This window comes from Castellaniella sp. (genome assembly GCF_036379515.1).
Taxonomy (GTDB): domain Bacteria; phylum Pseudomonadota; class Gammaproteobacteria; order Burkholderiales; family Burkholderiaceae_B; genus Castellaniella.
Window position 1 is genome coordinate 1 of record NZ_DASVGN010000029.1, and the last position, 55,221, is coordinate 55,221.

Sequence of the window (55,221 nt, forward strand, 5' to 3'; positions counted from 1 at the left end):
CAGAAATTCTTCATCGTGGCTTCACGCATGGCTTTTCTGTTCGCTGCCGCACAGGCAGCTCAGAAATTCGCATACGGCGCCCAGGTGATGCAGGAACAGTTCGCTGCCGCACAGGCAGCTCAGAAAACTCATCCGCGAGAGGCTGGTCGATCTGGGGGGTTCGCTGCCGCACAGGCAGCTCAGAAACGGAAAAAATGACTACGAAGACTAAAAGCACCGTTCGCTGCCGCACAGGCAGCTCAGAAAGCAGGCAGCACCGTGAGCATTTGCGGGCCAACGTTCGCTGCCGCACAGGCAGCTCAGAAAGTGTGCGTCCCGAGGTCCAGCCCCAGGACGTTGTTCGCTGCCGCACAGGCAGCTCAGAAAATTCGGAAAGACCGGATGCGGGTAAAAAAATATGTTCGCTGCCGCACAGGCAGCTCAGAAAATAGACGTCGCTGGCCGATGCGCTGCTGTGCCGTTCGCTGCCGCACAGGCAGCTCAGAAAGTTACTAGGACCTACCTGCAGGGCTCGGAACTGTTCGCTGCCGCACAGGCAGCTCAGAAATTCCTGACTGCCGAGTGCCCACCAATTTCATGGTTCGCTGCCGCACAGGCAGCTCAGAAATCCATCGCCCACAGCCGCCTAGAGCGGCTTTTGTTCGCTGCCGCACAGGCAGCTCAGAAACTATGCAAATAATTATGCAATTCTGCATTGACGTTCGCTGCCGCACAGGCAGCTCAGAAATACGACAAGGAAACCTCTGTGCCTGGTCGCATGTTCGCTGCCGCACAGGCAGCTCAGAAAGTCGAGATCGAGGTGATTGTGACGTCAATCACGTTCGCTGCCGCACAGGCAGCTCAGAAATCCACAGTAGGTGAGCCATTTGCCTACTGGAAGTTCGCTGCCGCACAGGCAGCTCAGAAAGTGCCACAACTTGCGAGACGCGCTGCTGTAATGTTCGCTGCCGCACAGGCAGCTCAGAAATCCGCATGCACCACACGCGCCGCCGCCACTGTGTTCGCTGCCGCACAGGCAGCTCAGAAAAAGATGACAGCGGCTACACGGGTCGCCATCGGGTTCGCTGCCGCACAGGCAGCTCAGAAATGAAAGGAATGCAGGAGGCACAGCTACCGGTCGTTCGCTGCCGCACAGGCAGCTCAGAAGATCAGACATGACGCTGGTAATGCCCCCATGTGGATAAAACGAGCATGACCTGCCCTCCTGAATACCTCGGTAGGCTATCATTGTGCAAATAAGATTTATTCTCGTTTGCATTATTCGTGGCCTTTCCGTGGCCTCTCACCCCTGAGCTGTCTCATCCTGTATGACTTCGTCCAAGAGCAAGTCCCGATGGCCTGACGTGCGCCCTCCCGTGGCGCCAAGACTGAATATCACAATCCGGCAGTTGGGCCGAGAGCGTACTGACCCCTATGCCTGGATGAAATTCATCCCGCAATCCGGAACCCGGACGCTTGGAGGTCTTCCGGTACTGCTGCGGGAACACCTTGAGGCTGAAATGCAGTACGCACAGAAACTGCTGCAGCCTCTTGGACCAGTGGCAGAACGGTTTCGGAGAAACATGTCTGAGAAGGCATTGGTCGCCAGCGAGCCGGACAGGCCGGCGACTCAAGGCTGGCACTACGGTTCAAGTCTCTCGGCAGGTCTCGCGCGCCGTGTCTTTTACCGTAGCAGGTCCGACGGAGATCGGCAGGTGCTCGTCGACGAGGCAGCTCGGGCGGAGGGCTGCCCGTACTATCGGGCTACGGGCCATCAGGCGAGTCCGGACGATCGCTATTTTGCCTGGGCGGAAGACGTGATCGGCAACGACCGCCATCGCATTTGCGTGCTGGACATGGACACGGGGCTCGTGCGCACGGTGGTTGCCGCCGATGCCTTCGGCTATGGTGCTTTTGCGTTTGCACCCTCGTCGACTCAGCTTTTCTGGATATGGCGCGATGAGCATAGCCGCCCGACTCGCGTATATCGGGTCCCGGCTGAAGGGGGCGAATCGATGCTTGTGTACGAAGAGCAGGACCCCGCAATCTTCATGAGCCTCGAGCGGACCGCGGCAGGAGGCTATGTGGTGTTGACCCTGTCGGGTTCCGGTGTCAGTGAGGTCCGCCTGATTGCAGCAGGGGCCGAAACGCAAGCCCCGATCCTGGTCCGGAAGCGAGAGCCTGGGGTCCTGTATCGCGTGGTCGAGTGGAATCGGGCTTTGTGGATGCTCGTGCACTCTGGCGAGTCCATGGACGGCAAAGTGGTTCGCCTGGAATCAGATACGTTTTCCATCTGCGAAGAGCTCGTGGCCCATCGGCCCGGTTGCTTCATCATGGGCCTATGGGCGTTTGCCAGGGCGTTGGTGCGTCTGGAGCGTGTCGGCGGCCAGCCGCGCCTGGTGCTGGTCCATGCCGATCGACGGGAGTCGGTGCTGGTTTTTGATGATCCGGCATACTGCCTGGAACTCCCGCCCTTGCAGCCCTACCAGGCAGAACAGGTGCGCATTGTGCATCAGACGCCGGCCAATCCGCCGTGCTGGGTGGATGTTGACCTTGCCAGCGGGCAGCATCGAAGGGTCTGGCAGTCAAAATTTGCAGGCTTCGATTCGGCCCGTTATCGGGTCGAACGCATCCATGCACAGGCGTCAGACGGGGAAAAAGTGCCCATCACGGTGCTCTCACGCGCGGATGCGCAAGGGCCCCGGCCCGTGCTGCTGACCGGCTATGGAGCATACGGCATTGCAACCGAACCGCGCTTCTCGTTGCCGGTGACGGCATTGGTCGACGCGGGGTTTTGCTATGCCATCGCGCATGTTCGAGGTGGGTCTGAAAAGGGCAGGCGCTGGTATCAGGATGGCTGCCGCCATCAAAAGCGCAACTCGATGACAGACTTCGTTGCCTGTGCCCGCCACCTTCTGCGGATCGGCTACGCGGCGCCCGGGAAAATCGTTGCGCACGGGATTTCGGCAGGGGGATTGCTGGTGTGTGGGGCCATGAATCTCGAGCCCGAGCTTTGGGCGGGCGTCATTGCGCAGGTGCCTTTCGTCGATATGCTCAATACGATGAGCGATGTGAACCACCCTCTGGTGCCGCTATTTCGTCCTGATTGGGGGGACCCGCTTTCAGACCCCCAGGACTACGATGCCATGGCCGCGATTTCGCCGTACGAGAATGTGGCTCGGGCTGCGTACCCGCCGATCCTGTGCACGGCGGGTCTGAAAGATGATCGCGTCCCCTATTGGGAGCCCGCCAAGCTGCTCGCGAATATTCGTCACCGCAGCACGGCTGCACAGCCGTCGGTCCTGTTGCTGGACCTGGATAGTGGCCATCAGAGGACGGATGACCGCGGCGGTGAATTCGCCCAGGCGGCCTTGTTGTGGGCCTTCGCCTGCCGGTGTGTGGGTGTGTCCGTTCCTGGCTGAACGCACCTGCCTTAGGGGGCTCGCCGCCTACTGTCGATCGATGTGTCCTCTGGTCCTGAGTGCCAGCGCGCATGAGCCTGTGGCACAGAGTGCTGAAATCACGAGCCCGGAGGCTGCGACGGTCGTGATGGCCTTCAGCAGGTGGCCATCGAGAAGCCAGTCCGACACCATTCCGGCCACCAACGGGCCGGAGGCACTGAATAACGAGACGACGAAGCTCCAGAGGGCGAAGCAGCGGGCGCGTACCCGGGTCGTCGTCAGGTCCTGGAGCAGGGTAGGGACAAGAGCGTTGGCCGTGCAGGTCGTGAACAAGAAGATCCCTGCCACAACGAAGGCCTGATTGAGTGCCCGAACCGAAAGAAGCGACAGGAGTACCGGGATCGATGCCAGCACGGCGACTGCCATGATCAGGGGCCTTGCAGCCCGTCCCACGCGCGGAGTCAGCCAGTGATCCAGCAGCCCTGCGACTGGCAGACAGCCTACGCTCGAGATGAGGACGATGATGCCCATGGCGGGGCCGATCTCGCTTGCGCCGGCATGAAACTGCCGCTCCAGGGCCAGCGTGATCAATTGACTGGTGGCCTGTACTGACGTCAGCAGGAACCCTGCGGCTCCGGCAAACAGGCTGATGGTGCGCCAATGATGGGCAAGAAACGGGCCCAGGGAGGTGTCTGCATTGGCTGTTGCCGCGCCGACGTGCCGGACGGGGTCCGCCGTGAAAGCGCCTAGCGCAAGGAGTGGAATGCCAGCCAGTGCAAGCAGCAGGAAGCCTGCACGCCATGCTTCCGTACCCCATGCGAACAGCAGGTTTGCGGCGGACAGGATGGCACCACTGAAGTAGAAGCCACTGCTTGCTCCGGCTGCCATCAGGGCCGCAAAGCTCAAGTTCGCCGCAACTCGATACCGTTCCGAGGCCAGATCCGGAATCATGGAGTACACCAGCGGAACCATCGCGAACTCTGTGATTCCGGCCGCAGAACGGCCCAGGAAAAAGAGGGGGAAATTCGGGGCAAAGGCGCTCAGTGCCATCATGAGCGACGAGGCGGCGATCAGGCACAGCAGGACGCGTTTGCGTGAAAACCGGTCGGCATAGCGGGCAAGCGGGATGGCCAGCGCGCTCCCGATCAGGACTCCAGCCAGGCCTTGCAGTGCTCCGAGCGCGGCGTCTCCGACCCCGAAGCTCTTTTGGATGGCGGACAGCACGACCGCCTGCAGCCCCATGTCCCCAAGCTGCAGGCCTGCACCGATGCCGAGAAATGCGATCGTGAAACCCCCCCGCATGGTCCACGCGACGGAGGCGCCGCCGGCGTCGTTCACAGTGCCGGCTTCGTCGACTGCGAGCGTCAGTGCCATTGGTACTGGAGCTGCATGTCGAGAGTCCTGCCGCTGCCGTAGTAGCAGTAAAAGTCGCAGGCACTCACATAGGTCCTGTTCGTCACGTTGCGAGCGTTCACCTGCACGGCCCAGTTGCGGTCGATCTCGTAGCGGGCCATGAGATCCAGCAGGGTGTAGCTTGGGATGATGTCGCCAGGAGCGTACTGTTGATCTTCTGTCGAGCCGTTGTAGCGTACGCCGGCAGAAACGGTCAGCCCTTTGCCGTGAGGCACTTTGAGTCGCTGGGACACGAGCAGGCTGGCCTGGTTTCGGGGGATGAGCGGGGTGCGGATGGTCCGGTTGTCCGAGATGTCCTGGCGCGAATGGTTGTACGTGTAGGTCGCCTTCATCTTGGCTCCAGCCCAAAGCCTGAAGTCTCCTTGCAGTTCTATCCCTTGGTTCGCCCGATGTCCGCTTTGCGTCTGGATATTGGATGCGTTGGAGATCAGGGCGTTTTTCTCTTCGACCTGGAAGTGCGCGATCGTGACGGTGCCGTTGAGCCAGTCCGGATCGAACTTGATGCCGAATTCTGTCTGCTTGCCCTCATAGGGTTTGTAGGTATTTCCGGCGGCGTCGACCCCTGCAATGGGCTGGAAGGACTCGGAGTAGCTGATGTAGGGCGAAGCGCCGTAATCACTGATGTACATGGCCCCGAGATTGAGGCTGTTGTGGCTCACGTCGTAGCCGGCATCCGCCCTGTTGATCGCCCCGTCATTGCTCGCGTGGTCGTTGCGGATGCCTGCGTTGAAGTTCCAGTGCGAGCCGACTTTCACCTGGGTGGACGCATATAACCCAAGTTGTCGGGAGCTCAGGTCGTAGGGCGTTGACGTCACCGGGAAGGGGACGCCGTAGATGGGCGAGAACATGTCGAGGTTTGGCGCAGCGCCGAAGCCGTTGTTCTGGCCGGATGTCCGTGATTTCAAATAGTCCATGCCGACCGTGGGCAGGATCCTGACGTGTTGTCCCAGGCGGATGTTGCCCGTGATGCGGTTGTCGATGTAGTTGTTGTTGGTCGCGCCTTGTGTGTAGGTGTAGCCCCGCAGCAGCTCGCGGTTTCCATCAGAGCCGTAGGCGAATACGTTTTGCTGATCGAGGGCCAGGTGCGAATACTTGTAATTCTGCGTGTAGGTCCAGTCCGGAGTGAGCTTGTAGGTAAAGAGCCACCCGGCAGTCGTCTGCGTGCGTCCGAGGTAGTCGAACCCGGGTTCGCCTGCATTGAGGTGAGGGTCTATCGTGCCGTAGCGCGTGCCGAGCAGGGTACCGTAGGCCGGCAGGAAACCGTTGGTGGGGCGCCCCTCGTCACGCTGAATGCTGGTGAGCAGGGTCAGTGAGGCTCGGTCCGTGAAGTCGAAGGTGACGCTGGGTGCGAAGTAGTAGTTCTTCGTGTAGGTACTGTCCTGCATGCCGTCTTCGCGACGTGCCTGGGCCACGATCCGGTAATACACATTGCCTTCTTCGTTGGCAATGTCGTTGTAGTCAAGACTCAAGCCCGTACGATTGCGGCTGCCGACGTCGGCATTCATTTGCAGGGACCGGTCTTTGTGGGGACGTTTGGTCACCAGATTCACTCCGCCGCCCGCCTGAGAGGCGCCAAACACCAGGGAGTTCGGCCCTTTCAGGACCTCGACGGACTCGAGCCCGAATGCTTCCGGCTTCCAGACAAAGTATCCGTTGGGAGTCGTGGGCGTGCCGTCGATCGAGACTGACGCGTCGAAGCCGCGGATCTTGAACCAGTCCACCTTGTTGTCCGGTCCGAATGGCTCGCTCAGAACCCCCGCTTGGTATTGCAGCGCCTGATCGAGTTTCGTCGCACCCATTGCCTCGATGTCCTGGTCGCTGATCGTGGTGCTGGAATTCGGAGCGAGGAAGTTGAGTCCCGACAGATCGTTGACGGTTCCCACGACGGTGACCGTACCGAGCTGCTGGACTGCGTCCGAATTGTCTTTGGGTGTTGTGCTGGCTGCGGGGGTGGTCGACTCACTCGTCGAAGAGGCCTGCGTGACATTCTGAGCCTGGGCGTGCAGGGGAGTCATTGCAATGCAGCTCGTGGCGACTGCGGCTGCAAGTGAGCCAGGAGAGTGGGCGAGTATCCGCATGATTTCGTGGTTATAGGTTGACGGGAGCCAAAGTTTAAACGCGAATCATTCTTAGTACAAATCAAGTTATTGGATTTTTTCCGAAAAGAGCGTGGCGCACGCGATATGCAGTGCGATCCGCATTCGCCCTCAAGGAGTGGGTGGCGGACTTGGACGTTGATTGCCCACCCTGTCTAACTGTTTGTCGTGCAAGCACAATCGGCGACAGTGCTCAGTTTGTCCATGGGTTTGTCCACAGGCAGGGTGGATAACGTGGCCGACGGATCAGTGCTCCAGCCGATGGGAACCCTTGATCATTTTGTCTTCACCTTGAGTAAGTCTCTGAATGAAAAGTGGAAATCGGCCTAATCAAATACTTGTCCATGGGGTTTTCCACAGTTCGATGGGATAAGGTGAAGCCGGCGGTAGAATCTGTCGCACGTCAATTCTCGTGAGTAATCTCATGGATCAAATACACGCCTTTTGGGCCTCCTTGCCCGACATGAGTGGCATGGCCGTCAATCTGATGGTGACGCTGGCCATCCTGATCATCGGGTGGGTCGTGTCGGATGTGCTGGGCAGTTGGGTGCGCCGTCTGACGCGGCATTCGTCACGGATTGATCCGACCATTGTGCCCATCGTACGCAGCGTCACGATCTGGGCTGTGCGCATCGTGGTGTTGCTGGCTGTCCTGGCTCGGTTGGGCGTGCAGACCGCCAGTCTGGTTGCCATGTTGGGGGCCTCTGCTTTGGCCATTGGCCTGGCCTTGCAAGGGACCTTGCAGAACTTCGCAGCCGGCATCATGCTGCTCGTATTGCGGCCGGTCCGGGCAGGCGAGTACGTGGCGGTGGGTGACAAGGGCGAAGGGACGGTCGATGAAATCGGCCTGTTCATGACGCGGTTCATCCAGAGCAACGGCATCCACCTCTTGCTGCCTAATACGCTGGTGTGGGGCAGCCCTGTGATCAATTACAGCCGCAACAAGACGCGTCGGCTGGATATGCTGCTGGGCGTGCATTACGACGATGATCTGGAATCCGCCCTGTCAGCCTTGCAGAATCTCATCGACCATCATGAGCAGGTGCTGGCCGACCCCGCGCCTCAGGCCATGGTCATGGAATACCGGGACAGCACGGTCATGGTGAACATTCGTCTGTGGACGATGTCAGCTGATTATTGGACGGTGTATTTCGACCTTCGCCGCCGTGCGCCGCAGGTATTGCGCGCAGCCGGACTACGGTCTCCGATCCCGTTGCGCGAGGTGCGCACTGTGGGAGCGGCTGCAGCCCCTGCAGCCAAAGAGTCTGCCTGAAAGGATGGTGCCTGAAGGGCCGCTCACCGAGCTGTCTGTTTTTCAGGTGCCTTATTCCACCATCCGGTTCAGCCGGTCGGCATCGAGTGGCTGCCGGCCGTTTTCAATGCGCTGGCCCAGTTCTTCCATGGCCTGACACAGGCGATGGATCTGGTCGTCTTGCTCGGCGGTGTGGTTGATCAGTTCGTGCAAGGCCTTCACCAGGGGGTCGTCGTCACCGCGGCCCACCCCGTAAGGGGCAAATTCTTCATTCGGTGCCCCGGTTTCGTCCGAAGCGCTGGCGGTATTCCGACCGCTTTGCAGCAGGTCTTTGAGCGGTTGGGCGGACCACGATGACGTTGTGGCGTCAGGACCGCATAGGGGCCCTGGGCCTCCGGGTTGCCAGGCAGGTTGTGGTGTGTTGGCTGTTTCGTCTGTCTTGGCCGCCGGTGCGTGTTCGGTGGCTGGGGCGGCGCGATCTTCGTGGTGCAAAATGACGCGAGCCGGGTTCCCGACGGCTGTCGCCCCGGCGGGCACGGGTTTGATGACCACCGCGTTTGATCCCACGCGAGCGTGGGCTCCCACGGTGAAGCCACCCAGGATCTGTGCCCCGGCCCCCACTACGACGCCTTCTTCCAGCGTGGGGTGGCGCTTGGTTCCCTTGTAGAGCTTGGTCCCGCCCAGAGTGACACCCTGGTAGATGGTGCAATCGTTGCCCACTTCGGCGGTTTCGCCAATCACCACGCCAAAGCCGTGGTCGATGAACACCCGCCGCCCGATGTGCGCGCCCGGGTGGATTTCGATGCCGGTGAGCAGGCGTCCGATGTGCGACGTGAATCGCCCCGCCCAGTGCCAACCTTGGACCCATAGGGCATGCGCCATGCGATGGATGATGATGGCGTGCAGTCCCGGGTAACAGGTGAGGATTTCGATGCGGCTGCGCGCTGCTGGGTCGCGCTCCAGGATGCAGGCGATGTCTTCTCGAAGTTGCTTGAACATGAATGGCGCTTGCTTTACTCGTTGTGGAGGGTACGGCCTTTGGCCGCATGGATCATGGCGGTGCACACCCCCCGCATCATGTCGACTTCGTCGACGCTCAGACGGTTGCGAATCCACATCTGGCGCATGCGGGGGACAAGCTTTTTGGGATGCAGCGGGTCCAGAAAGCCAATGGCGACCAATGCGTCTTCGAGGTGATCCAGCATGGCCTGCACGCGCTCGCCGTTGGCAGGATCGGTGCCAGGATCATGGTGCAGCGCGTGGGTATCAGGCATCCGGGCTTCTCCCGTCAGGGGCAGCAATGCATAGCGCATTTCCCAGGCGGCCAGTTGCAGGGCCTGTGACACGTTCAGCGAACTATAAACGGGATTGGCCGGGATGTGGCAGACCTGCTGGCACAGCGTGATGTCTTCGTTGGAAAGTCCCGAGCGTTCGGTGCCCAGAACCATGGCGATTTCGCCCCGAGGTTGGTCGATCAGGTGGGTCGCCGACTGGACGGCGGCTTCGCGAATGTCGCAGGGAGGTGGGCCGATGGCGCGTGCGCGCGCCGTGAGCGCGAACGCCAGGGTCACCGACCCCAGGGCTTCGGCGAGGCTCGCATGGATATGGGCTTGTTCCAGGACATCGCCCGCGCCGCTGGCCAAGGCATGGGCGTCGGGGTTCTGGAGTACGTCCGGGTCGTGCGGAGCCACCAGGTGCAAGGAGCCAAATCCCATAGTCTTGATGGCCCGCGCCGCAGAACCCACGTTGCCCGGGTGGCTTGGGCTGACCATGATGAAGCGCACCCGCGCGAAGGGATCTGTGCTGTTTGAGGCGGATTCTGAGGAATGGGACAGAGTCATTTAAAATACCGAGTTGATTACCCGTGATCTTTGGAAATTTATGCATCCGATGCTTAACACCGCCATCAAGGCGGCGCGCCGCGCTGGCGCCATCATCAACCGTGCCAGTCTGGACCTCGAGCGCCTGAACGTCGCCCGAAAAGGCCCCAAAGACTATGTGACGGAAGTCGACCGCGCTGCAGAAGAAGCCATCATCGACATTTTACGCACAGCCTATCCGGAACACGGCTTTCTGGGCGAAGAATCCGGCGCGCACGAAGCAGGGGGCGCACATCCTGAACCCGAGTTCCAGTGGGTGATCGATCCCCTGGATGGCACCACGAATTTCATTCATGGGTTTGCACACTACGCAGTCTCGATCGCCCTCATGCACAAGGGACTGGCTGCGCACGCGGTCGTCTACGATCCCACCCGCAACGAGATGTTCACGGCAAGCCGTGGCAGTGGGGCGTTTCTGAACGATCGACGGGTGCGGGTGTCTTCAGCCACGCGCTACACCGATTCACTGCTCGCGTCCCACATTCCTCAATCGACAGCGTTGCCCGTCACCTCGCCGTTCGTCCCCTTGATGGCCGATTGCGCGGCTGCGCGTCGCACGGGTTCTACGGTGCTCGATCTGGCCTGGGTGGCTTGCGGCCGGCTCGATGGCTTTTGCGGCGTGGGCCTCAAGCCCTGGGATATGGCCGCAGGGGGACTTCTGGCGCTCGAGGCGGGTGGCCTGGTGGCCGATTTCCACGGTGAGCAAGGCTGGATGGATTCTGGCAACGTGCTGGCAGCGGGTCCCAAGCTTTTTGCCCAGATGCTGTCCCGCCTGCAGAACTGACGGGGTCGATCTATGGAGTGGTTGCTGGATCCGGCAGCCTGGGTGGGTTTATTCACCCTGATTGTCCTCGAGATCGTTCTCGGCATCGACAATCTGGTTTTCGTCGCCATTCTGGTCGACAAGCTCCCCCCCAAAGAGCGTGACCACGCTCGGGTGGTGGGCCTGAGCCTGGCGCTGCTCATGCGGCTGCTGTTGCTCACCATCATGTCGCATCTGGTCAAGTTCACGGCCCCTTTGCTGGACCTGGGTCCATTCGCATTCTCGGGCCGGGACCTGATCCTGATCGGAGGCGGGTTCTTCCTGCTGTTCAAGGGCACCTTCGAGCTGCATGACAGGCTCGAGGGACGCACGCAGCATGCCACGGGGTCACGCCTGCACGCTGGATTCTGGGTCATCGTCACCCAGATCGTCATTCTGGATGCCGTGTTCTCCATCGACTCCGTCATCACCGCAGTCGGGATGGTGGATCACCTGGCCATCATGATGGCTGCGGTGACGATTGCGATGGCCATCATGCTGGTGGCATCCAAGCCTCTGACCACATTCGTGAACGCGCACCAGACGGTGGTCATCCTCTGCCTGGGGTTCCTGCTCACGATCGGCTTTTCTCTCTTGGCCGAGGGCTTCAGCTTCCCGGTGCCCAAGGGATACCTGTACGCAGCCATTGGCTTCTCGGTGTTGATCGAAGCCTTGAATCAGTGGGCCAAGCGCAATGTGCGCCGGGCAGAAATGCGCAGACCATTGCGTGAGCGCACGGCCGAAGCGGTATTGCTCATGCTGGGGCGCAAGCCGCTGATGGGGCCCGAACCTGAAGGCGAGACCCAAACCCTCCGTCCGGAGGCTTTTGGCGACGAAGAGCGCAACATGGTCAGTGGAGTACTCACTCTCAGCGACCGCAACGTGCATTCGGTCATGACCCCGCGTACGGACGTGTCCTGGATCAATCTTGAATCACCGCCCGATGAATTGCGTGCGCAGATCATTCGTGAGCCCCACAGCTTCTTTCCTGTGTGCCGAGGTCGCTTGGACGAGGTCGTGGGCGTCGGCCGCGCCAAAGAATTGCTGTTGGATCTGATCGAGCATGGCAGCATTCGCGAGACGCGTCTGCGTGAGCCCATCATCGTGCATGAAACGATCCAGATTCTTCCCCTGATGGAAACGCTCAAGCGTTCACACGGGTTGCTGGTGATGGTGGCGGACGAATTCGGTTCAATCGTAGGGGTGGTGACGCCCATCGACATTTTCGAGGCCATCGCAGGCGAGTTCCCGGACGAGGACGAGGCGCCTGACATCATCGACCAGGGCAATGGCCGCTGGCGCGTGGATGGAGCCGCCGACCTCCATCATCTCGAGCAGATCCTGCACACTGAGGGCCTGGTGGACGAACACGAAGAATATTCCACCATTGCCGGTTACCTGCTGAGCCGCTTCGGCCGCCTGCCCGACGTAGGCGATCAGTGTGAACTCGTGCACGAGTACGGCGGCTTCCGCTTTACCGTCGCTGCCCTGGAAGGCCGCCGCATCGCCGCCGTGCAGATCGAGCAACTCGCCGAACCCGAAGCCGAGCAACTTGGATGATTCGGGACACAGGACAGTCCCCTGCGGACTGTCCTGCGCCAGAATCATCGGAGCCACCTGCAGGTGGCGAGGTGGGGTGAGCCTGCGCATACGAGGGCCCCTGCGGGCCCTCGTATGGCTGGCGAACCGGATTGATCTGCGGATCAATCCGTGGCGGCAGTTAGCCATCGGAGCGACCCATAAAAAAAAGCCCATGGGTCTCATGGGCTTCCTCAGATTGCTGGCGGAGACAGAGGGATTCGAACCCTCGATGCGGGTATAAGCCGCATGCTCCCTTAGCAGGGGAGTACCTTCAACCACTCGGCCATGTCTCCAGCAAGACGGGCATTCTAGCATAGAAAAACCGGCGTCCCGCGAGGCAGAAACGCCGGTTCGGGGTGGATCAGTTCTCTGGGTGGACGGAATCCTGATCGAGCTCGAAGGCCTTGTGCAGGGCCCGCACGGCAAGCTCCATGTACTTGTCATTGATCAGGACCGAAGTCTTGATCTCGGACGTGCTGATCATCAGGATGTTGATGCCTTCTTCAGCCAACGTACGGAACATCAGGCTGGCTACGCCCACATGGCTGCGCATCCCGATGCCGACGATCGAAACCTTGGCGACTTTGTCGTCTGACACCACGTCGCCAGCCCCTACGGTGGGGCCAATCTGGTTCTTGAGCAGATCCAGTGTGCGCACGAAATCGTTGCGATTCACCGTAAAGGAGAAGTCGGTCATGCCCTGCTGCGAGATGTTCTGCAGGATCATGTCCACGTCGATGTTGGCAGCGGCGACCGGCCCGAGGATCGAATAGGCAACGCCCGGAGTGTCTGGGACGTTGCGGAGAGTGACTTTGGCCTCGTCGCGGCTGAAGGCGATGCCCGAGACAACAGCGGTTTCCATTTTCTGGTCTTCCTCAAAGGTGATGAGCGTGCCGGAATGCATTTCCACGTCAACCGGGATCGTGGGATCGGTGAGGGACGACAGCACGCGTAGCGGTACCTGGTACTTGCCCGCGAATTCCACCGAACGGATCTGCAGGACCTTGGAGCCCAGAGACGCCATTTCGAGCATCTCTTCGAAAGAGATCACGTTCATTCGCCGTGCTTCGGGCACAACGCGGGGATCAGTGGTGTAGACACCATCGACGTCAGTGAAGATCAGGCATTCGTCCGCCTTCATTGCCGCCGCGACCGCCACTGCCGAGGTATCGGAACCGCCCCGGCCCAAGGTGGTGATATGGCCCTCGGGGTCCACTCCTTGAAAGCCCGTGACGATCACGACGCGGTCCGAGTCCAGATCGGCTCGGATGCGGGTGTCGTCGATCGACTGGATGCGTGCCTTCGTGTAGGCGCTGTCAGTCAGCACAGGCACCTGCCACCCTGTGTAGCTGCGCGCTGCCACGCCCTGGCGCATCAGCGCAATGGCCAACAAGGCGCTGCTTGCCTGTTCACCTGTGGCGGCCAGCATGTCGAGTTCGCGTAGATCGGGCTGTGGCGACAGTTCTTTGGCCAGGCCCAGCAGGCGATTGGTTTCACCAGACATGGCCGACGGGACGACGACGACCTGATGACCCGCTGCGTGCCACTTGGCGACGCGCCGAGCCACATTCTGGATGCGCTCGACGGACCCCATCGAGGTACCACCGTACTTCTGGACGATCAACATGACAAACCGATATGAGTAGAAGATTTCCTGGTGACATCCCGAAGGGAGCACGCCACCAAGGCTAAAAGCTAGTTATTCTACCTGTGTTTTTTTTGATGCGCGCCGTGTGCCTGGCCCGGCATCAACTTCACACGCCCCCTGTGGACCTCGATCTGGAATCCGTCGTGAGGCAGGCGTACGTCCCGGTCATGTCCCAGTGCATGTACGCCCCTGAGCTGGCGCAGCCAATCACTCAACCGCGCCTCCGAAGGCATGCGCAGGCCCTGGCATTGCAGCCAATACCGCAGGACGGGAGCCTGGTGCGACTCAGAGAGACGCCGCCAGGCCGCCAGGGAGAATTCGCAGCCATCGGCAGAAGGCTCCAGATCCGCCCAGTCCTGTTGTGCGGATTCTTTGAGCCACGCGGATAGCTCGGCGGCCTGTCGCGCGTGGCGCGCGAGCGTCTGCCGCCAGGCGGGCCAGTGCGCATCCAGTACCGGGGCCAGCTCGGCGCGAACCACTCCACGCGCATACTGCGTGCTCGTATTGCTGGGATCGTCCACAGGGTGCCAGCCCGTTGCTTCGGAAAACTGCTCGGCGCAAGCCAATATCTTTGCGCGGGGCTGCGTCAGCCACGGTCTGTGATAGTGCAAGCCGTCTCGGAATGCAACAGGCTCCATGGCTGCTAGTGCCAGAGGGCCGGCGCCTCGCAACAGGCGTAACAACACCGTTTCGGCCTGATCGTTCTGGTGGTGTGCCAGCAAGATGTGGCGCACACCCGCTTTGCGAGCCAGGTCCGCCAGTGCAGCATAACGAGCTGCGCGGGCGGCCGCCTCGACACCGCGTCCGGCGATATCCACGTGCACCCGGCGGCTGTGGCACGAAGCCCCAAGCAGGCTGGCGAGTGCGTGCGCCTGCGCTTGCCACGCGTCTGCGTGGACGCAAAGGCCATGATGGATGTGGAAACAGTGCAAGGCGCGCTCTTGCTCGTGCGCGACGCACGCGGCATGCAGAGCCAGCGTGGCCGAGTCAGGCCCCGCGCTCAGGCCCACACCGACTGCACACCCGGAGGGGACATCCGCCAGAGAGGCACGCACCGCTTCCAGAAGGGCCGCGTCGCACTGGCTTGCCCATGGGCTTGCCTCCAGATCAGTGAGCTTCCGTGTATCGCCCATACGCTGCGATGCGTGCCTGGCGACGATTCAGCAGTTCGTCGGCGTCCAGCCCGGAAAGCTCGCGCAGCGCATCGGCCAAGGCCCTGTGGAGCTGGCGGGCCATGGTGCCCGGGTCGCGGTGGGCTCCGCCCACTGGCTCGTTGATCACGCGATCGACCAGGCCCAGCTCTTTCAGTCGTGGCGCCGTGATCGCAAGCGCTTCGGCTGCCGTTGCGGCCTTGTCGGCACTGCGCCACAGGATGGAGGCGCATCCTTCTGGGGAGATGACGGAATAGGTGGAGTACTGCAGCATCATGACCGTATCGCCGACTGCGATGGCGAGCGCCCCGCCCGATCCGCCTTCGCCGATGATGGTGGTGATGATGGGAACCCGTAGACCCGCCATGGCATACAGATTGTGGCCAATGGCCTCGGATTGACCGCGTTCTTCGGCGCCGACCCCAGGGTAGGCTCCGGGGGTATCGACGAAGGTGAAGACCGGCAGCTGGAATTTCTCGGCCAGCTTCATCAGCCGCAGCGCCTTGCGATATCCCTCGGGAAGCGGCATGCCAAAGTTGCGCAGCGCCCGCTCTTTGGTGTCGCGCCCCTTCTGGTGGCCAATCACCATGCAGGGTGACCCGTTAAAGCGCGCCAGGCCTCCGATGATGGACTGATCATCGGCATACATGCGGTCGCCATGCAGTTCGTGAAAATCGCTGAACACCGCCTGCACGTAATCCAGTGTATAGGGACGCTGCGGATGTCGCGCCACCTGGGCTGTCTGCCAGGGGGTGAGCTTGGCGTAGATGCTCTTGGCCAGCGACTGACTCTTTTGCTGCAGCCGTCCGACTTCTTCGGAGATGTCGACGGCCGAGTCGGCTTGCACGAAGCGCAGTTCTTCGATCTTTTGATCGAGTTCCGCCAAGGGTTGTTCGAATTCTAGAAAGGTATTTCGCATGGGTACGGGGTATCCGGTGGAAAATTCAATATTCGACGGCGGCAGCGTCCATGCTGCGCCACAAATACCAGCTGGCTACGGTGCGCCAGGGAGCCCAGGCCTGAGAGACCTCGCGCGCCTCGAATCGCGAGACCGGCTCGCCGCTGAAATAATGGTGAGAGATTGCCTTGAGCAGGGTCGTGTCGTCCAGCGGCAGGACATCGGGCCTGCCCAGGAAGAAAATCAGGAACATTTCAGCGGTCCAGCGCCCTACGCCACGAATCTCACAGAGCTGCGACACGATGGCCGCGTTTTCCTGATTGTGCCACCACGATGGCTCCAGTCGGCCTGGCTCGCCGAAAAACACGACGGCATCGTGCAGGTACTGTGCCTTGCGCAACGAAAGCCCCAAGGCCCTGAGCTCGGCTTCAGAAAATTGCCCAATGCAATCAGGGTGCATGTCATTGCCGCAGGCCTGCACCAGCCGGGCCCAGAGCGCGCGCCCCAGCTTGAGCGAGATCTGTTGCCCGACGATGATGCGGATGAGCGTCTGAAATGGCCCGTGGCGCGCCTGCATGGCCTCGTGTCCGTACACCGGGATGAGCCGGCGCATGATGCGGTCGCGCTGGACGAGATAATCACAGGCCTGTTGCCAGTAGTCAGGGCACAAAAGGACTTGTTCGGAGCGTTGTGCGTCCATGATCAGACCCGCCGCCACTGGGTGGAACCGCCTGGAACATCGGCAAGTTCGATGCCCTGTGCTTTGAGCTGATCGCGGATCTGGTCGGCGCGGGCAAAGTCGCGCGCCGCCTTTGCCTGGGTACGCTCGGCGACCAGGGTGTCAACGGCCTGTGCCGTCAGGGTGCTGGCATCGCAGCCTTTGGCTCCTGCCAGGAACCGCGTCGGTGACTGCAGGTAGACCGTTGGATCGGACTGCAACAGGCCCAAGGTGCCTCCGAGGGCCCGCAGCAGGCCGCTTGCCTGGCTGCTGGACTCGCGGTTGGCCTGGCCTGCGAGATCAAAGAGTACGGCCACGGCCCCTGCCGTGTTGAAGTCGTCGTCCATGGCGGCACGAAATGCCTGCGCAGCCGGATGCGCCCAATCGATCGTGACCGAGTCAGGGGCGATGCTCGCCAGCGTCTGGTAGAGCCGGTCGAGCGCGTGCTGCGCGTCCTGCAGGTTGTCGGGGGTGTAGTTCTGCACGCTGCGGTAGTGGCTGCGAACCAAAAAAAATCGCAACATCTCGGCTTCACGCGGATTGGCCGAGTAGTCAGCCTGCGCGTCGTCGGCGGCTTTGCCTCCCACCGTATCGCGGATGCGGCGAAAATTACCCAGCGACTTGGACATTTTTTCGGCGTCTACCATCATGGGGCCGCAATGCATCCAGGTGGTCGCCAGGGTACCGCCAAAGGCACCCTCGCTTTGCGCGATCTCGTTTTCGTGGTGAGGGAACTTGAGGTCAGGCCCCCCGCCATGGATGTCCAGGGGCAAGCCCAACAGGTTGCGGCTCATGGCCGAGCATTCGATGTGCCAGCCGGGGCGTCCCGGCCCGTAAGGAGAATCCCAACGGGTATCGGCGGGTTCTTCGGGTTTGGCGGACTTCCAGAGCACGAAATCGAGCGGGTCTTGCTTGCCCGCCGATACCGCTACGCGCTCACCCGCACGGAGATCGTCGAGTGATTTGCCCGACAACTTGCCATACCCCGGAAATTTGCGCACGGAGAAATTGACGTCGCCATCATCCCCCTGATAGGCCAGGCCCTTGGATTGCAGAACCGCAATGATGTCCAGCATGCCTGCCACGTGCTCCGTCGCGCGGGGCTCTGCGTCCGGAGGCTGAACCCCCAGGGCACGTTCGTCGGCGTGCATGGCGTCGATGAAGAACGACGTGAGCGCACGGATCGGCACACCCCGTTCGACGGCACGACGGATGATCTTGTCGTCGATGTCGGTGATGTTGCGCACATACTGCACCTGGTAGCCGGACGCCCGCAGCCAGCGCTGCACGACGTCGAAGCTCACCAGCATGCGTGCATGTCCAAGGTGGCAGAAGTCATACACCGTCATGCCGCAGACATACATGCGCACTACACCCGGCCGCACCGTTTCGAGGGGAGATTTTTGGCGGGTGAGAGTGTTGTAGACGTGGAGCATGCGGTTTTTAAGGGTGCAAATGACCCCGGGGCATCGCACACGTGCAGACACCATCGAGGATGTAAAATGGACTGCTCAGTATACTTCGCCACTGGGCTGAATCCAGAACTTCCTTTCATAGGCACGCCGTGAACCGCCTCTCGTTCATTCTGCTGACGCTGTGTTCGTGTCTGGCCGCTTCGCCGGCTCTGGCTGCGTCGCCTCAGGCTGCGTCCAACGCGGCTGATACCGGCCTGGTCTACGACGCCAAAACAGGTACTTTCACAGAACCGCTGGCGCCTCCGGGCGGCTGGCAGGCATTTGCGAATCTCCTCAAAAAGGCCACGCCCTCGGTCAACACCCAGTTGCCGCTCACCCCCGCTCAGGTTACGGCCCACATTGCAGGTCTCATCGACAGCGGGAAGCCCCAAGCAGCTCTGACGCTCATTCAGGAACGCACCGACGCTCGCAAGCAGTCCGGTGAAATCGGTACGGACGTGCAGCTGGAATACCAGCGCGGTCGGGCACTCGACGCATTGGGAGAGCACGATCAGGCGCTGGCCGTCTGGCAGCAGATGACGACCGACTTCCCCGAGCTTCCAGAGCCCTGGAATGCGCTCGCCATCGAATATGCGCGGCGCGGTTCATTACAACAGGCACAAGACGCGCTGCACATGGCGTTGGTGTCGGTCCCCAACTTTGCGCCGGCTCTCGAAAACCTTGGCCGGGTCCAGCTGGCGCTGGCGCAACAATCCTTCGCACGGGCCCGGGCTTCTGGCGGTTCTGCTGCAACTGCAGCACCTGTCGGACACCCCGCACGCGACACGCACGCCCAACCTGCGGCACAATAACGGTTTTCGCAGACGTACCACCATGTCCCACACGCCGATTTTCTCCCGCGTCCTGCTGGCCTGGATGCGTATCCTCACTCTGGGCTGCGTCGTCGCACTGACGGGCCACACTGCGGCGGCCGCCCCACTCAATCCTATTCAAGGCAAATCCATGAGCTCCCATCCCCAAGTCAAACTTCATACCAGCATGGGCGACATGCTCATCGAGCTGGACGCCGACAAAGCTCCCAAGACGGTGGAGAACTTCCTCACCTACGTGAAAGAAGGTTTCTACAACGGGACGATCTTTCACCGCGTGATCAACAACTTCATGATTCAAGGGGGCGGCTTCGAACCCGGCATGAAGCAGAAGCAGACCCATGCGCCGATCGAAAACGAGGCCAACAATGGCCTCAAGAACGACAAGTACACGCTCGCCATGGCGCGCACGGCCGACCCGCACTCCGCGACGGCACAGTTCTTCATCAACGTGGCCAACAACGATTTCTTGAACTTCACGGCTCCTACGTCCAATGGCTGGGGCTATGCGGTGTTCGGTCGTGTCATCGAAGGCACTGACGTCGTGGACGAAATCAAGAAGGTCAAGACCGGCAACAAGGGGTTCCACCAAGACGTGCCGGTCGAAGACGTGGTGATCGAAAGCGCTACGCTGGTTGAATAAGATCCCATTCCGGGGGGTCCTCTGGATCGCCTCGGACATCCACTTGGGCCCCGATGTGCCCAAGACGGCACAGGCCTTCTACGGGTTCCTGGCTCAGGCGTCTCAGAATGCAGACGCCTTGATTTTATGCGGTGACATCTTTGACACCTGGATTGGCGATGATCACGCGCTGCGGACGCCTCCGCCATGGTTGGACCACGCCTTGCAGGAGCTGTCGGCAGTAGCGCGGGCTATCCCCTTGTGGTTGGTGCGCGGCAATCGTGACTTCCTGATGGGCAACGCCCTGGCGCAAAGACTGGGCGCACGATTTCTGGAATCACCTACGCTGGTACAGACCGACGCCGGTGACATCCTTCTCGCCCATGGCGACGAGTATTGCACGCAGGACCTGGCGTATCAGCGATTCCGGCGCCTGGTCCATACACCATGGGTACAGCAGGTCTTCCTGAGTCTGCCCCTTGCGTGGCGCCGGGCAGTCGCCCGTTGGGCGCGCGCTCGCAGCAAGCAATCGCACCGAGGCAAGCCACTGTATGTGATGGACGTAACGCCATCGGCAGTGTCCGACGCTTTGCGTCGCGCGCGGTGCAAGTTGATGATCCATGGTCACACGCATCAACCGGCCGTCCACGAACAGACGGTCGGCGCAGAGATGACGTGGCGCTACGTGTTGCCCGACTGGGAATACGATCACGCGGCGCCTGTACGGGGCGGGTGGATTTCAGTGGAAGAGGGAAGGGTGCTCATGCATGCATGGGTGCCAGCCTACGGCAGCACTTCGGCTTCTTCGTAAAAACGGTAGCCAATGCCGCGCAGCGTCGCGACGGGCAGACGCAGCCCGCAGGCGCCCTCTACCTTGCGCCGCAGGCGGCGCATCTGAGTGTCGAGCCGACGAAGGTCATAGCCCAGGTAGTCTTGCCCCAGTGCTTCGACGATTTCTTTACGGCTCACCGGTTCGCACTTTGACGCCAGCGTGGTGAGCACGACGTAGTCCTGGCGCGAAAGCGGAATGGGGGCTGAGTCGGGAGGCGTCAGGCAGGGAGGTGAACCCGACAGACGCCAGCGGGAGGCTTCCGAGGGAGATTCTCCGCGTTTGATCTTGCGGCCCGTGATATCCCGGGCGACTGCAACCCGTATTTTTTCATCTTTGTACCAGCGGGCGGACCACATCAGGTAGACGACGCGTCCGTCCTTGCGCACATAGCGGTTTTCGAAGTCGTACTGCAGGTTGCCGTCCATGAGTTGCGAGACAGCGCCCAGCGTTTTTTTTCGGTCGGGCGGGTAGACCAGATCCAGCATCTGTCGCCCCACCAGCTCCTCGGGGGTGTAGCCGAATATCTGTTCACAGGCGCCCGTTACGGACAGGAAAACGCCGTTTTCGTCCACGACGCATACGGCGTCCAGGAGAAAGTTCGTCAGGTTCGAGTCGTGCGGCTGTGGCATGGGCGTGCTGCAATCACAAGCAGATTCGGGCGTACCGGACCCAGGCTGAGGGTGTTCAGGCCGTCTGCGTCACCTTCTGCTCAGATTTGCTCAGTTTTGGGTGCTCTCGATTTTCTTATACTTCTGGCGCGAGGACAACACTTATAAAAAAGGACGACTCACACACCATGATGACTGAATCCGAACGGACGCGCTACGCGCTGGCGCAGCAATTGCCTGATATGAATCACGGATTTCTGATTCATACGAGCCACGGCGATATCGACATCCTGGCCGAAGAGTCGGCTTCCGTCATCGAGGCGGTCAAGGACGTCCTGGAGCACCGGCTGTCCGCTCCGGTGGAGCGACGTCGGGCCTTGGCGTGAGCCTTGCAGAGGCGGAGGGCCGAGATGGCTCTCCGCCTCTGCAACATCTTCATTACCTCTCATCATTCTGACCTCCGGTCCCGGGTCCTGGATCGTTGTGCGCCGGTTGGCGGGCTTTGCCTGATCCCGTCGGGCACGGCGCCACGACGCCGCGTTTCAGCGGCAAGTTCATCGTGGGCGATGAGTTCGTGGTTCTATAATCGGCCGCAGAACTCAATATAAAAATCGCCCCAGGCGAGGAGACAGCATGAACAGTACCGTAGGCGAATACGCAAGGCGTTATGCAGCGGCGGCAGAAGACCCAGAAGGATTCTGGGCCCAGGCGGCTGAAGATATCCATTGGATCAAGCGCTGGGATCGGGTGATCGACGATTCGCACAAACCATCCTACCGTTGGTTCGCGGGCGGGGAGCTCAACACCTGCTACAACTGTGTGGATCGCCATGTGGACGAGGGCCGGGGCGATCAATGGGCGCTGATCTACGACAGCCCTCTGGCCGGCAAGGTTCGCAAGATCACGTTCAGGCAGTTGCGCGATGAAGTCGCCCTGTGCGCCGGGGCCTTGCGCGACCTGGGGGTAGGCAAGGGAGATACAGTCATCATTTACATGCCGATGATTGCCGAGGCTGCCATTGCGATGCTGGCCTGCGCACGGATCGGCGCAGTTCATTCCGTCGTGTTTGGGGGGTTTGCAGCCCCTGAACTCGCCAAACGGGTCGTCGATGCCAAACCCAAGATTGTGATGTCGGCCTCTTGTGGGCTCTTGCCCGGCAAGGCTGTGCCTTATAAGCCGCTGCTCGACGAAGCCTTGAAAATCGCGGGTGCCGAGCGTACCCCCTGCCTGATCTTGCAGCGGCCTGAGCTGGGCTGTGAGCTGGTGGCAGGGCGGGATCACGACTGGTCAGAAGCCGTGTCCAAGGCGGCCCCTGCCGATTGCGTTGCGCTGGCGGCCACAGACCCGCTCTACATTATCTATACCTCTGGCACCACAGGCATCCCCAAAGGGTGCGTGCGCGACAACGGGGGGCATGCCGTCGCGCTGAAGTGGTCCATGGGGTCTGTGTACGGCATGAAGCCGGGCGACGTGTATTGGGCTGCTTCCGACGTGGGCTGGGTCGTGGGGCATTCTTACATCGTCTACGGTCCTTTGTTGCAAGGCTGCACCACGATTTTGTATGAAGGCAAGCCCGTCGGTACGCCCGATGCGGGCGCGTTCTGGCGGGTCTGTGCCGAGCATGGCGTCAATGCGCTGTTTACGGCGCCCACGGCCTTTCGTGCGATCAAGAAGGAGGACCCACAGGGTAAGCTGGCCAAGGATTACGACCTTTCCAGGTTCAAGTATCTGTTTCTGGCGGGCGAGCGCAGCGTGCCGGACGACATCGAATACGCGACCCGCGTGCTGGGGGTGCCGGTGATCGACAACTGGTGGCAGACTGAATTGGGATGGCCAGCCATCAGCAACTGCGCCGGAATCGAGTTGCTCCCCGTGAAGCCGGGTTCGGCGACCAAGCCTGTGCCGGGTTATGACATTGATTTCTTCGACGACGCGGGCCATTCGCGGCCGGCGGGTGAGATTGGCAATCTGGTGATTCGGCTGCCCATGCCGCCGGGCACGTTCTATACGTTGTGGAACAACCAGAAGCGCTTCGAAGACAGTTACCTCACGCGCTATCCAGGCTACTACCTGTCGGGCGATGCGGGGTTGCGAGATGCGGACGGGTATTGTTCCGTCATGACGCGGATCGACGACATCATCAACGTGGCGGGCCATCGACTCTCGACCGGGCAGATGGAGCAGGTGCTGGCAGCGCATCCCGACGTGGCCGAAGGGGCCGTGGTGGGTGCTGCTGATCCGATCAAGGGGCAGGTGCCCGTCGGGCTTGTGGTGCTGAAGTCGGGCGTCACGCGTGCCGAATCCACTATTTGCGACGAACTCGTGGCCAGCATCCGCGATCAGATTGGTCCGGTGGCAAGCTTCAAGAGCGTGCGTGTGGTCAAGCGCCTGCCCAAGACCCGTTCGGGCAAAGTGTTGCGCGTGACCATTCGCACGATGGCCGATGGTACTGACATCAAGGTCCCGGCCACTATCGAAGACGATTCCGTTTTGCCCGAGATCGTCGAGGCGCTGACGCAACTGGGATACCCGCGCCGGCCGTAAACGAGCCTTATTCTGGGTCCGCGTTCAGGACACCGCGATTGATTTGGTCCCTTTCCAGGGATTCGAAGAGCGCCTTGAAGTTGCCTTCGCCAAATCCGTCGCGGTAGTTTCCTTTGCGCTCGATGAATTCAAAGAAGACTGGTCCCAGCAGCGGCTCCGAGAATATCTGCAGCAATAAGTGGGGGGCGCCTTCTTGGGTGGTGCCATCGAGCAGGATGCCGCGGGCCTGCAGTTCGCCCACGGGCTGTCCGTGCCCTGGCAGGCGCTTCTCAAGGTTCTGATAGTAAAAATCGTTGGGTGCGGACAGCAGCGGAATTCCTGCGAATTGCAGTTGATCGATGGCGTCGGGCAAATTGTCAGTGAGGAGTGCAATGTGCTGGATGCCTTCGCCGTTGAACTGCATCAGAAACTCTTCGATCTGGCCACCCCCCTGGCGCGCTTCCTCGTTGAGCGGGATGCGGATGAGGCCGTCTGGCGCGGTCATGGCCTTGGAGGTGAGGCCGGTGTACTCCCCCTGGATGTCGAAGTACCGGATCTCGCGAAAATTGAAGAGCTTCTCGTAGAAGCCGGCCCAGAAGCCCATGCGGCCGCGATACACGTTGTGGGTCAGGTGATCCACGACCTTGAAACCATGGCCTTTGGGGTGACGTGCCACCCCGGGCAACCAGTCAAAATCGATGTCGTAGATGGATTTGCCGTCTTCGAAGCGATCGATCAAGTAGAGGGGAGCCCCCCCGATCCCCTTGATGGCCGGCAGCCGCAGTTCCATCGGACCTGTGCGGATCTCGATGGGTTGCGCGCCCAGTTGCAGAGCTCGGTCGTAAGCCTGGTGGGCATCTTTGACTCTGAAGGCCATGCCGCAGGCTGCGGGCCCGTGTTCAGACGCGAAGTAGGCCGCCGGGCTTTTGGGCTCGCGGTTGATGATGAAGTTGATGTCGCCTTGGCGGTAGAGCGACACGTCTTTGGAGCGGTGCCGGGCCACTTCCGTGAAACCCAGCTTTTCGAACAGTGGTTCCAGGATTCCGGGGGTGGGTGAGGCGAATTCGACGAACTCGAAGCCCGCCAGGCCCATGGGGTTTTCAAAGAGATCAGCCATGATGAAAACTCGGGTTTTCGTTTGGATGATCCCATTGTATGGGGTGGTGAGGGCCGCGCGGCAGCCTTGCCCGTCAGAACCCCAGGGTGATGGCGGCGCCCGCTCCAAGCACGCCGATCACCACGACACCGACCATCAGGATCATCAGGTCCGCGTGCCGAAAAGAGCGTGCCACCATCGCAAGCGATGGCAGGCTGATGGGAGGGAGTGTGAACAGGAGTGCGGCAGCTGGGCCAGTAGCCATGCCGAGGGCGAGCAGTGCCTGAACGATGGGAACCTCGCCCGCCGTGGGGATGACGAAGAGCGTGCCCGCGATGGCAGCGCCCACGATCCAGAGCACGCTGTTGTTGGCCCCCATGTCCAGAGCAGGGAACAACCAGGCGCGGGCGGCTCCCAGTAACAGGACAAGTACCAGATATTCAGGCAGCAGGCGTAGGGCCATGGCCGAGAACGATCGTGCCCATCGCCGCAGGACGGACGTCGGATCTTGGGGGATACAGAAGCTCGGTTCCACAACCGTGACTGCTGCGGCCACCGGTTCGTGCGTGGTGGTGTGCGTGCGGTTCAGCAGCCAGCCCAGCCCCACTACCATCAGCAGGCCCAGCACCAGTCGCAACCCGACCCAATGCCATCCCAGTACGAAGCCCATGAAGACCAGCGTCGCGGGGTTGAACATGGTATTGCCCAGCCAGTAAGCGGCTGCGCTGCCAGGTGCTGCCTGGCATTCGCGCAAGCCCTTGACGACGGGTGCTGAGCAACAGGTGCACATCATGCTGGGAACCGACAGCAAGCTGCCGGCCAGCACGCTGCCGATGCCTGACCCGCCCAGCCAGCGTCGTATCCATTGTGCCGGTAGCAGCGCCTGGAGGCCTGAGCCCAGCAGCAGGCCCAGCAGCAGGGCTTTCCAGATGGCCAGGCCGTAGGTGATGGCATAGTCGATTGCGGCCCGAAGTGACGGCGCGGGAACCGAGCCATCCGTGCCGGTGAGAATGGATGAGCCGATCGAGTGGGTTTCGGCCGCAGTAAAGGCTCGGCTGTAATAGGGAGACCACTTGATATAGAAGAGACCCAGCAGTGTGATCAGCACAAAAATGGCAATTCCCCACGCAGGGTGCATCGCGTGGCGGGTGGAGTGAGTGGGTGTCATGAAAGCCAGAAAATGGGACAGCAAACCGCCGCCATCATAAACCACGGTGGTGTACAATCGCACCGCTTTGAATCCGCAAAGCATGCTAGGGGTGCCGCGCAAGCGGCTGAGACAGTCCCTTGGAACCTGATTGAGACAATCCTCGCGCAGGAAAGCATCGTGAAAAAATCACTCAGCCTCATCGTGCTGGGCGCACTGGTTTTCGGCCAGTCTATTGCCGCCCATGCAGACACCAGCTTCAACATTTCTACCGTTTCGCTCTACAAGAGTCGGGGCGTGGATCAGGACGGCCGCAATCAGGCCGTGCGTCCTGCGCTTCAGGGGGGCGTCGATTACTCGTCGTCCTCCGGCTTTTATCTGGGCAACTGGAATTCCACCGGTCGCTTTGGGCATGCCGACGTCGAGATCGATCTGTACGGCGGCTATCGCCTGCAGCTGAACAAAGATCTCGGGCTGGATCTTGGATATATCGAGTACGTCTATCCCCATGACAACACGTGGACTGACGGCGAGGTCTATGCGGGCCTGAACTACCAGCGGTTCAGCTTCAAGGCGTATCGAGGCGTACGTCCGAACGTCAATGATGGCGACATGTACTATCTGCTAGGGTACACACAGCCGCTGATGGAAGGCCTGGACCTGAAGCTTGGGCTGGGTTATCAGACCTATCAGGTCGAGGCATTCAGCAACAAGATCGACTACAGCGTGGGGCTGGAGTACGCCTTTGCCAAGCATCTGGTGGTGTCTGGTACGGTTGCGGGGGCCAATCATCGAAGCGAAGTCGACGATGGCTCGCGCGATGCGCGCTTTATCCTGGGGATAGGCGCGACTTTCTAGCGTCAGAAGGCGTAGCTGCCCCCGATGGTGGAGCGCATTTGTGTCTTTTGCTCCACCAGGGGACTGTCGGCTGCCTGACCCAGCACGCGGTCGGCGCCGATGGAACCCGTCAGGCTGAATCGATCAGTCACCGCGTATTTGGCAGATACCCCGACCGAGACGTCTTTGATCCCCGACGAAGGGGCATAGGCGCCCAGCCCCGAGCTGGCCCCGGCCTGTGGCGAGATGCCAAAGTAGCTGCTCATGTATTTCTGGTTGCCCCAACTGGTCGAAATGCTGGGGGTCAGCGTCAGTGCCGAGGTCGCAGCGTACGGGTAGGAAACCTTGGCGTTCAGCAGCAGGCCGCGATCCTGGTGTGTCACCGCCTGGGTGGCTGATAGCCGCAGCACGTAGTCCGACAGGTTGGTGGACATGAAGGCATTGGCGCCCAACGCATCCGGTACGCCGCCGATGCCAGGGGGTACGTCGTCCTGATCGTAGCCCCACATGATGCTGGCTCCCACGCCAAACGTGAAACTGGGCGTATTGATGAGCTTCAGGCCCAAGCCGTTGTCTGTACTGTTGTAGAAGCCTTCGCCCGTCTGGGCAAAGAACGGCCCGGATTCTGCATTGATGATCGGAAAGGGCTTGGCTCTATAATCGCGTGCCCCTTCGTAATTGGGCTGGACAGCCATCCCGACCCCGAGGGCGACGGTGTTGTCCGCCTGGGCCGTTTGGGCAAACAGTGCCGCCAAGGTCAGCAAAACACAACCGAATCCCGACTGTGCAGATATTACGGATGGGTGAAGGCGTGGGCGGCAGTTCATGAAAACGGCTCCAGTAGCTGCAAATGGTAGCAATGTGAGCGAATCCTAGTGCAGCGGTTCGGGAGCGTCAAGCAGGTCGCGCCTCGGAGGCCAGGATTGCTGGCTGACCTGTGCCGCCTGTGGCCGATTCGAAACGCGTAACATACCGATCTATGAGTAGCAGCCCCTCTGATATCCGCTCTGCGGACGCTTCTTCCAGGCCGGTAAAGGCCGAACCGCCTGTGCGGCGTGTGCTGGTGTTTTGCATCATCGCGCTGGCCCTCATGATGATGGCTATCGACGGCACGATCGTAGCCACCGTATTGCACACCTTGCAGCGCGGCCTGGACACGACCATCAACTGGGCGGGCTGGACCATCACGGCCTATTCTTTCGGCTTCGTCGTCATGCTTCCGATCAGTGGCAAGCTGGCCGAACGCTATGGTCGTCGCAAGGTTTTCATAGGTTCGGTCTGTGCCTTCACGATCACCTCGCTGCTCTGTGGTCTCGCCGACAACATCTTTGTGCTGATTGCCTTGAGGGCATTGCAGGCGGCGGGAGGCGCGGGTTTCACGCCCTCGGCCACGGGAATCATCGTGGACCACTTTGGGGATGCCCGCGACCGTGCGGTGAGCCTTTTTGGCAGCATTTTCCCGATCGGGGCCATGATAGGACCGATCTTCGGTGGACTGTTCGTCACGTACTGGTCCTGGCGCTGGGCGTTTTACGTCAATGTTCCTATCGGCATTGTCGTAGTGCTTCTGGCACTCAAGCACATGCCCCATGACAAACCGCGTGCGAAAAAAGCTCGTTCGCACCCGGACATTCCTGGCGTAGTGCTGATGGGGGTGGGCATTCTGGTCGGGATGCTGTCGGTCAGCGTGCTTGGCGAGCAAGGGCTGCCGGCAGGCTTGCCGGCGTTTGCGGGCCTCTTTGTCATGGCGGCGGTGTTGGCGTGGGCGTTCTTTCGACACATTGGCCGTGCCTCCAACCCGTTCATTGCACCGCGCCTGATTAACGGGCCCGGGTTCGGGGTCGTGAACCTGGTGAACTCCATTTTTGGCGGGCTTTCTCAAGGAGCCATCGTGCTGGTACCGCTCTACGCCGCCAACCGCTATGGGATCGACGCCCTGGGGGCTGGGACCTTGCTGATTGCGCAAGGGGCGGCGGCCGTGGTGTTTTCGGTGGCGTCGGCGCTGGCGCTGCGCCGAACCGGCCATCGCCTGCCGCTGCGGGTCGGCAGTGCCGTGATCGTGTTGGGGCTGGTTCTCATCGCCATCAAGCCGCCCTTTGGGATCGCGCCGTATCTCTGGCTCGTCGTTGCGACATTTTTAGTCGGGGCAGGAGGAGGGACCATCAATCCACCCAGCCGCAATGCGGGCCTGCAATTGGCGCCTGAAAACTCTTCTACACTGGCGGCGCTGCGCACCTTGTCCTTGCAGATCGGGTCGATCAGCGCGGTGTCCATCGTGACGGCCGCACTCGCAGGGTCCGGCAATCCAGGCCTGTTGCAGGCCTGGACCTACGCGGTGGGTGCCGCCATTCTGGTGCTGGCGATGCCGCTGATTTCGCGGGTGCCGGAACACCACGGAGCGTGGTGACCTACCTGTGTCGTTGCGTGTGACGCATTGCCAGCCTTATGCGCAGCTGCAGTACGCTATGGGTTTTCTGCGTCCCTCACAAAAGGTCCTTCCATGACAGCTCAACTGGTTTTGTACACAGATGCCAACTTCTTCAGCCCCTACGCCATGGCGGCATATGTAGCGCTGGCTGAGAAAGACCTGGCTTTCAAGGTTTCTCCGGTCGACCTCGCCAAGGGCGAGCAGCACCGTCCGGAGTATCGGGCGCTGTCAGCCACGGGCAAGGTGCCTCTGCTGGTACAAGGGGATTTTCGCCTGGCGGAGTCATCGGCCATCACCGAATACGTAAGCGAGGCGTTTCCGGGCCGGTCGCTATACCCTGCGGATATGCGCGAGCGTGCCCAGGCCCGGCAGATTCAGGCCTGGGTGCGCACCGACCTTGGAGTCGTGCGCCAGGAGCGATCGTCAGAGAACATGTTTCGCAAGCCGGCCAAGCCCCTGCCTGCCTTGAGTGATGCCGCACAACAGGCGGCCAACAAACTCATTGCGTTCTCCGAGCAGGCGCTGCCTCATGGCAAGAATCAATTGTTCTCCAGCTGGAGCATTGCCGATTTTGAATTGGCCTTCATGCTGAACCGGCTGGTGTCCGTGAGCGATCCGGTCCCCGCACGCCTGGTCGAATACGTTCACAGCCAGTGGAACCGAGCGTCGGTCCAGCGCTGGGTGGCGCTGCAGTCCTCGCGGGCCCAGTGAAAGCCGCTCGGATCAAAGATTCCTGAGCGCTACGTAAAGCGCCGTTCCCGCCACGATGCTCAACAGCGTCTGGCGGCTGCGCCATTGCATCATCACGACGAGCAGGACGGCCAGCGCTTCCTGCCAGGGCAGCCCGGTGTGGCTTTGGGCCTGCCCAGAGGCGGTGTCCACGAGCAGCAGCACCATGATCGACAGCGGAAGACTGTCGCCCAGCTTCTGCACGAAGGCATGGCGGCGCAGCCAGTGGCCCGCCATGAACGGCAGGGCCCGCAGCAGTACGGTGACAGCCGCCATGAGCACGATGACGATGAGTACGTAGCGGGCATCAGCCATGAGTCGTCCGAGTGGATGGGGCCGGGCGCAGCAACGTGGCAATCAGGCTCAGTGCAATCGCGATGGCAAGTGCCTGGGATGGGTACACGGTTTGCGCAATGGCGTACGCTGCGACTGCAATCCAGATAGGGATCGCGTCGCGGCGCGCCCGCCATTGCTCGACGGCCAGCACGGCAAACAGCGCTGCCAGCACGAAGTCCAGTCCGGTGATTCCAAGTTGTGCCTGCGAGCCCAGCATCACGCCCAATGCGGTGCCCAGGACCCACCAGGTCTGATTCAGGCCGCAGACCAGTGCCATGCGGTGCGGTCGCTCGGCCGCGGGCAGTGCCGTCAGCACGGAGTAACTTTCGTCCGTGAGCGCAAAGATGCTGTAGAACCGTTGCCAGCCCGAGGCGGGCATGCTGGTCAGCAGCGACAGGCCGTAGAACACGTGGCGCAGGTTGATGACCAGGGTGGCCAGCACGATACCGCTGACCGGCACACTCGCCGCAAGCATGGGAATCATCATGAATTGCGCGGCCCCGGCATAGACCAGCAGACTGGCAGCGAGCGCCAGCCAGCTGGTGCCACCCGCCTGTACAAACAGGAATCCAAAGACGGCTCCCAACGGGATGTACCCCATGGCCACTGGGGCGGTCAGGCTGGGGATCGACAGCGTGGTGCGGCGCTGTGGTTGTGTCGGGTTCATCCGCCGTATCCCGGTGCCGCAGTGGGGGTATGCGAGAGCATCCAGTCGATGCCGGCTTCACCGTGCGCCTGCAGCCAGTCGTTGGCCGCACGAAAGTGTCCACAGCCGATGAAGGGGCGAGGTGGGCGCAGTGCTGAAAGCGGCGAGGGGTGGTTGGCGATGAAGACCTGGATGGGACCGGCAGGTGGTTGTAATTCCAGCAGGCCTTGCCGAGCCTGGGCGTGACTGCCCCAAAGCAACAGGACCTTGGGGCGGGGTTCGCGCAGAACCCGCATGATGAGCGCGTCGGTGATGTGTTCCCAGCCTTTTTTCGAGTGTGAGGCAGGCTGATGCGCTTCAACCGTGAGCGCTGTATTCAGAAGCAGAACGCCTTGGCGTGCCCAGCGCACCAGGCTGTTGCGTGGTGCTTGCGCTGGAGTGCCGTATTCCAGTGCAAGTTCTTTGAACATATTGCGCAGGCTGGGCGGAGTGGGGCAAAAGTCGGGAACCGAAAATGCCAGCCCCTGCGCCTGATTGGGGCCGTGATAGGGGTCCTGTCCCACGACGATCACTTGCACGTCCTGCGGAGGAATTTCGATCAGCGCACGAAAGGGACGCAGCGGGAAGATCGTCACTCCCGCTGTGGTTCGTTTCGTCAGCAGGGAGTCCAGTGTGCCCAGAACCCCTTGCAGATGGGGTGCCTGCAGGGCTTCTTTCCAGGGGGCGGGGAGTGAGTCCACCTGGGCCAGCAAAGATCCCTGAAAGGCGTTATGGACGGGAGTGTCGTTGAAGTGTTCAGACATGATGCGCAAGCATAAACCAGTTTGGACGGACGCTCGGGTTCCGCCGTTGCGCGCTTGAGGAGAGGCTCGGCTTGGAGCAGGTTCAGGTGGCTGTGCCGGTCAGGGTCGCGACGAACCGGCGTGTCCGGGCATCGTGGGGCGCGTTGAACAGAGTCTGCGACGAGCCGGTTTCAACCACCGCGCCATCGAGCAGGAACACGGTCTGGCGTGCCACCTGGGCGGCCAGCCTCAAGTCATGTGTGGCCATGAGCATGGTCATGCCTTCAGAGGCCAATGCCCGGAGTACGGCCACGACTTCTGCGGCCAGTCCCGGGTCCAGAGCCGAAGTGGGTTCGTCACACAACAGGACGGCGGGTTCGGGGGCCAGGGCGCGCGCAATGGCCACCCGTTGTTGTTGTCCACCCGACAGACTGGCGGGCCAGGCGTCGATTTTTTCTTTGAGGCCGACCTTGTCCAGCAATTCGCACGCGCGAGCATGTGCCCGGGCCTTGTCCCAGTGCTTGACAGTGACCAGGCCTTCCATGACGTTTTGAACTGCGGACTGGTGGGGGAAGAGCTGAAAGTTCTGGAACACCATGCCCGTTTGCTGACGGATACGCTGCACGGCGGCGCGCTCCGGGTGACGACCCGGTACGAATGTCAGGGTTTCGGAGCCTAGTGTCAGGGTGCCCGAGTCCGGTGTTTCCAGCAGATTCACGCACCGCAACAAGGTGCTTTTGCCGCTGCCCGAAGGCCCGATCAGCGCCGTGACCTGGCCTTCGGGGATGTCCACGCTCACGGATCGGAGCACCTCGTGGTCACCGAAGCGCTTGCGGATTTCCTGCAACTGGATCATCGCTGCCCCTCGGTGAAGACTGCGTGCTGGCTGAAGTAGCGTTCGAGCCTGGCTTGGGCCGAAGTAAGGAACGAGCACAACACAAGGTAGATCAGGGCTGCTTCGAGGTACAGCGTGAGGGGTTCATAGGTCACTGACGCAATGCGCTGCGCAGCCTGGAAGATTTCGGGAACCGTGATGACGGCTGCCAGGGATGTGTCTTTCACCAGCGCGATGAATGAGTTCGCCAGGGGCGGGACGGCCACACGGGCTGCCTGAGGCAGAATGGTGCGTCGCAGCGCCTGCGCTCGGGTCATGCTGAGCGAGTAGGCGGCATCCCACTGGCCTTTGGGGATGGACTCGATGGCGCCCCGGATGACTTCTGCGTTGTAGGCGCCCACGTTCAGCGAAAAGCCGATGAGTGCGGCTGTCATGGGGTCCAGCACGATGCCGACGCTGGGCAGGCCATAGAAGATCACGAAGAGCTGGACCAGCAGAGGGGTGCCGCGCACCAGCCAGATATAGAAGCGGACCAGCTCGACCAGCGGGCGAGGCCCGAAAAGGCGCCCGACCGCGGCCAGGAAGGCCAGTACCAGCCCGATTGCAAAGGACAGGATTGCGAGGGGAATGGTGAACTTGATCCCTCCGACCAGAAGCGGCCAGAGGGATTCCATCATCAGATGCAGCCAATCGGGCACGAGCACTCGCCTGTAGGTTTTGAAGCCCTACAGATTAGTGGATCTTGGACGAAAGGTCTTCACCAAAGTAGTGGTCAGAGATTTTTTTGTAGGTGCCGTCAGCAATGATGGCGGTGATGGCCTTGTCGATGGCTGCTTTTAGCGCAGGTTGATCTTTGCGCATCAGAACGCCCGAACTGCTGAATGCCCCACTGGCGTCGTGGGCCACGACTTTGACCTTGGCCTTGGGCTGATGCTTCTTGAAGTCCAGATAGGACAAGTAGTCGTTGACGGTGGCATCCACACGGCCAGAAGTCAGCAGTGCGATGGCGTCGTTGAAGCCCTGGACGGCGACGACATGCGCCCCGTGCTGCGCTGCGAGCTGGCCGAAGTTGCTGCTGATCGTATTGGCCGACGTTTTGCCTTTCAGATCGTCGAATGAATGGATCGTGGTGTTGTCGTCACGCACGATCAGGACCGCTTCCGATGAGATATAGGGCCTGGAGAAGTCGTACTTGGCCTCGCGCTCTGGAGTGATGCCGACTTGGTTGATCACCACGTCGTAGCGGCCGACGTTCAACCCTGCAATCAGCCCATCCCACTTGCCTTCCACAAACTGTGCTTTCACCCCCAGCTGCTTGGCGATGGCACGGCCAATGTCCACGTCAAATCCGACCAGCTTGTTGTCGGAAGTTTCGTGGTAGGAAAAGGGGGCATAGGTGCCTTCGGTGCCGATGCGGATGGTGCCTGCCTTCTGGATTGCGGCCAGATCATTGGTCGCAGCGGTGGCAGGCAGTACGGGAGCAAGAGACAGAATCGGCAGGAGTCCTGCCAGGACGAGGGCGTGCAGTTTCTTCATGGGAACAGGCCTTTTGGTTAGCGCACCTGGTTATATGGTCCGGATGCTTTATAGGCTCTGATTCTAATGAACCCTTGCTGTGGCGACAAAGCTTTTTCGATTCTTTGCTTATCGCCAAGTGTTATGGCAACGGCAAGAAGCTCAGGAAGCAGGACTCACATGGGTTTCTGCGCGCTTGGCTTTGCTCGTGCCAGCCATGCTTTTCACCCCCTACACTCAGGGAAATTCCCTAATTTTCGGAGAGTTATCTAGATTTATGATAAGTCACATGTTTAGTGACATGTTTCATTAAATGTCAGTTGCGGTGGTGGCCTTCCGGTAGCGTAGAACGGCCATCTGCGCATTCTTCAGCCATTCTCTGGAAGGCCAGCATGGAAAACGCAACACGTGGCTTGTACAACGACGACCTGGCGCCAGCAGTCGTACGCCGGTGGGGGGTCTTCAGCATCTTCAACGTCTGGACATCAGACGTGCACAGCCTTTGGGGGTACTACCTGGCTGCCAGCCTGTTTTTGCTGTGCGGCAGCTTCGTCAACTTCATCCTGGCGATTGGCATCAGCTCCCTGGTGATCTTCGCCATCATGAATCTGGTGGGGTTCGCAGGTGTGAAGACCGGAGTGCCATACCCCGTGCTGGCCCGAGCGTCGTTCGGGGTCTGGGGAGCCAATTTGCCCGCCTTGGTACGTGCTGTGGTAGCGTGTTTCTGGTATGGCGCCCAAACGGCGGCTGCTTCGTGGGCCATCGTGGCCCTGCTCACTCGATACCCCTCCATCGCAGCGTTTCACCAGAATTCGCACTTTCTTGGGCATCCCACGCTGGATGCCATCTGCTTTGTAGTGGTGTGGGCATTACAGCTGCTGATCATCCAGAACGGGATGGAAACCGTGCGCAAGTTCCAGGATTGGGCTGGACCTGCCGTGTGGGTTGCCATGCTGGTATTGGCGGTAGGCCTGACGATCAAGGCGGGCGGGCTTTCGCTGGGCCACAGCATTCCCCACGACCTCCTGCTGAAAGAGACACACGATGCCGGGGTTCCGGGCGAGCCCGGGTCTCTGTCCGCGCTGTTTGCCGTGGGGGCTACCTGGATCACCTATTTTGCAGCGCTCTATCTCAATTTTTGCGATTTCGCACGCTACGCTCCCAATAAGGCCGTTGTGCGCAAAGGCAACTTGTGGGGCCTGCCCGTCAATCTCATCCTGTTTTCGCTGGTCGCCGGGGTCACGACGATCGCGGCCTATCAAGTCTATGGCGAAGTGCTGCTTCATCCTGAGCAGATTTCCGCCAAGTTCGACAACTGGTTCCTGGCATTGCTGGCTGCGCTGACCTTTGCCGTAGCTACGCTGGGCATCAACGTGGTGGCCAATTTCGTCTCACCTGCGTTCGATATATCCAATGCGTTTCCCCACAAGATCAGCTTCAAGGGTGGCGGCTACATCACAGCCGTCATTGCGCTGTGCCTGTATCCGTTTTCTCCTTGGGATGGCAATGCCGCCGTCTTCGTGGGCGCGATCGGGGCCGTCATGGGGCCGCTGCTGGGCATCATTCTGGTGGATTACTACCTGATCGCAAAAGGCCAAGTCGACGTCGCCGACCTGTATCGGGAATCGGGTATCTATCAATACCACCGGGGTTGGAACATGTCAGCCCTGATTGCCACCATCATTGGCGCCTTGTTTTCCAGCATCCTGCCGCACATGACGAACTGGCTGCCCGAATGGTGGGGCATCTATGGCTGGTTCTTCGGCGTATTCATCGGCAGTGCGGTGTATCTTGTTCTGTGCCGCCTGCCGGCCATGAAGCATCCGTATGTGAAGCTTGCCAGGGTGCAGGGCCTGTAAAACCACTGAGTATTTCAAGAGATGGCTGCTGCAAAGTCTCGGACCCATGATTTATTGCTGGCTGATCAGGCATTCCTTGCTTTCAGGGAGCTGTTGTTCACGGGCGACGTGCGCGCGGGCCAGCTGGTGTCGGTATCCGAGCTCGTCGAGCGCTCGGGCCTGCCGCTGGCCCCTGTGCGCGAAGCTGTGAAGCACGCCGAATCCGTCGGGTTGGTGAAAATTCTTCCCAAGCGCGGTGTTCTGGTGATAGAGCCCACGCCTGAGACGATCCAGTCCTGCTTCTACTTGCGCTGCATGCTGGATCAGGAGGGTGCCCGCGTGCTGGCTGCACGAGTGCGTGAGACTGATCTGGACGCTCTTCGCGAAGAGCATGCGGCCGTGCGCAGGCAGGCATTGGAAGGCATTACTCCTGAATTGCAGCGCTGGGCCATGGCTGTGGATTGGAAAATGCATCTGACGTTGGCCGGCGCACTGGGAAACCCGCTGGCTGCTCGAGTCTATGCGAGCAATCACGACCGTATCACCGTGCTGCAGCTCTCGCGGCGCTTTCTGCCGGAACGTATCGTGCCGGCGATGGACGAGCACCTGCACATCATCGAGGCCATCGAGTCGGGTCAGGAAGGCGTCGCCATGCAGGCCGTGCGCGCCCACTTTGGCGGCACCATGCGCTGGTGGGGTGTCGATCTGTCTGCCTAGTATCCAGGTCGGAGAACCCTGCCCGTGGTTCAGCCATCGGCAGGGTATTGAGACAGGGTATTGATAAAATAAGGCCCGATACCAATACCCAGTACAAGGGGCCAATCGATCCACAGGCCTCTTTCGAGTGGTTCAAGGAGAAGAGGCATGGTCGAGGCAGCGAATGGAGTGGTCGCTTCCGACGATATATCGTTGTTTCAGGAGGCGATCGCTGGTGACATCAATGCCTTTGACCAGATCATGCGTCGCTACAATCAAAGAATGTACCGCGCGGCACGCGGGATCTTGCACGATGAAATGGAAGCCGAGGATGCCGTCCAGGAGGCCTGGTGGAAGGCGTACAACCATCTGGGGGACTTTCGGTCCGAGGCGCTGCCTTCTACCTGGCTCACGCGTATTGCGGTCAATGAAGCCTTGATGCGGTTGCGCCGAAACAAAACTCGTGAAGCCGTCATCCAATTGATCGATCCCGACTTTCAGGTACCAGAATCCATGTCAGCCAGCGATACTTCCAGCATCCTGCCGCCGCCCGAGCAGCCTGATCAGCTGACGTGGCGCGCCGAGCTGCGGGCCTTGGTTGAAGAGCAGATTGATGCGCTGCCTGACTTGTACCGTGAGGTCTTCCTGTTGCGGGGCGTCGAAGGGATGTCTTCTCCCGAGGTGGCCGTTGCGCTCGACATGCCTGAAGCCACGGTGCGAGTGCGCTACATGCGGGCCCGTCGCCTCTTGCAAAGCGGTCTGCGCGGACCACTCGATGAATGTGTGCGTGATGCCTTTTCTTTTGCCGGGGACCGCTGTGATCGCATCATTGCGGGTGTGCATGCGCGGATGCAGGCAGCACGGGCTCGCGAGGCATGATGCCTTTTCGCCATTGAGCAAACGCCCCGTCATATTGGCGGGGCGTTTTTTCGCGAACTGCTGAAGGCAGCTTATACGGCGTGTTTCAACGGCCGATGCCGTGACCGTAAACGAGCCGCCCGCCAAGCCAGCCGCCCGTGGCAAGTGTGATGAACCCAAGCGCGTCAAGCACGAACGACAGCACACTGGGTGCAAGAGGCTGCAAATGGTTCAAGCCCAACATGAGGCGCGCCGTGAAGAACGTGAACGCCGCCAGCATGAGCCCCATGTGCAGATAGGTATCTCGCAAGGCGGGGCCGTCCGGCACCCGTGCGAGTTCCACAAGCCCCGCGGTCATGGCTGCCAATGCCACGATGCATCCGATGGCGAGCAGCCCGGCCGACCATTGCCAGCTGGCCTCGCCCAGCCAGAGGCTTGCGAAATCAGTCCCTGTGGCAAGCGTCCAGCATGCGATGGGAAAATGCACGAGGGCCGGGTGCAGAGGGTGGCGCATGGCGTTAGAGCGCGGCACTCAGAAGCGTCAGAAAGCCAATCACGGCAATCCCCGCGTGGATGACCACGATGGCCTTGGGCGGCAGTTGCTTGCGCATGTGGAACGAAGCCAGAAAGAATCCGCCCAGTGCTGCAATGAGCAGAAGGATGAAGGCAACGAGGATCTGCTGTGTGGTGCTGCCCTGCACGAGCAGGACGATAAGCAGGATCAGGCCAATGGCACCCAGCAGGGCATGTAGCGCCGAGAGAGCCCATGGTGCAAATTTTGCACGCAGGACGTGGGCGGCAAGAATGAGGCCGCCGACGGCAGCGATGGCGAAAATCAGAAGTGCAGCGTAAAGCATTGAAAGCTCTCCTCAGGGTTGTGGTCAGCGTCATCTGGTGCGCTGCCTTTGCCGCTTAGATGCGGCCGGTGAGGAAAGCGTTTCAAGTTTCAATTATGCGGGCGGGGTGTCGTCGTACCCGGGTGATGAGCCTCAGCTTTTTGTGTCGATGGCTTCAACCAGCTGCACTTTATTTCAGCCTTTCCCAGATCGTCAGCTCCGACAAGGTATGTTGAAACTTCCGCTTCGTTTCGCGGATCACGAACGGAACGTCCGTGGGGCCTGATAGCAGGCGGAAGTGAGCCGACAGATGAGCCTTGAGGCCATCCAGAGTGGTGTAGTTTTCGGCGTCTTTTTTGAAACCACCCACCCAGGCGTCGTGGGGGGTATGTTCTTCCAGCCAGGTGTACGGAGAAGCGATCATGAGCAGGCCGCCCACCACGATGCGTTCGTGGATGTGGTCCAGGAACCGCGCCGGGTCATACAGGCGGTCGATCAGGTTTGCGGCAAGGACCAGATCGTAATCGGTGTATTGAGGTTTCAGGTTGCACGCATCGCCCTGAAAGAAGTCGACTTTCTTGGCGGCGGCGCGCAGGTCCAGGTCGGCCAGGCTGCGAGCCTTGTAGGACACCAGGTCGCCTTCATCGGTCAGCGTGTAGCGAAGCTGCCCGGTCTGAACCAGGTGGACGCCCTGGTTGATGAAACGTGCGGAAAAATCCACGCCGGTGACGTGCTCGAAACTGCGCGCCAGCTCGAAGGTGGCACGGCCTGAGGCACAACCCAGGTCCAGTGCGCGCCGACGAGGGCGGTTGCCGATGGCCGCAATCCCCGCTTGCGCGAGGGCTTGCGGAAAATTCTGGACCCCGAAGTACGTGTCACCGTAGTGGAACTCGGCGTACTCGGACATGAGCTTGTCGGTTTCGTAATAAGCGGCGGGCGCTTCGGCGGGCGCGTGCGAGATCACGTACCGGAAGCCGGAGTGCTGGAAAAAGTGGCGCCGGAATGCGTAGCGTGAGGCGCGCACCGCCTCGTTGCCGCAGGCAATCCAGGAGCCGCCCTTCATGAGGTTGTGGCGGCCGTCGAAGGTAGGAGTCGTGAAGTCGTCGTAGATGGGGTGAACGTCAAAACCGTCGAACGGGTAGGTAGGCGTTTCCGTCCATTGCCAGACGTTGCCCACCACGTCGAACCAGTCGCCGTGGGCATAGGCATCGACTGGGCACGACGAGGCACCGTGATCCAGATGCAGGTTGGCGGCGCATGGCCGATCGTCGGGGTCTTTCAGGCCGGCCGCGTCGTAGAGCCGGTACCATTCGTCTTCAGTCGGCAGTCGCACGGGCTCGCCCGTTTCGGATGCTTTCCAGTTGCAGAAAGCCTTGGCTTCAAGATAGTTGACTTCCACCGGCCAGGCCCAAGGCATGGGGATCTCTTGCGTCATGAGACGCAAGAACCAGCCTTGAGTCTTCTTGACCCAGAAGGTCGGGTGCGTGGCGTGGCTGAATTCCAGCCACTGGCGACCTTCTTCGGTCCAGTTGTGGTGGTTTCGGTAGCCGCCGGCTTCGACGAAGGAGAGGAATTCCTGGTTGCTGACCAGATATTTGCTGGCGAGGAAGGATTCGACCTTGCCTGTGTGACGTCCGTATTCGTTGTCCCACCCATATTGGGGATCGTCGAAGGCCTTGCCGACGGTGACTGTCCCCGCCGCGACGCGCACAGGGACGTTTTCGGGCGCAGCCGTCTGTGTATCGGTACGAGGGGCCCAACCTTCTGCCTGTCGCACGTATTTCAGGGCGTGCTGGCGGATCAGCACCGAAGAGGTTTCAAGGTGGATGCGTTCGTGTTCGACGCCCATGATGATGGCCCACCACGGGTTTTGCCAGTCGATCGGGGACTGGAGCGGGGCGTGATCGATCAGGTCGCAGACAAGCGCCCGCACGCGCTTGCGGTAGGCGCGGACTTCGTCCACGCTGGGCCATTCGTAGTGGGTGTCGTCCAGGTCGTCCCAGCTCATTTCGTCGACGCCTACGGCAAAGACTGATTCCAGCTTGTGGTCCAGGCGCTCGGTAATCAAGCGGGTGAGCAGCAGCTTGTTGACGAAGAAGGTGGCGGTGTGGCCGAAGTAGAAGATGAGCGGATGCCGCAGTGCAATGGACTTGACGGTGTAGGCTTCGTCGTTGGCCAGGCATTGAAACAACGACTCGTAGCGATCGAAGGTCGATACAAAGTACTGGCGCAGCGTGGCGCGCAAGTGGCCAATGTCAGGGTCCGCCAGATTAGGGGTACGGGGGAAGCAATTTTCGGCGGCTGCGCAGAGCGCGGCAGATGCCGGCGTGGCGGAAGATGGCATGGTGTAATTCGATGAGCTTTCGATAACCCGTCAAGCCTACCACGATGACGCCGCAGTTGCGTACGGGTCCCGTTCAGCCAGTAGGGGCAGGACGAGGATCGGCACAAGTGCGACAATGCCCATCTTCTTAGTGTGGTTAATATGAGTGTGGTCTTTGCTGTACCGCACAATGAATCTTTTTTTCTACAGCTGGAAAGGGTTGAGATGACACGCATCGTTTTGTTCGAGAACATCCACGCCAGTGCCAAGGAAGTCTTCGTGGCGGCTGGGTTCGACGAGATCGTGACGTATCCGGGCGCGTTGACGGGCGACGCGCTGCACGAAGCCATGCAAGGTGCGCAGGTCGTGGGTATTCGTTCCCGTACCCACCTTGATCAAAATGTGCTCTCCGACTTGCCCGATCTGCGCGCAGTGGGTTGCTTCTGCATTGGCACCAATCAGGTGGACCTTGAAACCGCTGCCTTGCGAGGCATTCCGGTGTTCAACGCGCCGTTTTCGAACACGCGCTCGGTGGCCGAATTGGTGCTGGGTGAAACCATTCTGTTGTTGCGCCGCATTCCCGAGAAGAACGCGCGGGTGCACGAAGGCTTTTGGGACAAGACTGCCGAGGGCGCCTACGAGGCGCGTGGCAAGACGCTGGGCATCATTGGCTACGGCAATATCGGCTCACAAGTGGGCATCCTGGCAGAATCCGCCGGCATGCGGGTGCTTTACCACGACATCGAGGCCAAGCTGCCGATTGGCAATGCGCATGCCACCAGCTCGCTGAAGAAGTTCCTGGGCCAGGTCGATGTCGTCACGCTGCACGTGCCGGGTGGCAAAGAGACGGCCAACCTCATGGATGCGGACGCCATTGCCGCCATGAAACCGGGCAGCATCCTCATCAATGCCTCGCGCGGCACCGTAGTCGACATTCCTGCCTTGCACCGGGCGCTCAAGTCGGGTCATCTGTCGGGTGCGGCCATCGACGTGTTCCCGACCGAACCCAAGAGCCGCGAAGAAGGCCTCGATAGCCCGCTGCGTGGCTTGCAAAATGTGATCCTCACTCCGCACATCGGTGGCAGCACGCAAGAGTCGCAAGAGAACATCGGCCGTGAAGTGGCCGAGAAGCTCAAGCGCTTTGTGGGCAGTGGAACCACCAAGGGTGCGGTGAATTTCCCCGAGATTCCCTACCACGAACTGGCTGGTACGGCGCGCATCATCCATATTCACCAGAACGTGCCAGGCGCCATGGGTGCACTGAGCAATCTGATGGGCGAATACGGCTTGAACATCGTGAGCCAGCAGCTGCAGACGCGTGGCAAGATCGGTTATGCCGTGACGGACGTCGATGGCGACGTCACGGATCAGGTCATCGAAGGGTTGCGCAACCACCCGATCACGATCCGCTGCGATCGCGTGTAAGCACTGACATGGCCCGCTCTCGGGCGGGGCCATGCAAAACAGCGCCTGAGCCGCTTGTACGAGGGCTCAGGCGCTGTTTTTGGTACGGGCCCGGAGGGCGTGCTTTATTTGGCGACGCGGTGCAACGTGTTGGTGTCCGTGTGGACCATTTCTTTACCGGTTGCTGCGAGCTTCAGCGTGAGCGCGGACGTGTAGGTGAACGTGCCGTCGGCGTTGAAGGTAAAAACGCTTTTGAACGCAGTGGCTTGCGCGCGCTCAAGCAGATATTTGTTCTGCGAGAGCCCGTACGAGGGCGACCCTGGTTCGGCGACGAATGTGAGCGTCTTGTCGCGTGCACCCGCACTGCCGCCTGCAAGGATGGCCAAGCCGCGTGGTACGGCAAAACAGCGCATGATCTGGCCATGGGCTTTGTCCCAGAGCAGGTAGCCCACTTCGTCGTGAAAAGGGTCCATGGCTTCTTCACCATGGCGCCATGCCGTCATTTCGTAGTTCAGGCCTTCCATGGTCTGTTGGCCGTTCTCGACGATGGGAATCGGGTGGAACCACGCTTTTTCAAAGTACCCGGTCTTGGCGGTTTCGTCGTCTTTGTTGTGATACGACAGGTCAACCCCCACATTGCCTTCCCACTCTCCGACCAACGGGGTGAGTGGTCCTAGTTTTTGTGGGCCCAGTATTTCAGCCATAGTTGCCTCCATGAGCAGGGTGAATGAATGTTCACCGTACTCCTTGCCATCGTGAATAGCCAATTGATTATTTGCATTCACGCGATTGATTGCGTAAATCAGTAGTGGGCCGCTCTATCTCGCTGAACGGGCCTTGTGCCCGGTCGATCTGGGGGTTCGGGCGATTCAGGCGGTTCGCCGAACATGCGGCGTGATGCGAGCAGGCTGCGAGGGCGGCAGGACGTCGGCGAGCGTGTGCGCGTTCAGATGGTCCATGAAGGCTTGTAGCGCACCCGTCACGATGGTGGTGAGTCCACAGCGTCCGCTGAGCAGACAATGGTTGTCCGTGCCCAGACATTCGACCAGGGCGAGATCGTTTTCCATGTCCCGGATAAGATCGCCCAGGTGGATGTCCTCGGGTTCATGGGCGAGCGCCATCCCGCCGTTCTTGCCGCGCACGGTTCGAATCCAGCCATGTTGCGCCAGGCGGTGCGTGATCTTCATGAGATGCGGTTCCGACAGCTTGTACGCCTGTGCGATCTCGGCGATGGTGCACAGGCGGTCGCGGTGCCCACACAGGTAGATCAGCAGCCGCACGGCGTAGTCGCTCATGTTGGTGAGGCGCATGGCCTTGCTTCCTTAGTGCTGTGGAGCGGGGACGATCACTTTGCGTGCGGCCGCAGGGCTGGGCTTGCCGGAGCGGGGGCGTACCAGCATCGGAACGAAGCGCCACAGATACAGGCCCATGCACAGTATCCAGGCCGCTGCCGCCAGGTGAAGCAGATGCAGTTGCACGGTCGTGGGCCAGAGAGCGGCCAGCCGGAGCACAACGGCGGCCACCATCAGCCAGTAGCTCGCGAGCATGCTGCGGTCCAGCGCCAGAGGCCGGCCCAGGTGCCCCAGTGCCGTACGGGTCACCATACCAATGATGAGGACGCAGAAACCGGCAAGGCCGATCAGGTGCACATGGGTCGCGTTGCGCGCCAGCACGCCGTCCAGCAGGGTGGGAGAGAAGAGGCCGCTGATCTGGACGGCGGCTGCCAGCAGGCCGATGGCGATGAAGGTGTAGCCAAGATACAGGATCCACAGCATCGGCTTGTGCAGGACGGCCTGCGGTTTCCAATAGGCGACTTGTATCAGACTGATGACCCCTGTCAGGGCCAGGAAGGCGGCCATGGCCACGGGCTGATGCAGTACGCCACTGGCCAATGCGGCGACAGCCAGAACCATTTGTGCATGGCCGGAGCGTGTGAGCATGGGGATGTCCAGCCCCTTGACCATGCGCATTGAAAAGAAGGGGATCACGCGCCGCGCAATCAACAAGGCAATGACCGCCATGCCGACGAGCCCCAGATCGAAGCGTTGCATGAGCAGCACGTAATTCCCTTTGAGGACCGCCAGCAGATACAGCAGGTCGGCGATACCCAGCATCAGGACCAGCAGCGGCAGCCCGTAGTTGCGGGTGCTCTTGCCCTTCAGGACGACCCGCCCGAGACAGATGGCTGCCATCAGGAAGAAAAGGCATTCAGCCACGGTGGCGACCCAGAAGCCGGTGAGTCCGCCAAACAGAAAGCCGATGCGCGCGACCAGCCAGAGCAGGACCAGAACGCCCAGGGGCCACCCGTGCAGGGGGTTGAAACCTGTCCAGGTTGCACTCGCCGTGAGCAGAAAGCCCACTGCGATGGTGATGATGAACCCCCAGAGCATTTCGTGCGCGTGCCAGTACACCATGGACAATGGCCCTGTGAGCACTTGCGGAGCGAAGATCCACAGGGCGATGGAAATGAGCGCCCAGGCCGTGCCCGCAAAATAGAGTGGCCTGAAGCCCAGAGTGAGGAATGCCGCCATGGAGGGTTGCACGGGGCCGGGCGCGGGATGCTCTTCGATGGAGATGAGACGGGACATGGTGGGGTTGTGTCAGAAACCGTTTGAAAGATGCATATTATAGTAATCTTATCGTTCGGGCCAACCCCTCGGGGCGTGATTCGTGTCGTACGTGGGGTGCATCAGTTATGATCAAAAGCTTCCAAAGCCTCCTTGAGATCACGTGTCGTGCCCGCCACCTTGTCTTGCGTCATTCCGTGCTTGAACGAACAGGCCAACCTGGGGGTGCTGCTTCCTGAACTGCTGACTACGCTGGCACAGGAAGACTGCACGCTCGAGGTCATTGTGGTCGACGATGGCAGTACCGACGGTACCCCAGAGGTCATGCGGCACTGGGCCGAGTTGCACCCCGAAATCATTTACCTGCGGCTATCGCGCAATTTTGGCAAAGAAGCAGCCCTGACGGCGGGCCTTGAGGCCGCGCGCGGCGATGCAGTGGTGTGCCTGGATGCCGACATGCAGCATCCGCCGACGCTCATCCGTACCATGCTGGCGCGCTGGCGCGCCGGGGTGCAGATGGTCTATGCCGTGCGTACTACGCGCCATGACGAAAGCTGGTTCAAGCGTGTGGGCACGCGCATCTTTTACGCCTTGATGCGTACCTCGAACGGGCTGGGCGTGCCGCCGAACGCGGGTGATTTTCGGTTGATGGACCGCAAAGTGGTGGATGCGCTGCTGCGCCTGCCCGAGCGTGATCGCTTCATGAAAGGGCTGTTTGCATGGGTGGGGTTTGATTCCGAGCCGCTACCCTATGTGCCGCCGCAACGTCTGCATGGGGTCACCAAATTTCGACCCCTGCGGCTGCTGCGTTTTGCGGTGGACGGCCTGACCGCCTTCACGACCTGGCCCTTGCGTTTGTTGAGCTTGCTTGGGGCCATGCTGTCCTTGCTGGCTTTTCTCTATGGGTTGTTCATCATCGTAAGCCATTGGCTGCATGGCGATCCGGTGCAGGGCTGGGCCACGCTCATCACCGTCATCCTGTTCTTCTCCGGTGTCAATCTCATGTCCCTGGGCGTGGTGGGCGAATACGTCGCTCGTATCTTCACCGAGGTCAAGGGGCGTCCGGTGTATCTGCTCCGTGAGCGCATGGGGCGCGGTCTGGAAGCCCCCAAGGAGGATCAGTCATGAAGTTGCGCCAGACGAGCATCCGTTTGGTCGATGCGGCCCAACGCCTGGGTCAGCGCCTGCAGACCCGGCGCTCCTGGGGGTGGGTCGCCTTGCTCACCTTCATCTGGTTGGCCAGTACCACCTGGACGTACCCCCTGTTGCTGCCTGATGAGGGTCGCTACGTGGGGGTGGCATGGCATATGCTCACCTCGGGTGACTACCTGACGCCGCGTCTGGACGGCATGCCGTTCTTCCATAAGCCGCCCCTGTTTTATTGGCTCACGGCGTGGTCCCTGCATCTTTTTGGCGACAACGCATGGGCTGGACGCCTGTGTTCGGTGCTGGCGGCCACCGTGCTGGTGACCGTGTTCTATCTGTTCCTTCGGCGCTATACGCGTCGCCGGGCGGCGGGGCTGGCCGTCCTGATCCTCGCAGTGCAGCCTTTTCTGTTTGGTGCGGCCCACTACGCCAATCTGGACATGCTGGTGGCTGCGCTCATGAGCCTGACCATCATGGCAGGGGCCGATGCAGTGTTTCGCCGCGACCAGATTCTGGAGGACAGGCCGGCGCTGGTGGGGATGTACGTTGCCGCGGCAGCAGGGTTCCTGGCCAAAGGGCTGATCGGGGTCGTGCTCCCGGGCGGCGTGCTGTTTTTCTGGCTGTTGGGGCGGCGCCGCTTCGATGCCATGGGCCGGCTGCTCTGGTGGCCCGGGATCGTGCTTTTCCTGGTGTTGACGCTGCCCTGGATGGTCATCATGCAGGTTCGCCACCCGGATTTTTTCCACTATTACATCGTGGTGCAGCACTTTGAGCGCTTCCTCGATCCTGGCTTCAATAATCCGCATCCGTTCTGGTTTTACGTGCCCGTAGTGCTGGTGTTGACCTTGCCTTGGTGTATTCAGCTCTGGCGCTGGTGCCAGCCGCAAGGGCCGCTCAATCCATCTTTCGTACCGCCCGTGCATCGCATGGAGCAGGTGGATCGCAGGGTGTTACGCGGGTTGATGCTGTCCTGGATGGCGGTCGTGCTGGTGTTTTTCTCGATTCCCACATCCAAGCTCGTGGGCTATGTGATCGCGGCCTTGCCGCCGCTTGCCTGGTTCATTCAAGAGGCCTTCGAGCAGCGCCGAGAACAAAAGGCACCAGGTGTAGGGCGCAGCATTGCCCGCCACGCGGTCATCGCAGCCGTGATCTGCGGGCTGGCCGTCGTGGCGATGGTGGTGTTTCCACAACGCAGCACCAAGAGCCTGGCCGAGACGCTGGCCGCGCAGGCACAACCGGGTGATCAGGTCGTGATGCTGGACCAGTATGCGTACGATTTGCCCATGTACGCCAATTGGCGTGAGCCCATTGCGGTCGTGTCCAACTGGGACGATCCAGGCCTGCATCAGGCCGATGACTGGCGGCTCGAATTGTTCGATGCGGCCCAGTTCGAGCCAGCGCTCGGCAAGCGTCTGCTGTGGCTGCCCGCCGGTCTGCAGAGCTTCTTGTGTGCGCCGGATCATCCGACCACCTGGCTGGTGGCGTATCTGGACGAGGTCGGTCAATACCCGGAACTTGCCGGGCTCAAGCCTGATGCTCGCTCGCGCAAGATGGGGTTGTGGCGGATTGCTGCCAAGGCGCCCGTCAATGGCTGCGCTGAAACGCCCAGAAGCGCCCCAAAATGAAGGTCATGCCCGCAATGGCAACGAGCACCAGGGCAAGCAGCACGTCATAGCGGATCGTCGTTGCTTCAAGCAACACGGCGTAGGCAGTTTCGTTGACGACAAAGCCCAGCGCCGACACGGCAAAGAAGCGGATGGCGGCGCGCGCAAGCGGTGCATGCTGGTGGCGGAACGTCAGGCGATAATGGCCGGTAAACGATACGCCGAAGGCCACCAGCCAGCCCACTACGTTGGCGATCAGGGGCACCAGGTTGCCAAAGGCCACGCAGGCGACTGCGACCGCCCAATGGGTGGCCGCGGCGGCACAGCCTACAATGACGAACCACCCGATCTGGGTCGCAAACTTCTTCAACATGGATTCGGATTCTCATCCCACAGCGCATGAATACCGGCGCATTGTATTGTGCGCCGACGACTTTGGCATGAACGCTGCCGTGGATGCCGGCATCCTGCGCCTGGCGCAGCTGGGCCGCCTGTCGGCCACCAGCGTGCTGGTCGATGGGCCTCTGGCCGCAGCAGATGCACCGGCGCTCACTGCAACGTCGCTGCAATTGGGCCTGCATCTGAACTTTACCGAATCGTTTGGTCAGCCTGACCTGTGTCGGCCATTGAGGACCCTGATTCAGGACGCGTATCTGCGTCGTTTGCCTGTGGACGAGGTGCGATCAGGCATTCAACGCCAACTGGCTCAGTTTCAGGCCCTGTGTGGCCGTCTGCCCGATTACATCGACGGACATCAGCACGTGCACCAATTGCCGGTCATTCGGCAGGCTTTGCTCGCGGCTTTGCAGAGTCGTCCCGGGTATCGACCCTGGGTTCGCGATACGAGCAGGCCTCGGATGCAAGGGCTGCCGCTGCGATTGAAGTTCAAGGCCCGGGTGATTGCCAGCCTTGGGGCGGCCCCCTTGCGCCGGCTGCTCCAGCGGCAGGGGTATTCCCAGAATCGGGGGTTCTTGGGCGTGTATGATTTCCAAGGTGACATACCGGCCTATGAAGGCTGGATGCGTCATTGGCTGGCGCAGTGTCGCGATGGCGACGCGCTCATGTGTCATCCTGCCGCCGGAGTGGGGCAGGGGGATGCGCTGGCCAGCCAGCGCCAGTCCGAATTTGCCGTTCTTTCAGGAGAAGCCTTCGGGCATTTGCTGGAAGAGCATCGCTTGATCGTTGCGGGGTCAGACGTCCCCCAGGAGATATCCAAATGAGCCTGCCTTATCGTTCTCTGACTCCCGACTTTGCCGTGTCGCCTCAGTTGCGGCCCGACGACATGCAAGCCCTGGCTGCAGCCGGGTTCAAATCCGTGATCATCAACCGGCCGGACGGTGAGGGTGGCGCTGATCAGCCTCTGTCGAATGACGTGCTCGAAGCGGCTCGTGCTGCCGGCCTGCAGGCGCGTTACCAGCCAGTCGTCAGTGGCGCCATCACCGAGGCTGATGTCGTCGAATTCGCCCATATCGTGCAGGAGCTGCCTGCCCCCGTGCTGGCGTTCTGCCGCTCGGGGGGGCGTTGCACCAAGTTGTTCGAGACGGCACACGAGATGGGCAAGCTTTCATAGGGCTGATACGACTATTTTTTCGGCGCCTCAGCGGTTATGCTGAACCTGTAGATTGTTTGATGGAGGTCTGCATATGTTCAAGAAAATCCTGATCCCTACAGACGGCTCCAAGCTCTCGGCCCAGGCTGCCAACAAAGGCGTCTGCTTTGCGCGCACCATCGGAGCCGAGGTCCTGGCGCTGCATGTCACGCAACCTTTTGCGGCAACCGTGGGCTTCGACGGCATGGCGGCTGCCTACGCCATCACCGACGAAGATTACGACCGGTCGGCTGCCGAGCAGGCCAAGAAATACCTGCAGGCCGTGCTGGATCGCGCCGAAACCGCAGGCGTCAAGGCGCAGTCCAAGGTCGTGTCCAACTTCAACGTGGCCGATGGCATCGTTCATGCGGCCAAAGAAGAAAGCTGCGACCTGATCTTCATTGGCAGTCACGGGCGCAGCGGTTTGTCGCGCCTGCTGCTGGGCAGTGTCACGGTAAAGGTACTGGGGCTGGCCAAGGTGGCCACTCTGGTCTATCGCGTCAAGGAGAACGACTGATTCCTTGGCCTGACTCGGGCTGGTGTCTTGGCGGGCTGCACAAGTGGCCACCTGCCAGGGTGTTGACTCGCCGATGTCAGTTTTCGAGTCGGAGAGTCACATCATGAGTCGCGTCATTTTTCATGAACAGAGCGGGGCCATGCGCCCCGTTCCCAAGCTTGCGCCGGGCGAAGCCGTGCAAGACACTTACGGTCGTCCCATGCGTGATCTGCGCATTTCCGTCACGGATCGCTGCAATTTCCGGTGCCGGTACTGTATGCCGCGCGAGGTCTATGGGCCGGATCACGTGTTTTTGCCACGTAGCGCCCTGCTGACTTTCGAAGAAATCACTCGCATCGTGCGCATTGCGCTCACGCTGGGCATCCGCAAGATTCGCCTCACAGGTGGCGAACCGCTGATGCGCAAAGAACTCGAAGTCCTGGTGGGCATGTTGTCCGGGCTGCGCACGCCAGACGGCATGGCGCCCGATCTCACCATGACCACCAACGGCGCGTTGCTGGCCCGCAAGGCGAAGGCACTGGCGGCAGCCGGTCTGCAACGCGTTACCGTCAGCCTCGATGCCATGGACGATGCGGTGTTTCAGCGCATGAGCGATAGTGGTGTCCCAGTCGCTGACATCCTTGGTGCCATGGACGCCGCCACCGAGGCGGGGCTTACGCCGCTCAAGGTCAATATGGTGGTACGCCGGAGGATGAACGACGACCAGATTCTCCCCATGGCCCGCCATTTTCGCCACAGCGGGCGCGTGCTGCGGTTCATTGAATACATGGATGTCGGCCATAGCAATGGCTGGCGCATGGACGAGGTCGTCACTGGCGCCGAAATCGTGCAACGCATCAATGCCGAGTTCCCCCTGGTTCCAGTCCAGGCCCACTATCGAGGCGAAGTCGCCAGTCGGTGGGCCTATGCGGATGGCGGCGGTGAGATTGGCCTCATCACCAGTGTGTCACAGCCGTTTTGTGGTGATTGCACTCGGCTCAGGCTCTCCCCGGAAGGCAAATTGTTTACCTGCCTGTTTGCCGACCACGGGCATGATCTGCGCGAACTGATGCGGACCGGGATTGGCGACGATATTCTTGCTGCACATCTTTCTGGTGTCTGGCTTGGCCGCACCGACCGCTATTCAGAGCAAAGAGGCCAGGCCGGCGCTTCGGGGCGCGACAACAAGATCGAAATGAGCTACATCGGCGGCTGAACTGCGGTTTCCAGTCTGCAGCTTGGGTGCATGCCGGCGCCGCAGCCAGGCGTTATTTCAGCCAGTCCTGAAAGGCGTACCAGGCCACGTCGGCACCAGGCTTCACGTGCTGTCCGGCAGGGATGCGTGCCAAGCCATGCGCCCACGATAGGCTGCTGATGGCACCCGAGCTCTGTTGGGGGTACGGGACGAGCTCGTGTTGCCCATCATGGGTTGTGTCCTGCACTCGCAGGAATTCTTCGCGTTCTCCCCCGCGCGGAGTCGCACCGCCGAGGATCCCGTGCCGTACGGCCGGGAATACCGTGTGTCGTCCTTGCAGGCCTCGGATGAGCGGGCTCACGAGCAGGACAAAGACCACAAATGAAGAAACCGGGTTGCCTGGCAGACAGACCAGCGGTCGTCCATTGAGTTCGGCCAACGCAACGGGCTTGCCCGGTTTCATCCGGACACGCCATAGGTCCAGGGTGCCTCCCAGCGCTTGAAGCGCTGGCTTCACCAGATCCTTTTCGCCAACGGAAGCTCCGCCGACGCTCAACACCAGATCGCAACGCGCGTTCAGGTCCTGCAGCGCCTGTTCGATCGCAGCCACGTCGTCCGGCGCACGACGCACAATGGGCTGCTCCGTGCCCAGTTGGGTACACAGGCTTGCCAGCATGGGCGCGTTGGAGTCGTAAATGCTGGCCGCCCGCAGGGGTTCTCCCGGAATCACGAGTTCGTCACCGGTCGTGAGAATACCGATGCTCAGGCGTGGAAATACGGGGGCATGCGCGAGCCCTTGTGCGGCCAGTACGGCGATCTGGGCAGCCTCCAGCAAGGTGCCTTGACGCAGCACCGCCTGTCCGCGTGCCATGTCTTCCCCCTGGACTCGGATGAAATTTCCTGCGGGGACACTTCGGTGAAAGGTCACCTGATCGCCGTCTTCTTGAGTGTCTTCCTGCATGACGATGGCGTCGGCTCCGCTGGGAACGAGGCTGCCGGTGAAGAGGCGAATCGCGTGCCCTGGCTTGAGCGGTTCGGGGTTTTGGCCCGCAAAGCAGCGCTGCTGGATGGGGAGCGTCGTGCCGGCGGAGACTTCTGCCATGCGGATGGCGTAGCCGTCCATGGCACTGTTGTCGGCCGGCGGGAGGTCCAGCGTAGCCCGCACGTCAGTCGCGAGGATACGGCCGTTGAGCGCATGCAGTGGCGCAGTTTCGGTGCGCACGGGGAAAATGGCGCGTTGCGCGAGCTGCGCCTGGGCGGTGTCAAAGTCGAGCATGGATAGGGTCGGGGAAGACAGTGGAATGGGTGGGAGGTAACCTACGTGGACGAGTGGCCCCATTGTGCGGTTTTTTGCGCGTCCGCTTCGTGCTGTTGCACCCAGAAAGATCGACCATCAGCGAGTGCTTCGCGCTTCCAGAACGGTGCGCGGGTCTTCAAAGCGTCGATGAGGAATTCGCAAGCTCTGAACGCCTGGCTGCGGTGCGCGCTGGCAACCCCGACGAAGACGATGGGGTCTCCTAGGGGAAGTTCGCCCACGCGGTGGACGACCAAGGTATCGAGGATGTCCCAGCGGTGTACCGCCTGATCGCACAGGGATTGGATCTCGCGTTCGCACATGCCTGGATAATGTTCGAGAAAAAGGCTGCTCGAGCGGGTGTCGGGGCTGTAGTCGCGTACGGTGCCCACGAAGTGCACGTACGCACCTGCCTTGCCGGCTGTGCCGGCTTGCAGGCGCGCGGACAGGTCGGCGATGTCGAACCGCTGGGTCTGAACGATGACCATGGCGTCAGCCGCCTGTGACGGGTTCGAAAAGCGCAACCTCGTCCCCTGGCCGGATCAGGTCGGTGGGGCCGGCGTATTCCTGGTTGACGGCAATCTTCAGCCCTGCGATGGACTCCAGCTGAGGATATTGCTGCTTGAGCTCGATCAACCAGTCGTGGATCTGGATGGGGGCGGGAAGCGCCTGTGTTTTGTGACGAATGCCGAGATCTTCAGCAATGCGCGCGAAAAACAGGACTTCAATGGTTGCGGTGCCAGTCGCCACTTTTTCCTCCTGATTTGGAGATGAGCCGGATCTGGCCGAGCATGATGCCCTTGTCGGCCGCCTTGCACATGTCGTAGACCGTGAGTGCCGCGACGGTACAGGCCGTCATGGCCTCCATCTCGACGCCCGTCTGGTGGCGTGTGTGGCAGGTACTGCGAATCGTGAGGACGTGCCGAGATTCGTCGGCTGTGAAGTCAACGCCCACGAAGCTCAGCGGCAGCGTGTGGCACAGCGGGATGAGCTCTGCACAGCGCTTGGCAGCCAGAATGCCGGCGATGCGGGCGGTATTGAGGACTTCGCCTTTTGCGTTGGCCTGCGCAGAAAGAAGCGTCCAGGCGTGGGCGCTCAGGTGTACCTCGCCCTCGGCCACTGCCGTGCGCTCGGTGGCGACCTTGTGGCCCACGTCTACCATTTGCACGCGGCCTTCGGAATCGAGATGGGTCAGGACGGGAGAAATATCGGTTTCGCTCATCGTTCTATGATATACAAAACAGCGGCCATTGGTCGCGAGATCGACGTGAGTGTCACCCCTCTGGTGGACCCCAGGACCTTTCATGGCCAAGACAATAGGCGCATTTTTCTCTCTGTACTTGGCAACGCTGATTCTGTTGTTGAGCTCGGGGCTTTTCAACACCTATCTGGGCTTGCATCTGACCGAGCTGTCCGTCTCGGAAGTCTGGGTCGGCGCCATGATTGCGTCCTACTATCTTGGCCTTGTGCTGGGTGCCCGCTATGCGCACCGCCTGATCATCCAGGTGGGACACATCCGCACGTACGCGGCCTGCGCCGCTGCGGTGACCATCACGGTTCTGGTCATGGTCCTGAACCAGGACCTCTGGGTCTGGCTGGGCTTGCGGTTCATTGCCGGCATGGCGACTGTCAGTCTGTTCGTGGCCATTGAAAGCTGGCTCAACGAGCAGACTGAAAACGCGTCGCGCGGCATTGTTTTTGCGTTCTACATGATCGCGACGGGTCTGGGTACGGTGTTGGGCCAGTTGGTGCTGGGCCTGTTTCCAGAACTGAACTACGGACCGCTGGTCTTCGTTGCGATTTGCAGCGTCCTGAGCCTCATGCCCATCGCGTTGACCCGGCGCAGGCACCCGGCACTGCAGGTTCCGGCGCCGCTAGCGTGGCGATACTACCTGGCTCGGGTGCCCATGTCCCTGACGGTCCTTTTCGTGGCCGGGATGCTCAACGGCGCCTTTTATGGCCTTGCTCCGGTGTATGGTCTGCAGCAGGGGATGGACAACCGGCAGGTGGGCGTGTTCATCGCCGTGTCGATCGCAGCCGGCCTGGTGTGTCAATGGCCATTGGGATGGTTGGCCGATCGCGTGAGTCGCGTCAAGCTCATCCGGGTTGGGGCGCTGGTGCTCGTGTTGCTGGGGGTGCCGTTGTGGGGGTGGCTGCATTTTCCGTATCCCGCGCTGATTGCGTTTGCGGCGGTGCAGGGGATTGTGCAGTTCTCCCTCTATCCCATGGGGGCTGCGTTTGCCAACGACAATGTGTCGCCCGAGCGTCGGGTGGGGCTCAGTGCGCTGCTCTACATGGTGTACGGTGTGGGTGCCTGCATCGGGCCGCTGTTGGTCGGTGCTCTCATGCGCGAATGGGGAAGCGGCCTCTACTTTGCGTTTATTTCGGGTTGTGCTGCGGTCCTCGTCGTGTTCATTCGCGAGCAACGCGTGACGGGCGATCATCTGAGCGCGGATGCTCCCACACAGTTCGTTCCCATGGCGGACACCTTGCAGAATTCGCATGTCATGGCGGTGCTGGACCCCCGCGTGGATATCGAGCGCGATGTTTCGCATGATCCGGTGGCGTTGCAAGATCCGCCCGCAGAGCCTGCTCCTTGATGGGGTGAGGCTCTGGCGTGGGCTGGTGTGGCCCGGATCAGTGGGGGAAGAGTGTCACCACAGCCACCAAGGCCAGAGCGATCCCCGCGATGTGCACCCGGGTCAGCCGTTCGCGGAAGAAGCCGGCTCCCGCCAGCGTGCCAATCGAAATGACGCCGATGTTCATCGCGGCAAATACCAGCGTGGGGTTGTGCGGAAACGTCTGGTGGGCACGAATGTAAAAGTAGATGTTGCCGAAATTCAAGGCCCCCAGCAGTACCCCTGAGGCCAGGCTGCGCGCATCCCAGCGGGTCTTGTTCGCAGTCAGCAGCCAGAGGAACATCAGGATGGCGGCCAGCACGAAGCTCAGCATCAGGCCCTGAGTGAATCCCGTTCCCAGGCGTGCCATCTGCTTGAACAGAATGTCGATGATTCCGTAGCCCATCCAGACGCCGAGCAGGACGGCCCAGGTGGCACGCGTGCCAGCGTGCCGAGTGCCTGAATTTGCTGCGTCCTGAACAGTGGGGGCCGGCGTCGCCTTGTGGGGACGTGTGATCAGACACAGCAGCGCACACAGCGCAAGGGCAATCCCCGTTGCCTTGCGTCCGGACATGACTTCGTGGAACACCAGGAAGGCGGCTACGATGGGAAGGACCAGCGACATGCGTTGGGCGGCGTCACTCAGGACGATGCCCGCCTGGCGCACGGCGGCTGCCATGATGAGGAAGACCGCAGGCAGCAGAACGCCCAGCAAGCCC

54 protein-coding genes, 1 tRNA gene, 1 CRISPR repeat array and 1 riboswitch (1 of these 57 only partly in view) are annotated in these 55,221 nt (G+C 61.0%); of the genes, 23 read left to right on the plus strand and 32 right to left on the minus strand.

The window, feature by feature from the left end:
• The first annotated feature begins 38 nt into the window (after positions 1 to 38).
• A CRISPR array of direct repeats spans positions 39 to 1,147; the repeat unit is 28 nt; unit sequence GTTCGCTGCCGCACAGGCAGCTCAGAAA.
• A gap of 160 nt (positions 1,148 to 1,307) precedes the next feature.
• Positions 1,308 to 3,401 carry a prolyl oligopeptidase family serine peptidase gene (locus tag VF285_RS09740; RefSeq protein ID WP_346952428.1) on the plus strand — a complete coding sequence of 698 codons (2,094 nt, stop codon included), beginning with the start codon at positions 1,308 to 1,310 and terminating at the stop codon, positions 3,399 to 3,401.
• A 27-nt stretch (positions 3,402 to 3,428) separates the two neighbouring features.
• On the opposite strand, the gene VF285_RS09745 is transcribed toward VF285_RS09740, so the two are convergent.
• Both VF285_RS09745 and VF285_RS09750 read right to left on the minus strand, forming a co-directional pair.
• Positions 3,429 to 4,754, minus strand: a complete 1,326-nt coding sequence (locus tag VF285_RS09745) for an MFS transporter (RefSeq protein WP_346952429.1) — start codon at positions 4,752 to 4,754, stop codon at positions 3,429 to 3,431.
• The gene (locus tag VF285_RS09750) at positions 4,745 to 6,808 is read right to left on the minus strand and encodes a TonB-dependent siderophore receptor (RefSeq protein ID WP_346952430.1); all 2,064 of its coding nucleotides are present in this window, start codon (positions 6,806 to 6,808) and stop codon (positions 4,745 to 4,747) included. Before VF285_RS09750 ends, VF285_RS09745 begins: the two co-directional genes overlap by 10 nt.
• A 505-nt stretch (positions 6,809 to 7,313) precedes the next feature.
• Between VF285_RS09750 and VF285_RS09755 the strand changes: the two genes are divergently transcribed.
• Positions 7,314 to 8,162, plus strand: a complete 849-nt coding sequence (locus tag VF285_RS09755; protein ID WP_346952431.1) for a mechanosensitive ion channel family protein — start codon at positions 7,314 to 7,316, stop codon at positions 8,160 to 8,162.
• Positions 8,163 to 8,213: 51 nt separating this feature from the next.
• Here VF285_RS09755 and cysE read toward each other — a convergent pair whose 3' ends face one another.
• Positions 8,214 to 9,140, minus strand: coding sequence for a serine O-acetyltransferase (cysE, locus tag VF285_RS09760; protein WP_346952432.1), 927 nt, complete (start codon positions 9,138 to 9,140; stop codon positions 8,214 to 8,216).
• Positions 9,141 to 9,154: 14 nt separating this feature from the next.
• Positions 9,155 to 9,982, minus strand: coding sequence for an RNA methyltransferase (locus VF285_RS09765; RefSeq protein WP_346952433.1), 828 nt, complete (start codon positions 9,980 to 9,982; stop codon positions 9,155 to 9,157).
• A gap of 40 nt (positions 9,983 to 10,022) precedes the next feature.
• On the opposite strand from VF285_RS09765, the gene VF285_RS09770 reads away from it, so the two are divergent.
• Together VF285_RS09770 and VF285_RS09775 are read left to right on the plus strand one after the other, a co-directional pair.
• Complete coding sequence (locus VF285_RS09770) at positions 10,023 to 10,805, plus strand: inositol monophosphatase family protein (protein WP_346952434.1); 783 nt, start codon at positions 10,023 to 10,025, stop codon at positions 10,803 to 10,805.
• A 12-nt stretch (positions 10,806 to 10,817) separates the two neighbouring features.
• Positions 10,818 to 12,383 carry a TerC family protein gene (locus tag VF285_RS09775; RefSeq protein ID WP_346952435.1) on the plus strand — a complete coding sequence of 522 codons (1,566 nt, stop codon included), beginning with the start codon at positions 10,818 to 10,820 and terminating at the stop codon, positions 12,381 to 12,383.
• Between the two features lie 221 nt (positions 12,384 to 12,604).
• On the opposite strand, the gene VF285_RS09780 is transcribed toward VF285_RS09775, so the two are convergent.
• The 6 genes from VF285_RS09780 to cysS form a co-directional block, all read right to left on the minus strand.
• Positions 12,605 to 12,697, minus strand: a tRNA-Ser gene (locus tag VF285_RS09780).
• Between the two features lie 68 nt (positions 12,698 to 12,765).
• A complete protein-coding gene (locus VF285_RS09785; protein ID WP_346952436.1) occupies positions 12,766 to 14,031 on the minus strand; it encodes an aspartate kinase in 1,266 nt (421 codons plus the stop codon).
• 77 nt (positions 14,032 to 14,108) lie between these two features.
• Positions 14,109 to 15,185, minus strand: a complete 1,077-nt coding sequence (gene tilS, locus VF285_RS09790) for a tRNA lysidine(34) synthetase TilS (protein WP_346952437.1) — start codon at positions 15,183 to 15,185, stop codon at positions 14,109 to 14,111.
• Positions 15,160 to 16,122: an acetyl-CoA carboxylase carboxyltransferase subunit alpha gene (locus VF285_RS09795; RefSeq protein ID WP_346952438.1), complete on the minus strand. Its 963-nt coding sequence runs from the start codon at positions 16,120 to 16,122 to the stop codon at positions 15,160 to 15,162. Before VF285_RS09795 ends, tilS begins: the two co-directional genes overlap by 26 nt.
• A 25-nt stretch (positions 16,123 to 16,147) precedes the next feature.
• The gene (locus tag VF285_RS09800) at positions 16,148 to 16,801 is read right to left on the minus strand and encodes a DNA-3-methyladenine glycosylase 2 family protein (RefSeq protein ID WP_346952439.1); all 654 of its coding nucleotides are present in this window, start codon (positions 16,799 to 16,801) and stop codon (positions 16,148 to 16,150) included.
• A 2-nt stretch (positions 16,802 to 16,803) separates the two neighbouring features.
• Positions 16,804 to 18,255, minus strand: a complete 1,452-nt coding sequence (cysS, locus tag VF285_RS09805; protein ID WP_346952440.1) for a cysteine--tRNA ligase — start codon at positions 18,253 to 18,255, stop codon at positions 16,804 to 16,806.
• A 128-nt stretch (positions 18,256 to 18,383) separates the two neighbouring features.
• On the opposite strand from cysS, the gene VF285_RS09810 reads away from it, so the two are divergent.
• From VF285_RS09810 to VF285_RS09820, 3 genes are all read left to right on the plus strand, one after another.
• Positions 18,384 to 19,085 carry a hypothetical protein gene (locus VF285_RS09810; RefSeq protein WP_346952441.1) on the plus strand — a complete coding sequence of 234 codons (702 nt, stop codon included), beginning with the start codon at positions 18,384 to 18,386 and terminating at the stop codon, positions 19,083 to 19,085.
• A 151-nt stretch (positions 19,086 to 19,236) separates the two neighbouring features.
• Complete coding sequence (locus tag VF285_RS09815; protein ID WP_346952488.1) at positions 19,237 to 19,746, plus strand: peptidylprolyl isomerase; 510 nt, start codon at positions 19,237 to 19,239, stop codon at positions 19,744 to 19,746.
• On the plus strand, positions 19,739 to 20,536 hold the full coding sequence (locus VF285_RS09820) for a UDP-2,3-diacylglucosamine diphosphatase (RefSeq protein ID WP_346952442.1): 798 nt from the start codon (positions 19,739 to 19,741) through the stop codon (positions 20,534 to 20,536). Before VF285_RS09815 ends, VF285_RS09820 begins: the two co-directional genes overlap by 8 nt.
• Here VF285_RS09820 and VF285_RS09825 read toward each other — a convergent pair.
• Positions 20,509 to 21,186: a PAS domain S-box protein gene (locus VF285_RS09825; protein WP_346952443.1), complete on the minus strand. Its 678-nt coding sequence runs from the start codon at positions 21,184 to 21,186 to the stop codon at positions 20,509 to 20,511. The two genes, VF285_RS09820 and VF285_RS09825, sit on opposite strands and share 28 nt — an antisense overlap.
• A gap of 167 nt (positions 21,187 to 21,353) precedes the next feature.
• On the opposite strand from VF285_RS09825, the gene VF285_RS09830 reads away from it, so the two are divergent.
• Both VF285_RS09830 and VF285_RS09835 read left to right on the plus strand, forming a co-directional pair.
• Positions 21,354 to 21,551: a hypothetical protein gene (locus tag VF285_RS09830; protein WP_346952444.1), complete on the plus strand. Its 198-nt coding sequence runs from the start codon at positions 21,354 to 21,356 to the stop codon at positions 21,549 to 21,551.
• 247 nt (positions 21,552 to 21,798) lie between these two features.
• Positions 21,799 to 23,709, plus strand: coding sequence for an AMP-binding protein (locus VF285_RS09835; RefSeq protein WP_346952445.1), 1,911 nt, complete (start codon positions 21,799 to 21,801; stop codon positions 23,707 to 23,709).
• Between the two features lie 7 nt (positions 23,710 to 23,716).
• Here the strand turns inward: VF285_RS09835 and hppD are convergent, their stop codons facing one another.
• Complete coding sequence (gene hppD, locus VF285_RS09840) at positions 23,717 to 24,805, minus strand: 4-hydroxyphenylpyruvate dioxygenase (protein WP_346952446.1); 1,089 nt, start codon at positions 24,803 to 24,805, stop codon at positions 23,717 to 23,719.
• Positions 24,806 to 24,878: 73 nt separating this feature from the next.
• Entirely contained in the window at positions 24,879 to 25,952 is a 1,074-nt protein-coding gene (locus VF285_RS09845) for a permease (RefSeq protein ID WP_346952447.1), read from the minus strand.
• A gap of 77 nt (positions 25,953 to 26,029) precedes the next feature.
• Positions 26,030 to 26,122: riboswitch (TPP riboswitch) on the plus strand.
• On the opposite strand from VF285_RS09845, the gene VF285_RS09850 reads away from it, so the two are divergent.
• Positions 26,112 to 26,789 (plus strand): TorF family putative porin, encoded by a 678-nt coding sequence (locus tag VF285_RS09850; protein ID WP_346952448.1) that lies wholly within the window; start codon positions 26,112 to 26,114, stop codon positions 26,787 to 26,789. It overlaps the preceding riboswitch by 11 nt.
• A 2-nt stretch (positions 26,790 to 26,791) precedes the next feature.
• Here VF285_RS09850 and VF285_RS09855 read toward each other — a convergent pair whose 3' ends face one another.
• Positions 26,792 to 27,595 (minus strand): MipA/OmpV family protein, encoded by an 804-nt coding sequence (locus VF285_RS09855; RefSeq protein ID WP_346952449.1) that lies wholly within the window; start codon positions 27,593 to 27,595, stop codon positions 26,792 to 26,794.
• A gap of 152 nt (positions 27,596 to 27,747) precedes the next feature.
• Between VF285_RS09855 and VF285_RS09860 the strand changes: the two genes are divergently transcribed.
• Both VF285_RS09860 and yfcF read left to right on the plus strand, forming a co-directional pair.
• Positions 27,748 to 29,175, plus strand: coding sequence for an MFS transporter (locus tag VF285_RS09860; protein ID WP_346952450.1), 1,428 nt, complete (start codon positions 27,748 to 27,750; stop codon positions 29,173 to 29,175).
• 93 nt (positions 29,176 to 29,268) lie between these two features.
• Positions 29,269 to 29,907, plus strand: coding sequence for a glutathione transferase (gene yfcF, locus VF285_RS09865; RefSeq protein ID WP_346952451.1), 639 nt, complete (start codon positions 29,269 to 29,271; stop codon positions 29,905 to 29,907).
• A gap of 12 nt (positions 29,908 to 29,919) precedes the next feature.
• Here the strand turns inward: yfcF and VF285_RS09870 are convergent, their stop codons facing one another.
• The 6 genes from VF285_RS09870 to VF285_RS09895 form a co-directional block, all read right to left on the minus strand.
• Positions 29,920 to 30,240, minus strand: a complete 321-nt coding sequence (locus VF285_RS09870; protein WP_346952452.1) for a branched-chain amino acid transporter permease — start codon at positions 30,238 to 30,240, stop codon at positions 29,920 to 29,922.
• Positions 30,233 to 30,928 (minus strand): AzlC family ABC transporter permease, encoded by a 696-nt coding sequence (locus VF285_RS09875; RefSeq protein ID WP_346952453.1) that lies wholly within the window; start codon positions 30,926 to 30,928, stop codon positions 30,233 to 30,235. Before VF285_RS09875 ends, VF285_RS09870 begins: the two co-directional genes overlap by 8 nt.
• The gene (locus VF285_RS09880) at positions 30,925 to 31,710 is read right to left on the minus strand and encodes a uracil-DNA glycosylase (protein WP_346952454.1); all 786 of its coding nucleotides are present in this window, start codon (positions 31,708 to 31,710) and stop codon (positions 30,925 to 30,927) included. Before VF285_RS09880 ends, VF285_RS09875 begins: the two co-directional genes overlap by 4 nt.
• Before the next feature lie 82 nt (positions 31,711 to 31,792).
• Positions 31,793 to 32,545 carry an amino acid ABC transporter ATP-binding protein gene (locus tag VF285_RS09885; protein ID WP_346952455.1) on the minus strand — a complete coding sequence of 251 codons (753 nt, stop codon included), beginning with the start codon at positions 32,543 to 32,545 and terminating at the stop codon, positions 31,793 to 31,795.
• Positions 32,542 to 33,222 (minus strand): amino acid ABC transporter permease, encoded by a 681-nt coding sequence (locus VF285_RS09890; RefSeq protein WP_346952456.1) that lies wholly within the window; start codon positions 33,220 to 33,222, stop codon positions 32,542 to 32,544. Before VF285_RS09890 ends, VF285_RS09885 begins: the two co-directional genes overlap by 4 nt.
• Positions 33,223 to 33,256: 34 nt before the next feature.
• The gene (locus VF285_RS09895) at positions 33,257 to 34,060 is read right to left on the minus strand and encodes an amino acid ABC transporter substrate-binding protein (RefSeq protein WP_346952457.1); all 804 of its coding nucleotides are present in this window, start codon (positions 34,058 to 34,060) and stop codon (positions 33,257 to 33,259) included.
• Positions 34,061 to 34,431: 371 nt separating this feature from the next.
• Here VF285_RS09895 and VF285_RS09900 point away from each other — a divergent pair, with 371 nt between their 5' ends.
• The 3 genes from VF285_RS09900 to VF285_RS09910 all read left to right on the plus strand — a co-directional run bounded on the left by VF285_RS09900 (position 34,432) and on the right by VF285_RS09910 (position 37,452).
• Positions 34,432 to 35,898 (plus strand): NCS1 family nucleobase:cation symporter-1, encoded by a 1,467-nt coding sequence (locus tag VF285_RS09900; RefSeq protein WP_346952458.1) that lies wholly within the window; start codon positions 34,432 to 34,434, stop codon positions 35,896 to 35,898.
• A 21-nt stretch (positions 35,899 to 35,919) separates the two neighbouring features.
• Positions 35,920 to 36,594 carry a GntR family transcriptional regulator gene (locus VF285_RS09905; RefSeq protein WP_346952459.1) on the plus strand — a complete coding sequence of 225 codons (675 nt, stop codon included), beginning with the start codon at positions 35,920 to 35,922 and terminating at the stop codon, positions 36,592 to 36,594.
• Between the two features lie 147 nt (positions 36,595 to 36,741).
• A complete protein-coding gene (locus tag VF285_RS09910; RefSeq protein WP_346952460.1) occupies positions 36,742 to 37,452 on the plus strand; it encodes an RNA polymerase sigma factor in 711 nt (236 codons plus the stop codon).
• 85 nt (positions 37,453 to 37,537) lie between these two features.
• On the opposite strand, the gene VF285_RS09915 is transcribed toward VF285_RS09910, so the two are convergent.
• The 3 genes from VF285_RS09915 to ovoA all read right to left on the minus strand — a co-directional run bounded on the left by VF285_RS09915 (position 37,538) and on the right by ovoA (position 40,611).
• Positions 37,538 to 37,945: a DUF2231 domain-containing protein gene (locus VF285_RS09915; RefSeq protein WP_346952461.1), complete on the minus strand. Its 408-nt coding sequence runs from the start codon at positions 37,943 to 37,945 to the stop codon at positions 37,538 to 37,540.
• A 4-nt stretch (positions 37,946 to 37,949) separates the two neighbouring features.
• Positions 37,950 to 38,288: a hypothetical protein gene (locus VF285_RS09920; protein WP_346952462.1), complete on the minus strand. Its 339-nt coding sequence runs from the start codon at positions 38,286 to 38,288 to the stop codon at positions 37,950 to 37,952.
• Positions 38,289 to 38,457: 169 nt separating this feature from the next.
• Positions 38,458 to 40,611, minus strand: a complete 2,154-nt coding sequence (gene ovoA, locus VF285_RS09925; protein WP_346952463.1) for a 5-histidylcysteine sulfoxide synthase — start codon at positions 40,609 to 40,611, stop codon at positions 38,458 to 38,460.
• A gap of 204 nt (positions 40,612 to 40,815) precedes the next feature.
• Between ovoA and serA the strand changes: the two genes are divergently transcribed.
• Positions 40,816 to 42,015, plus strand: coding sequence for a phosphoglycerate dehydrogenase (gene serA / locus VF285_RS09930; RefSeq protein WP_346952464.1), 1,200 nt, complete (start codon positions 40,816 to 40,818; stop codon positions 42,013 to 42,015).
• Between the two features lie 104 nt (positions 42,016 to 42,119).
• On the opposite strand, the gene VF285_RS09935 is transcribed toward serA, so the two are convergent.
• From VF285_RS09935 to VF285_RS09945, 3 genes are all read right to left on the minus strand, one after another.
• The gene (locus VF285_RS09935; protein WP_346952465.1) at positions 42,120 to 42,698 is read right to left on the minus strand and encodes an FABP family protein; all 579 of its coding nucleotides are present in this window, start codon (positions 42,696 to 42,698) and stop codon (positions 42,120 to 42,122) included.
• Positions 42,699 to 42,863: 165 nt separating this feature from the next.
• Entirely contained in the window at positions 42,864 to 43,304 is a 441-nt protein-coding gene (locus VF285_RS09940) for an Rrf2 family transcriptional regulator (protein WP_346952466.1), read from the minus strand.
• Positions 43,305 to 43,316: 12 nt separating this feature from the next.
• Entirely contained in the window at positions 43,317 to 44,582 is a 1,266-nt protein-coding gene (locus VF285_RS09945; RefSeq protein ID WP_346952467.1) for an NnrS family protein, read from the minus strand.
• 132 nt (positions 44,583 to 44,714) lie between these two features.
• Between VF285_RS09945 and VF285_RS09950 the strand changes: the two genes are divergently transcribed.
• Positions 44,715 to 45,689, plus strand: coding sequence for a glycosyltransferase family 2 protein (locus VF285_RS09950; protein WP_346952468.1), 975 nt, complete (start codon positions 44,715 to 44,717; stop codon positions 45,687 to 45,689).
• Positions 45,686 to 47,332 carry a glycosyltransferase family 39 protein gene (locus tag VF285_RS09955; protein ID WP_346952469.1) on the plus strand — a complete coding sequence of 549 codons (1,647 nt, stop codon included), beginning with the start codon at positions 45,686 to 45,688 and terminating at the stop codon, positions 47,330 to 47,332. The genes VF285_RS09950 and VF285_RS09955 overlap by 4 nt, the downstream gene beginning before the upstream one ends.
• On the opposite strand, the gene VF285_RS09960 is transcribed toward VF285_RS09955, so the two are convergent.
• Positions 47,292 to 47,684: a GtrA family protein gene (locus tag VF285_RS09960; RefSeq protein WP_346952470.1), complete on the minus strand. Its 393-nt coding sequence runs from the start codon at positions 47,682 to 47,684 to the stop codon at positions 47,292 to 47,294. The two genes, VF285_RS09955 and VF285_RS09960, sit on opposite strands and share 41 nt — an antisense overlap.
• On the opposite strand from VF285_RS09960, the gene VF285_RS09965 reads away from it, so the two are divergent.
• From VF285_RS09965 to moaA, 4 genes are all read left to right on the plus strand, one after another.
• The gene (locus VF285_RS09965; protein ID WP_346952471.1) at positions 47,683 to 48,531 is read left to right on the plus strand and encodes a ChbG/HpnK family deacetylase; all 849 of its coding nucleotides are present in this window, start codon (positions 47,683 to 47,685) and stop codon (positions 48,529 to 48,531) included. The two genes, VF285_RS09960 and VF285_RS09965, sit on opposite strands and share 2 nt — an antisense overlap.
• Positions 48,528 to 48,881, plus strand: a complete 354-nt coding sequence (locus VF285_RS09970) for a TIGR01244 family sulfur transferase (protein ID WP_346952472.1) — start codon at positions 48,528 to 48,530, stop codon at positions 48,879 to 48,881. The genes VF285_RS09965 and VF285_RS09970 overlap by 4 nt, the downstream gene beginning before the upstream one ends.
• Positions 48,882 to 48,954: 73 nt before the next feature.
• Positions 48,955 to 49,416 (plus strand): universal stress protein, encoded by a 462-nt coding sequence (locus VF285_RS09975; protein ID WP_346952473.1) that lies wholly within the window; start codon positions 48,955 to 48,957, stop codon positions 49,414 to 49,416.
• 103 nt (positions 49,417 to 49,519) lie between these two features.
• Positions 49,520 to 50,611 carry a GTP 3',8-cyclase MoaA gene (gene moaA, locus VF285_RS09980; RefSeq protein ID WP_414648118.1) on the plus strand — a complete coding sequence of 364 codons (1,092 nt, stop codon included), beginning with the start codon at positions 49,520 to 49,522 and terminating at the stop codon, positions 50,609 to 50,611.
• Between the two features lie 52 nt (positions 50,612 to 50,663).
• Here moaA and glp read toward each other — a convergent pair whose 3' ends face one another.
• Genes glp through moaC form a run of 4 tightly spaced genes read right to left on the minus strand, consistent with a single transcriptional unit; the run spans position 50,664 to position 53,106 of the window.
• Entirely contained in the window at positions 50,664 to 51,866 is a 1,203-nt protein-coding gene (gene glp / locus VF285_RS09985) for a gephyrin-like molybdotransferase Glp (RefSeq protein ID WP_346952474.1), read from the minus strand.
• 41 nt (positions 51,867 to 51,907) lie between these two features.
• Positions 51,908 to 52,372, minus strand: a complete 465-nt coding sequence (locus VF285_RS09990) for a molybdenum cofactor biosynthesis protein MoaE (protein WP_346952475.1) — start codon at positions 52,370 to 52,372, stop codon at positions 51,908 to 51,910.
• 4 nt (positions 52,373 to 52,376) lie between these two features.
• Positions 52,377 to 52,634: a MoaD/ThiS family protein gene (locus VF285_RS09995; RefSeq protein WP_346952476.1), complete on the minus strand. Its 258-nt coding sequence runs from the start codon at positions 52,632 to 52,634 to the stop codon at positions 52,377 to 52,379.
• Positions 52,609 to 53,106 carry a cyclic pyranopterin monophosphate synthase MoaC gene (gene moaC, locus VF285_RS10000; protein WP_346952477.1) on the minus strand — a complete coding sequence of 166 codons (498 nt, stop codon included), beginning with the start codon at positions 53,104 to 53,106 and terminating at the stop codon, positions 52,609 to 52,611. The genes VF285_RS09995 and moaC overlap by 26 nt, the downstream gene beginning before the upstream one ends.
• Before the next feature lie 82 nt (positions 53,107 to 53,188).
• Here moaC and VF285_RS10005 point away from each other — a divergent pair, with 82 nt between their 5' ends.
• On the plus strand, positions 53,189 to 54,484 hold the full coding sequence (locus VF285_RS10005; RefSeq protein ID WP_346952478.1) for an MFS transporter: 1,296 nt from the start codon (positions 53,189 to 53,191) through the stop codon (positions 54,482 to 54,484).
• Positions 54,485 to 54,521: 37 nt separating this feature from the next.
• Here the strand turns inward: VF285_RS10005 and VF285_RS10010 are convergent, their stop codons facing one another.
• Positions 54,522 to 55,221, minus strand: the 3' portion of a protein-coding gene (locus tag VF285_RS10010) for an EamA/RhaT family transporter (protein ID WP_346952479.1). 194 nt of this gene lie beyond the right edge of the window; 700 of the gene's 894 nt are visible here — the last part of the coding sequence; its start codon lies beyond the right edge, outside the window — the gene reads right to left on this strand; its stop codon occupies positions 54,522 to 54,524.

Coding starts and splice junctions, on each gene's coding strand:
- VF285_RS09740 (WP_346952428.1), top strand. CDS start 1,308: ATGACTTCGTCCAAGAGCAAGTCCCGATGGCCTGACGTGCGCCCTCCC.
- VF285_RS09745 (WP_346952429.1), bottom strand. CDS start 4,754: ATGGCACTGACGCTCGCAGTCGACGAAGCCGGCACTGTGAACGACGCC.
- VF285_RS09750 (WP_346952430.1), bottom strand. CDS start 6,808: ATGACTCCCCTGCACGCCCAGGCTCAGAATGTCACGCAGGCCTCTTCG.
- VF285_RS09755 (WP_346952431.1), top strand. CDS start 7,314: ATGGATCAAATACACGCCTTTTGGGCCTCCTTGCCCGACATGAGTGGC.
- cysE (WP_346952432.1), bottom strand. CDS start 9,140: ATGTTCAAGCAACTTCGAGAAGACATCGCCTGCATCCTGGAGCGCGAC.
- VF285_RS09765 (WP_346952433.1), bottom strand. CDS start 9,982: ATGACTCTGTCCCATTCCTCAGAATCCGCCTCAAACAGCACAGATCCC.
- VF285_RS09770 (WP_346952434.1), top strand. CDS start 10,023: ATGCATCCGATGCTTAACACCGCCATCAAGGCGGCGCGCCGCGCTGGC.
- VF285_RS09775 (WP_346952435.1), top strand. CDS start 10,818: ATGGAGTGGTTGCTGGATCCGGCAGCCTGGGTGGGTTTATTCACCCTG.
- VF285_RS09785 (WP_346952436.1), bottom strand. CDS start 14,031: ATGTTGATCGTCCAGAAGTACGGTGGTACCTCGATGGGGTCCGTCGAG.
- tilS (WP_346952437.1), bottom strand. CDS start 15,185: ATGGGCGATACACGGAAGCTCACTGATCTGGAGGCAAGCCCATGGGCA.
- VF285_RS09795 (WP_346952438.1), bottom strand. CDS start 16,122: ATGCGAAATACCTTTCTAGAATTCGAACAACCCTTGGCGGAACTCGAT.
- VF285_RS09800 (WP_346952439.1), bottom strand. CDS start 16,801: ATGGACGCACAACGCTCCGAACAAGTCCTTTTGTGCCCTGACTACTGG.
- cysS (WP_346952440.1), bottom strand. CDS start 18,255: ATGCTCCACGTCTACAACACTCTCACCCGCCAAAAATCTCCCCTCGAA.
- VF285_RS09815 (WP_346952488.1), top strand. CDS start 19,237: ATGAGCTCCCATCCCCAAGTCAAACTTCATACCAGCATGGGCGACATG.
- VF285_RS09825 (WP_346952443.1), bottom strand. CDS start 21,186: ATGCCACAGCCGCACGACTCGAACCTGACGAACTTTCTCCTGGACGCC.
- VF285_RS09830 (WP_346952444.1), top strand. CDS start 21,354: ATGATGACTGAATCCGAACGGACGCGCTACGCGCTGGCGCAGCAATTG.
- VF285_RS09835 (WP_346952445.1), top strand. CDS start 21,799: ATGAACAGTACCGTAGGCGAATACGCAAGGCGTTATGCAGCGGCGGCA.
- hppD (WP_346952446.1), bottom strand. CDS start 24,805: ATGGCTGATCTCTTTGAAAACCCCATGGGCCTGGCGGGCTTCGAGTTC.
- VF285_RS09845 (WP_346952447.1), bottom strand. CDS start 25,952: ATGACACCCACTCACTCCACCCGCCACGCGATGCACCCTGCGTGGGGA.
- VF285_RS09855 (WP_346952449.1), bottom strand. CDS start 27,595: ATGAACTGCCGCCCACGCCTTCACCCATCCGTAATATCTGCACAGTCG.
- VF285_RS09860 (WP_346952450.1), top strand. CDS start 27,748: ATGAGTAGCAGCCCCTCTGATATCCGCTCTGCGGACGCTTCTTCCAGG.
- yfcF (WP_346952451.1), top strand. CDS start 29,269: ATGACAGCTCAACTGGTTTTGTACACAGATGCCAACTTCTTCAGCCCC.
- VF285_RS09870 (WP_346952452.1), bottom strand. CDS start 30,240: ATGGCTGATGCCCGCTACGTACTCATCGTCATCGTGCTCATGGCGGCT.
- VF285_RS09875 (WP_346952453.1), bottom strand. CDS start 30,928: ATGAACCCGACACAACCACAGCGCCGCACCACGCTGTCGATCCCCAGC.
- VF285_RS09880 (WP_346952454.1), bottom strand. CDS start 31,710: ATGTCTGAACACTTCAACGACACTCCCGTCCATAACGCCTTTCAGGGA.
- VF285_RS09885 (WP_346952455.1), bottom strand. CDS start 32,545: ATGATCCAGTTGCAGGAAATCCGCAAGCGCTTCGGTGACCACGAGGTG.
- VF285_RS09895 (WP_346952457.1), bottom strand. CDS start 34,060: ATGAAGAAACTGCACGCCCTCGTCCTGGCAGGACTCCTGCCGATTCTG.
- VF285_RS09900 (WP_346952458.1), top strand. CDS start 34,432: ATGGAAAACGCAACACGTGGCTTGTACAACGACGACCTGGCGCCAGCA.
- VF285_RS09905 (WP_346952459.1), top strand. CDS start 35,920: ATGGCTGCTGCAAAGTCTCGGACCCATGATTTATTGCTGGCTGATCAG.
- VF285_RS09910 (WP_346952460.1), top strand. CDS start 36,742: ATGGTCGAGGCAGCGAATGGAGTGGTCGCTTCCGACGATATATCGTTG.
- VF285_RS09915 (WP_346952461.1), bottom strand. CDS start 37,945: ATGCGCCACCCTCTGCACCCGGCCCTCGTGCATTTTCCCATCGCATGC.
- VF285_RS09920 (WP_346952462.1), bottom strand. CDS start 38,288: ATGCTTTACGCTGCACTTCTGATTTTCGCCATCGCTGCCGTCGGCGGC.
- ovoA (WP_346952463.1), bottom strand. CDS start 40,611: ATGCCATCTTCCGCCACGCCGGCATCTGCCGCGCTCTGCGCAGCCGCC.
- serA (WP_346952464.1), top strand. CDS start 40,816: ATGACACGCATCGTTTTGTTCGAGAACATCCACGCCAGTGCCAAGGAA.
- VF285_RS09935 (WP_346952465.1), bottom strand. CDS start 42,698: ATGGCTGAAATACTGGGCCCACAAAAACTAGGACCACTCACCCCGTTG.
- VF285_RS09940 (WP_346952466.1), bottom strand. CDS start 43,304: ATGCGCCTCACCAACATGAGCGACTACGCCGTGCGGCTGCTGATCTAC.
- VF285_RS09945 (WP_346952467.1), bottom strand. CDS start 44,582: ATGTCCCGTCTCATCTCCATCGAAGAGCATCCCGCGCCCGGCCCCGTG.
- VF285_RS09955 (WP_346952469.1), top strand. CDS start 45,686: ATGAAGTTGCGCCAGACGAGCATCCGTTTGGTCGATGCGGCCCAACGC.
- VF285_RS09965 (WP_346952471.1), top strand. CDS start 47,683: ATGGATTCGGATTCTCATCCCACAGCGCATGAATACCGGCGCATTGTA.
- VF285_RS09960 (WP_346952470.1), bottom strand. CDS start 47,684: ATGTTGAAGAAGTTTGCGACCCAGATCGGGTGGTTCGTCATTGTAGGC.
- VF285_RS09970 (WP_346952472.1), top strand. CDS start 48,528: ATGAGCCTGCCTTATCGTTCTCTGACTCCCGACTTTGCCGTGTCGCCT.
- VF285_RS09975 (WP_346952473.1), top strand. CDS start 48,955: ATGTTCAAGAAAATCCTGATCCCTACAGACGGCTCCAAGCTCTCGGCC.
- moaA (WP_414648118.1), top strand. CDS start 49,520: ATGAGTCGCGTCATTTTTCATGAACAGAGCGGGGCCATGCGCCCCGTT.
- glp (WP_346952474.1), bottom strand. CDS start 51,866: ATGCTCGACTTTGACACCGCCCAGGCGCAGCTCGCGCAACGCGCCATT.
- VF285_RS09990 (WP_346952475.1), bottom strand. CDS start 52,372: ATGGTCATCGTTCAGACCCAGCGGTTCGACATCGCCGACCTGTCCGCG.
- moaC (WP_346952477.1), bottom strand. CDS start 53,106: ATGAGCGAAACCGATATTTCTCCCGTCCTGACCCATCTCGATTCCGAA.
- VF285_RS10005 (WP_346952478.1), top strand. CDS start 53,189: ATGGCCAAGACAATAGGCGCATTTTTCTCTCTGTACTTGGCAACGCTG.